The organism is Cupriavidus sp. FW306-1B-F12B, assembly GCF_058781795.1.
Genome location: NZ_JBYSXC010000008.1, coordinates 1 through 57,353 on the forward strand (window position 1 = coordinate 1; position 57,353 = coordinate 57,353).

A 57,353-nucleotide genomic window follows, 5' to 3' on the forward strand; every position below is an offset into this window, starting at 1 on the left:
ACCCGGGCAATATCCACTCGGTGCGCGAACTGGCCGAGATGATGCTGAAGATGGCAGCCGACTACCCGGAATACGCGCAGGAAGCGCGCAAGACGCAGATCATCGAGACCTCCTCGGGCGACTTCTACGGCAAAGGCTACCAGGACGTGCAGCACCGCGTGCCGAAGATCGACAACACCATCGAAGAGCTGGGCTGGAAGCCCGGGATCAGCATGGAAGCGGCGCTGCGCCGCATCTTCGAGGCGTACCGCGGCAAGGTGGTCGAGGCCCGCACGCTGGTCGATTCGGCCAACTGAGCGCGCAACGCAAATGGCACGCATTGCCCTGAAGGTCGACGTCGACACGCTGCGCGGCACGCGCGAAGGCGTGCCGAAGCTGCTGTCGATGCTGGCGGCTGCGCAGGCGCAGGCAACCTTCCTGTTCAGCCTCGGCCCCGACCATACCGGCTGGGCGCTGCGGCGCGTATTCCGGCCCGGCTTCCTGAAGAAGGTGTCGCGCACCTCGGTGGTGTCCAACTATGGCCTGCGCACGCTGATGTATGGCGTGCTGCTGCCGGGGCCGGACATCGGCCGCAAGGGGGCCGCCGAGATGCGCGCGGCGCGCGCTGCCGGCCATGAGTGCGGCATCCACACCTGGGACCACGTCTACTGGCAGGACAACGTGCGCGAGCGCGATGCTGCCTGGACGCGCCGGCAGATGCAGCAGGCGTTCGCGCGCTACACCGAGATCTTCGGCGAAGCGCCGGCCACGCACGGCGCAGCCGGCTGGCAGATGAACGAGGATGCATTCCGCCAGATCGATGACTGGGGCATGGCGTACGCGTCGGATGGACGCGGCACCGCGCCTTATGTTCCGACCATCGACGGCGTGCCCTGCCGGCACGTGCAGATGCCAACCACGCTGCCGACGCTGGATGAACTGATCGGCACCGACGACCTGACCGAAGACAACGTCCACACCGCGCTGCTGAAGCTGACCGAAGGCACGCGCGACCATGTCTTCACGCTGCATACCGAGCTGGAAGGCGGCAAGCTGGCGCCGGTGTTCGAGCGGCTGCTGGCCGGATGGCGTGCGCAGGGGCACGAACTGGTGTCGATGGCGACGTGGTATCGCGGGCTGGATCGGCAGGGATTGCCGGAGTTGCCGGTAACGTGGGGAGAGATCCCGGGGCGCAGTGGGGAGTTGATCGTGCAGCCGCAGGGCTGATGAGTCATTTCGACTGCTGAATATCACAATTGCCGATTGCGCGCTCCCTCTCCCGCAAGCGGGAGAGGGAGCAAACAGAGTAGGTTTTCGTGGCGCAGTAGCCTAACTAGGCCCGCCGCTCCGCCCCCACCCGCAGCCCGTTGAACACCACCAGCAGGCTCGCTCCCATATCGGCGAACACCGCCATCCACATCGTCCCCATCCCCAGCACCGTCAGCACCAGGAACACGGCCTTGATGCCGAGCGCCAGCGCGATGTTCTGCGTGAGGATGCTTGAGGTGCGGCGCGACAGGCGCACAAAGGCCGGGATCTTGCGCAGGTCATCGTCCATCAGCGCCACGTCGGCGGTCTCGATTGCGGTGTCGGTGCCGGCTGCGCCCATGGCGAAGCCGATATCGGCACGCGCCAGCGCCGGTGCGTCGTTGATGCCGTCGCCCACCATGCCGATGCGGCCGCCGCGCGCGTGGGCGGCGCCGGCAAGCGCCGCGATGCCGTCGGCCTTGTCCTGCGGCAACTGGTTGCCGCGCGCCTCATCGATGCCGACCTGCGCCGCAATGGCTTGCGCCGTGTGTGGATTGTCGCCCGACAGCATCAGTGTCCTGACGCCCAGTTCATGCAGCTCGGCAATCGCCTGCCGGCTGGTGTCGCGCACGGTATCCGCCACCGCGAACAGCGCCAGCGCCGTGGCGGCGCCGTGGCCGTCGACGCGCGCCAGCAGCACCACGGTCTTGCCCTCGCGCTCCAGCGCTTCGAGCCGCGCCTCCAGCGCCGGCGAGCAGGCGCCCATCTCATGCACCAGGCGGTGGTTGCCCAGGCAGTACGCCACGCCCTGCACCTTGCCGCGCGTGCCGCGCCCCGCCAGCGCCTCGAAGTCGTCCACCGGCAGCGTGCCGATCCCGTCGGCCGCGGCCGCCGTGGCCACCGCGCGCGAGACCGGGTGGTCCGAGCGCGCCGCCAGGCTGGCGGCAATGGCGTGCGCCTGCGGCGCGTCCTCGGCCAGCAGCGCATGGTTGGTCTGCGCGGGCTTGCCGTGCGTGATCGTGCCGGTCTTGTCCAGCGCCACCCAGGCCAGGTGCCGGCCCTGCTCCAGGTACACCCCGCCCTTGACCAGGATGCCGCGGCGCGCGGCCGCGGCCAGCCCGCTGACGATGGTCACCGGCGTGGAGATCACCAGCGCGCAGGGGCAAGCGATCACCAGCAGCACCAGCGCCTTGTAGATCCAGTCGACCCAGGCGCCGCCCATGGCCAGCGGCGGCACCACCGCGACCGCCAGCGCAATCGCGAACACCGTGGGCGTGTAGATGCGCGCGAACTGGTCGACAAAGCGCTGCGTGGGCGCTCGGCTGCCCTGCGCGGCCTCCACCGCGTGGATGATGCGGGCCAGCGTGGAATCGCTGGCGGGCGCCGTCACGGTGTACTCCAGCTCGCCGGACTGGTTGATCGAGCCGGCGAACAGCGCATCGCCCTCGGCCTTGTCGACCGGCACGCTTTCGCCGGTGATGGGCGCCTGGTCCAGCGCCGATTGGCCGCGCACGACCTTGCCGTCGAGCGCGACGCGCTCGCCCGGCCGCAGCCGCACCAGCGCGCCCACGGCGACGCCGGCGGCAGGCACGGTCTCCCAGCTGCCATCGGCGCGCTGCACCGTGGCCTGTTCCGGCGCCATCGCCATCAAGCCGCGGATCGCATTGCGCGCCCGGTCCAGCGAGGCTGCCTCGATGCGCTCGGCCAGTGCGAACAGCACCATCACCATGGCCGCTTCCGGCCACTGGCGCAACAGCAGTGCGCCGGTGACGGCAATGCTCATCAGCGCATTGATGTTCAGGTTGCCATTGCGCAGCGCGATCCAGCCCTTGCGGTAGGTGGTCAGCCCGCCCAGCGCCACCGCCGCCAGCGCCAGCACGGCGGGCAGCCACGGCAAGCCCAGGCCCAGCCACTCCGCAGCTTCGGCACCCAAGGCGGCCACGCCGGCCAGCGCCAGCGGCCACCAGGGCTTGCTTGCCGTGGTTTGCGGCAAGACTTGCTGCGCGGCCTCAATGCTCAGCGGCACCGGCTGCATGCCCAGGCTCTCGATCGCCCTGGCCACCGGCTCCGCCGACGGCAAGGTGTGATGCACCGTCAGCACCCGCTGGATCAGGTTGAACTCCAGCGCCGCCACGCCGGCCATGCCGCCCAGCTTGTTGCGGATCAGCGTTTCCTCGGTCGGGCAGTCCATCGCGTCGATGCGCCACGCAGCGGTCTGCGCGCCGGCGGGGATGTCGACCGGTGCGGCGGGCGTCAGCGCAACCGTGGACGAGCAGCCGCCGCCGCAGCAGGCGGAAGCCGCCGGTGCCTGCCGGGCCTCGGCATGGCCATGCCCATGATGATCATGATCGTGGTCGTAGTGATGGTCGTGATCATGCCCGCCATGCCGGTGGGCGGCGCCATCATGCGCGTGGGCAGCGTGATCTTGAGGGAGTGCGTCCTCAGGTGACGTGCGAGCCATATCTTGTTGTTCCCGCTGGTTTAACCTGATGACATTGAAGACCCTGTAGCGACTACAGAGTCAAGCGGCATGGCAGCGACTGCGCACCATGCCGCAGCGGCACGTCAGTGCTCGCAGTTGACCATCCAGGACATGCCGAAGCGGTCCACCAGCATGCCGAAGCCTTCGGCCCAGAAGGTCTTCTGGTACGGCACCACCACCTGGCCGCCTTCACTCAGGCCGTCGAAGATGCGCTGGCCCTCGTCCTTGCTGACCGCCCCCACCGACAGGCTGAAGCCGCTGAACGCCGGGCGCTCGCCGCGCCGGCCGTCGGACGCCATCACCTGGTTCTCGCCGAACTGGATATTGGCGTGCATCACCTTGTCCTTCCAGTCATCGGGAACCTCCATGCCGGGGCTCGGCGGGGCATCCTTGTAGCGCATCGCGAACGTGACCTGCGCGCCCAGCACCTTGCCGTAGAAGGCCACGGCCTCGTCGAAACGGCCGCCAAAATCCAGATAGGGTTGCACCTGCATATCGCTCTCCTTGTGAATGGTCGATCGGGCTGCATGGCATTGGCTGTTCGCCCGCGCGCCATTATGCGCGCGTGCCGGCCCGGTGCAAGCGCCCGGCCGGATTCAGGAGACCGCGGCGGGGGCCGGCGCGGGCGGCGCGGCAGTGGCCAATGCCTCGGCGGGAAATTGCAGCGAGAACATCGTTTCGCCTTCAACGCTGCGCACCGTCACGCTGCCGCCATGCAGCCGCATGATGGTGTCGACGATGGCCAGCCCCAGCCCGGTCGACGCCGCCGAGTTGCGGCGCGACGGATCGGCCCGGTAGAAGCGCCCGAAGATATGCGGCAGGGTCTCGGGCGGAATCGCCTGCCCGGCATTGGTCACGCGGATGCAGGTGGTGCCGCTGGCCGGGGCCGGGGCGCGCTCCACGTCGAGCCGCACCGTGCTGCCGGCCGGCGCATGGCGCAGCGCATTGTCGAGCAGGTTAGTGACCGCGCGGCGCAGCAGCGTCTGGTCGGCCTGCACCATTGCCATACCGGTCACCGTCAGCGCGACCTCGCGGTCGGCGGCCACGGCCTCGAAGTACTCGGCCATCTTGTCCAGTTCTTCGCGCGCGTCCAGCGTGCGGATGCCCAGCGCCACCTGCGCATGGTCGGCGCGCGCCAGGAACAGCATGTTCTCGATCATGCGCGCCAGGCGCTCGTACTCTTCCAGGTTGGATTCGAGCAGCGCCTCATACTCGGCCACGCCGCGGCTCTGCGCCAGCGTGACCTGGGTCTGGCCGATCAGGTTGCTGATCGGCGTGCGGAAATCATGCGCCAGGTCCGCCGAGAACTCGGACAGCCGCGAGAAACTGTCCTGCAGCCGCGCCAGCATGTCGTTGAGGGCCGCCGCCAGCTCGCGCAGCTCGGCCGGCGCGCTGCCCACGTCAAGCCGCGTGGCAAGGCGGCTGGTGGTGACCGCGGCGGCATCGGCGGCCATGCGCCGCAGCGGCCGCAGCCCGCGCCGCGCCAGCACGAAGCCCAGCCCCGCCGCCACGGCAGCGCCGCACAGCGTGGCCCACAGCACCTGGTGGCGGTAGTCGCGGATCAGCGCCACGCGGTGGCCGGCATCGCGCAGCACCACGATCTCCACGGCCTTGTCCGAATCCCCCAGCTGGCCCAACGCCGCAATGCCGCGCGAGGGCACGCCGTTCTTGGGGTACCAGGTCTGCAACATGCTCTTCTCTGGCTGCGTGGTGGCGGGCAGCACGCGCAGCGGCGGCACCGATTCATTGCGCGGATTGAGCGTGACCAGCGGCTCGCCCTGGCGTGAGCGCACCACCAGGATCAGCCCCTCGTGGCCCATCGCAATATCGGCAAAGCGGTGGGTGTCGGCGCGGATCTCGGCCTCGCTGCGCACCTCGCGCAGCAGGTGGCGCACCAGCAGCACCTCGCCGACCAGCTCGCTTTCATCGCGCCCCTCCAGCTGCGCCGACAGCGCCCCGGACAGGTAGGCCGCCACACTGGCGAGAATCACGGCCGTGGCCAGCCCGTACGCCAGCGCCAGCCGCGTGGTCAGCGAAGACGGCAGCCGCATCATGCGTCCTGGTCCCGGTCCTCGCTGTCGTCCAGCACGTAGCCCATGCCGCGCCGCGTGTGGATCAGCTTGCGCGGGAAGGGATCGTCCACCTTGGCGCGCAGGCGCCGGATCGAGACATCGACCACATTGGTATTGCTGTCGAAATTGACGTCCCACACCTGCGAGGCGATCAGCGAGCGCGACAGCACCTCGCCGCGCCGGCGCGCCAGCAGGTAGAGCAGTGCGAACTCCTTGGAGGTCAGGTCGATCTTCTGGCCGGCGCGCACCACGCGGCGGCGGATGGCGTCGATCTGCAGGTCGGCCACTTCGATGAATTCGCTCTCGCGCAGCGGGCCGCGCCGCAGGATGGTGCGGATGCGCAGCACCAGCTCGGCAAAGGCAAAGGGCTTGACCATATAGTCGTCGGCGCCGAGCTCCAGCCCCTTGAGGCGGTCGGACAGCTCGTCGCGCGCGGTCAGGAACAGCACCGGGGTATCGCGCTCGCGGCGCAGCTCGCGCAGCACCTGCCAGCCATCCAGGCCGGGCAGCATCACGTCCAGCACGATCAGGTCATAGGGATGCTCGCGCGCATGGGCCAGGCCGTCCGCGCCGTCGCGCGCCAGGTCCACCACGAAGCCGGATTCGGTCAGGCCCTTGTGCAGGTAGTCGCCCGCCTTGGGTTCGTCCTCGACAATCAGGATACGCATGATTCGATCACTTTCCGGGCGGCACCAGCGCCGCCATGGCGTAACGCTAGCCGAGGATGAGCGCCAATGGGCAAAGATTTCACAAATGTCATCGCCATGCCAGGGCAATGCAGGCGAAAACCCCGGTAAAATGCGCGATCCCCCCGGCGTGATGCCGGTTTGCGCCACCCTTGCCCCATTCTGCCCCCCGATGAAACGCCTGCCGAATTACCTGCTGCTGTCCCTCGCCATGCTTGCGCTGCCCGTCTCCGGCGCCGCGGCGGCAACGGCCACGGTATGCAGCGCGGTACAGGCAGCCGGGCTGTCGCTGCCGGAACGGCATGCGGCCGCAAAAATGGAGGCGGAAGCGGCGCTGGACGGCACCGGCCCGGGCACCTGCCGCGGCAGCGCGGTCCAGGTGATGGCCGAGCCTTCCGGCAGCGGCCATCCGCTGCAGCTGCACGATGCCGATGCGCCGCAGGCGACCGACCACGGCGCCACGCCGCTGGAGACGCAGCCATCGGCCGGGTCCGGCGTGCTGCGCGAACTGCCTGCGGAGGTGCTGGTGCATTGGGCGCACGCGGCGCCAATGGCCACGCCGGCGGTGTTCACCGGCACCCAGCCGCTGGAACGCCTGCTGCCCGCACGCTGCTGAGCGCGTCGTAGCGGGCACAGCGCCCGCATCGCTTCCCTTCTGTTTTGCGGAATACCCCTGGCGCCGGCAAGGCGCGGCGGATTGTCGCGCCTGCGCGTCTTATTCGACGCGGAAGAATTCGATCGACTGCCCGGCGTTCACGGCCCGCTGCAGCCAGTCCGGATACTCGCCCTGCCCGTCCCAGCTCTGGCCGAGCGCATTGCGGTATAGCGGGCGTGCAGCGGCAGCCTTGGGGGCGGCCTGCGGGATAAGCTGGGCCACGGCTGGCGCGGCGTCAGGCGCCGGCTCAGGCCCGGCATCGATGGCAACATGATCAAAGCACCCGGCGGCGACAAGATCGTCGAACGTCAGGGCATGACGGTCCATTTGCTCGCGGATCCACGCCACCGCAGCGAGTTTGGCTGAATCAGACTCGGACATGACTCTCGTGAGAGGCCCGCTGCATTTCCGCGGGCAATGAAAAACCGGCGATGGAACCGCAGGCCGGTCGGATAGCCGTGATTCTACAGCCTTTGCCCGGCGCTGCTGCGTTTCCGTCGTGGGCGCGCGGCCAATTGCCGTGCGCTTGCCGCGCTCGTCCGCTGCCGAGTGACAGCAATGTCATGTGCCGGTCATGCTCGTGTGGGCACGCGCTGCCTAGACTTGCTTCACCGCCGCCCATTTCGGGCCGGCACCCTTACGGAGAAGCGACTCATGCAAGCACTCAGGCAAGTCTTTGTGGCCACCGCCCTTATTGCAGCCGTGGTCGGCACTGCGCAGGCTGCACCGCGCAACGTCGATCCGTTCAGCGACGGGGCGCACAGCGCCACCGGCACCCGCAGCCCGTTCAGCGACGGCGCCCGCAGCCTCATCGACCGCAGCGCGTTCACGGACGGTGCGAACGCCGCAACGGGCCCGCGCAGCACCTTTACCGACGGCGCGCACAACCCCAACGGCCCGCGCGACAGCTTCAGCGACGGCGCGTGACGGTAGCCGGTCGGGCAGCGCCTCAGCGCACCAAGCCGTAGATGCGGCGCGCATCGGCGGCGTCGGCAATCGGCCGGCCCAGCGTCAGGCCGCCTTGCACCGCCTGCGCCACCAGCGCATGGTTGCCGGGTGCGCGGCTGCCGTCGCGCAGCAGCAGGTTGTTCTCGAATCCCACCCGCACATGGCCGCCAAAGGCGGCGGCCGCGGTCACGCAGGCATTCTCTTCGCGGCCGAAGGCGCAGATCGCCCACGGCAACGCGTCGCCGGACTCGCCCGCGGCCTGCAGGAACGGCAGCAGGTCGTGCGGCGACGACACCTGCCCGGCGGCATAGCGTCCCAGCACGTACAGCACCGACCATGCGCCCGGCGGCACCATGCCGCGCTCGCGCATCGACTGCCAGCGCCGCACATCGGCCACGTCATACAGGATCACCTGCGTCATCACGCGCTCACGCGCCAGCCAGGCCAAGAACGCCGCCAGTTCGCTGTCCGGGATGTCCGGCACGGCGACTTCGCGCAGGCCCACCGAAACGGCTTCGGGCCGCAGCTCACGCACCATCGCCATCTGCTCCGCGGCCTGGTAGACGCCCGCGGCCTCGCTCGTCACCTGCACCAGCAACGATTCGCCCACGGCCTGCTTCACCGCGGCCAGCGCGTCGCGGTAGGCCTGCACGTCGAGCGAGTGGCGGCCCTCGGCATCGCGCACATGCATGTGCATCATGGCCGCGCCGGCATCCAGGCAGGCGCGCGCTTCAGCGGCCAGTGCCGCGGCGGTCAACGGCACCGCCGGATGGTCGCTGGCGCGCTTGTAGGCGCCGTTGGGCGCCACGGTGACGATCAGCGGCGCATCGGCCAGCGGCACGCGGGCCGCGGCTAGGGCTTGGGAAGGGCTCTGGGTCATGGCTCGATCTCGGGCAGTTCAGGCGCGATCAGCGCCAGGCCGGCGCGCAGCAGGCTGTCATAGCGTGCGCGCTCGGCGGCAATGGTTTCGGGGGTCCACTGGTAGAAGCCTTCGCCGCGCTTCATGCCGTGGCGGCCGTCGGCGGCGCGCTCGGACAGGCAGCGCGCCGGATGGTCGTCGTTGCAGAAGGTCGGGTACATGGTGGCGCCGGCGGCCGCGTGCACGTCGATGCCCGCGTGGTCACGCTGCAGCACCGGCCCGGCCGCGAGGAAGCGAAAGCCAAAGCCGAAGCGCACCGCCGCATCGACATCCTCGGGCGAGGCAATGCCGCGGTCGATCAGGCTGAAGGCCTCGCGCGACAGCGCATGCTGCAGCCGGTTGGCAAGAAAGCCCGGCAGGTCCTTGCGCACCTTGACCGGCACCATCGCGCAGCGGCGCATGAAGGCGATCAGAGCGTCGGCACAGGCCTCGTCGCTGTCATCGCCCATCACCACTTCTACCAGCGGCACCAGGTGCGCCGGCATGAAGAAGTGCAGGCCGAGCATGCGTGCACGCGAGTCGAGTCCGGCGCCGATGGCGCTGATCGGCAAGCTGGAGCTGTTGCTGGCCAGCACCGTATCGGGCCGCGCGCGCCGCACCAGCTCGGCAAAGAGCGCCTGCTTCAGGTCCAGCTGTTCCGGGATGCACTCGATCACCAGGTCCACGGTGGACCAGTCCACCGTATCCAGCGCCGCAGCCACCGCCAGGCGCTCCGCGCCTTGTTCACGGCCGATCGCGGCCAGGTTGCCGCGCACGCGCCCGGGCAGCGCGCCGGCGCGACCCGGATCTGGCTCGACCACGGTGGTGCGGCACAGCGCGCGGGTCAGCACCACGGCAACATCGGCGCCCATGGTGCCGCCTCCCACCACCACCGCATGCGCGGCGCCGGGGCGGCTCAGGATGACCGGGGCGGTCGGGTTCGGCATAGGCTCTCCCAGGGGGGATGCGACGTGACGTGCACTCGCCATCGCGTCAATTCCTGATGGCGGGGCATCGAATCCCGGCAGTGTAGAGAACTTGCTTTGATTGAAGAAGTCGATTCTATGGATAGAATGATCCACAAATCAGATCAATCGTGTGATTCGGCCGGCGGACGCCGCCGGCCCGCTGCCGCAGATGAAAATCAACCTGTCGATGCGCGACATCGAAACCACGCTGGTGCTTGGCCGCACGCTCAACTTCCGCCAGGCCGCCAGCCAGTTGCACGTGTCGCAATCCGCCCTGTCCACGCAGATCCTGCGCATCGAGGAATCCCTCGGCGTGCGCCTGTTCGACCGCACCACCCGCAACGTGCGCCTGACCGCGGCCGGCCAGGTCTTCATGCAGCAGGCCGCGCTGCTGCAGGCGGCGTTCCGCGGCGCCATCGACGCCGTGACCGGCATTGCCAGCGCCGAGCGCGGCCAGGTGGCGGTGGCGGCCCTGCCCTCGCTGGCGGCGCGCATGCTGCCGCGCGTGCTGATGGCCTATCACCAGGCGCGCCCGGAGGTGGCGCTGAAGGTGTTCGATACCCTCTCGGGCCCGGCGTTCGACCTGGTGCGCGCCGGCGACGTGGATTTCGCGCTGACGGCGGCCGACCCGCAACAGGCTGACCTGCAATATGAGCCGCTGCTGTCGGACCGCTTCGTGCTGCTGATCCCGTCGGCGCACCCGCTCGCGCGCAGCCCCGGGCCGCTGCGCTGGGCCGATACCGCCAGCGCGCCGCATGTGTCGATGACGCACCCAAGCAGCGTGCGCCAGTACGCGGAATGGGCCTTCCTGCAGAACCGCATCCGCTTCCAGCCGGTGTTCGAGGCCGAGCGCCTGGCCACCATCGCGGCCATGGTCGAATGCGGCTTCGGCGTGGCCGCGCTGCCAGAGATCGCGGCCGGCACGGTGCGCCAGCCCGGCATTGTCGAGCGCCTGCTGACCGCGCCGGTGACCGAGCGCTCGATCGGGCTGGTGACCTCGCGCAACCGCAGCCTGTCGCCGGCGGCTGCCGAACTGGCGGCGGCGGTGCGCGCGCAGCTGGCGAGTCCGCCCGTCCAGGATACGGTGGACACGACGGCCCGGTGAACTAGTAGAAGGGCGGGCCCGGCACGGCGCCAGGCCCGCAACCCTCAGGAGGGATCCTTGGTACGGGTTCGCGAGACCGCCGCCATGATGCCGATGCCAAGCACGATCAGGCAGGCAATACCGATATAGACGGGCGCGAGGCCAGCCGTTTCCATGCCCCAGGCAACGCCGGCAACCAGGACCAACAGGCCGATAATGTATAGTGCGAATGACATGAGTCGGCTCCTTGCGGTGGTGCAACCTGGCTTCAATGTAGGCAGCGCGCGAGGCGCAAGGGATAGGACAAGGGCGGAAGCTGGCGTAGGCGGGTTCTGACCTTGTGGTGTTGTGCGCGGCGGACAGCTCCGGCGGCAAAGCCTCTCCGGGGCTCACTCCTCCACCTGCGCCGGCATCTCTGCCAGCCGCTGCACCGATGCCCGCAGACCCTCCAGGATCGTGTCCGCCACCTTCTGCGGAAAACCCGCGGGCAGTGCTGCGCCGACTTCGGCGATCACCGCCGGGGTCCGCGCGATGATGCGCCCGATCAGCGCCTCGGCATCGGCACCCAGGAAACAGCGCGGTGCCATCGCATTGAAATGGCGGCGCTGGATATCGCGCAGGCCGTAGTGCCGGCTGCGGCCGGCGACCGCCATGGCCAGCTTGGCCTTGTGCCAGGAGAACTGGTTGGCGCCCTGGCCCACCACCGGCCAGATCGACATCACGTCGTACAGCGGCGTCATGCGGTAGCGCCCGCCGGCCAGCAGGCGGATGCTGAAGTTCTTGGCGTGCCCGTCCGGTGCCGCCAGCAGCCAGAACAGCAACTGCGCCGCCAGCAGCGTCTGCAGATCATCGGCCTGGGCCACTGAGTTGCGCAGCACCGTTGCAATCTCGATCATGCCGGGCCCGCCATCGGCCTCGTATTTCTGCAGCGGGCTGAGGCCGAACACCTGGCAGAAATCTTCCTGCAGCAGTCGCAGCAGCCAATTGCCCGACGGATGGGGCTGGCGGTCGAAACGCGTGACGCTCAGCACCTTGCGGCGGCCGAACGTCAGCATCTCGCAATCGGCCACGGGCAAGCCATAGGCGGCAAGGATCTTCAGGCACAGCCATTCGTTTTCCACCGACGTGCTCAGGTCGGCCCTGCGGTTGCCCACCAGGCCCAGTGGCAGCTTGAAAATATGTGTGGTCGGGGTGGCGCCATGCGGCCGCAGCCATTGGCCGTCATGGCGCAGCAGCGCAGTCTTCTCCTGCGCGCCGGCGATGGAGATGCGGAAGTCGTCGTCGTGCTCATGCCGCCCAAGCGCGGGGGTGGCGACAATATCCTCCAGCCAGCGCTCGATCTGCTCGTCCGATAGCGGTTCGCCTTCGATCCGGTCGATTCCCGCAGGCGCTTCGTCTTCGCCCAGGATCTGCACCGCCCCCACGCAATCGCGGCCGATGGCGGCGAGCAGCTCGAAGGCTTCTACCGAGCCGGTCTGGAAGCGCAGCGCCAACCGGCGCCGGATGGCCTCGCTGTCCGGCAACAGGTTGTCGAAGTAGTTGCGCACGGCATCGCCACGCAGCACGCGCCGGTTGCCCAGGCCATACCCGAGCGACAGAGACAGGGGCCGCCCGGCGTCAGAGCGGATCCAGTCCTCGCCGTATTCCAGTTCCGTCCCGGTACCGGTCGGCTGGCGCCAGGTGCCCACGCGCTGCCCGTTGGCCCAGACCGACAGCGCCGGCGTACGTGACCTGCGTGCGGCCATGATTACCACGCCACCTCGGACACCTCGGCGGCTCCCGTGGCCCGGTCCTGAACCACCAACTCCAGCCCGAGCGCGCCAACCAGCGCCAGCAACTGGTCGACGCTGATGGTGTCGGGATTCAGTTCCATGTGCGACATCCGGCTCTGGCTGATATTCAGCCGCGCGGCGGCCTCGGTCTGGTTCAGGCCGGCCGCCTTGCGCCCTGCCTGCAGGATCTGGCCAAGCTGCCAGGGAGTGGAGACGATTTGCTTCATCGCGCCGATGGAATACCAATATGATAGGTATTTCTATTTTAGCGACAACATGGGTATTTTTCAAATACCCATTTCATAGGTATTTTTATTTTAACCATGTCATGACTATATGTGCCCGAAGCGGCATTCTGTAACGCAGTATCGTGCCGGGCTCTGTATCTGTCCCCAGTCCCGGCGCCCCCGTATACTCTGGGGCCGGAGGCGGCCCAGCCGTCCCGCCGGCGCAGGACCCTGGCGTGGCACACGCAAACGGGCCCGCGCCTCACCGATCACAAACACATACAAGCAACGGAGCAGCAGCATGCGTGTCGCATTTCTCGGACTGGGCGTCATGGGTTTCCACATGGCCGGCCACCTCGCCACCAAAGGCCACGAGGTCACCGTGTACAACCGCACCGCCGCCAAGGCGCAGGCCTGGGTCGGGAAGTTCGGCGGCAAAGCGGCGCCCACGCCGGCACAGGCCGTGCGCGATGCGCAGGTGGTCTGCTCCTGCGTGGGCAATGACGACGACCTGCGCGCGGTGCTGACCGGGCAAGACGGCGCCTTCTTCAGCGCGCCCAGCGGCTGCATCTTCGTGGACCACACCACCGCCAGCGCCAACGTGGCGCGCGAACTCCACGTTGCCGCGCGCGAGCACGGCCTGCACTTTGTCGACGGCCCGGTCTCCGGCGGCGAAGTCGGCGCGGAGAAAGGCATCCTGACCATCATGTGTGGCGGCGATGCCGACGCCTATGCGCGCGCCGAACCGGTCATTGCCGCCTACGCACGCGCCGTCACGCGCATCGGCGAATCCGGCGCCGGGCAACTGGCCAAGATGGTCAACCAGATCAGCATCGCCGGGCTGATCCAGGGCCTGTCCGAGGCCATCGCCTTTGGCGAGCGCGCCGGGCTGGACATGCGCCTGGTGCTGGACGTCATCAGCAAGGGCGCGGCCGGCTCATGGCAGCTCGAGAACCGCGGCCCCACCATGATCGACAACAAGTTCGACTTCGGCTTCGCGGTGGACTGGATGCGCAAGGACCTGGGCCTGTGCCTGGATGAGGCGCGCCACAACGGTGCCGGCCTGCCGGTGACGGCGCTGGTCGACCAGTTCTATGCCGACCTCCAGCAGATGGGCTGCGGCCGCGCCGACACTTCTTCGCTGATCAAGCGCCTGCGCCAGCACGCCGGCGACGCCTGACGCCACCGCTGCGCCACCTGCGTCGTCCGATTCCTACAGCGCAATCGGCGTGTCTCGGAGAGGCCCCTGCCCGGCATGGGCCTAAGCTGGACACATGGGGCCGGTTGCCTGCAACTGGCCCGCCAACGATGCAGGAGACCATCATGTGGAAACTCGCAGGTGCACTTCTGGTAAGCGCAAGCATGGCGCTGGCCGGCTGTACGGCGGCGGGCGCGGTGGCCGGCGGCGTGGCCGGACACGAGCTGACTGACGGCAGTGCCGCCGGGACCATCGGCGGTGCCGTGGTGGGCGGCGTGATTGGTCACGAACTGGGCAAGTAAGCAAACCCTGGCCCCTGGGCCCAACAAGCAGAAAGGCCGCTTCGCGCGGCCTTTCTGCTTGCTTTGCGGGGTTCAGGCTTTCGGCCGGCACGACGCGTCGCCGGTCGCCCGCCGCAGCCGCTGCCACACCAGGACAGGCAGCCGCAGCACGAAGCCGGCCAGCAGCCGCAAGTGCATGCCGGTCAGCAGCAGGTTGTCGCGCAGATAGCGGAAGTGCGACACCCCACCCTCGCGCTGGCCGAAGTAGCGCACCGGGGCATCGGCATTGATGGGGCGCACGCCGCGCCAGCACAGGCGCACCGCCACTTCCGGGTCGAAGTCGAAGCGCCGCATCCAGCGGCTCTCGCGCATGACGGCGCGCAGCGGCGCGATCGGGTAGACGCGAAAGCCGTACAGGGAATCCCCGATGCCCGCCCACAGCGTCTCGACATCCGCCCAGAAGTTGGACATGCGCCGCCAGTAGACCCGCTCGCGCGGCGCGCTGGCGTCGAAGACGGGCCGGCCCAGCACCATGGCGCCCGGGTTGCGCTGCGATATCGCCATGAACTGCGCAATCAGGTGCGCGGGATGCTGCCCGTCCGAATCCATCACCAGCACATGCGTGAAGCCAGCCGCGGCGGCAGCGTCGATGCCATGCAGCACCGCGGTGCCCTTGCCCTGGTTGTGCGGCAGCACCAGTACGCGCAGCCCGGGATCGGTGGCCGCCTGCGCCAGCAGCCACTGGTCGCTGCCATCGGTGCTGCCGTCCACGACCACCCAGACCGGTGTCCAGGCGGCGCGCGCCGCGCGCAGCACCTCATGCAGGCGCACGCCGGGGTTATAGCTGGGGATCAGCACCAGGTGCGTGGCGGACGGCTCGGCGCCACCCATGGGGCAGGCGCTGCCGCCGGCTACCAGTGCGGGCCCGGGCATGGCTTGCTGCGGCATGTCGTGCTCCGGTCCTGGCTTTGGGAAAGGGCGAAAGGGTGGGTGCGGCGTGCCGGACTAACGCGTGCGGTGTTCCGCCAGGTAGTTGGCCAGGCTGCCCAGCGAGGCAAAGATGGTCTTGTTGTCGGGGTTGTCCGAACGCAGTTCGACCCCGTACTTGCGCGACACCAGCAGTGCGATCTCGAGGATATCGATGGAATCCAGCCCGAAGCCTTCGCCATAGAGCGGCGTGGCGGCGTTGATGTCCTCCAGCCGAAGCTCGGCAATTTCGAGTTCGTCGATGATCAGGCGGGCAAGTTCGGTTTCGAGTTCGGTCATGTCGCTAGGTGGCTGGAATGCCGCTGCGGCATGGGTCCGGGCAAGGTTGTCCAGGCCGCATGGCAGGGCAACCGATGCTATCAAAAGGGGTAAATCCCAGCCAGTTGAGAGAAGTTTAGTAACAACAAAGGCGGCGCTTTTGGGAATCATCACCACGTCGGGCCGGTCTTTTGGGGTATAAAGCGTTCGCTTCGCGCACCATGCGGCGTCATTTCCGGCAACGCTGTGCGCCAAGCGGCTTACGCTACACACAATATACCCTCGCAGATGCCATCGAGCCAGCAATTCGACCGCCCCTCCACGCCTGCCGCGCCGGCCACGCCTGTGCGGCAGGATGCCATGCCGGCAGGCCGGCGCCATGGCTGGATTGCCGCGGTGGCCGCCTTTGTCGCCTACGAATCCGCCCTGCACCATGCGGCACACCAGCCGGGTGCCGAAGTCGCCGCGCTGTGGCTCGGGGCGGCGCCGTTCGTGCTGATCGGCTTCCTTGCCTGCCTCCGCACCTGGGGGCGCCTGCCCGCAATGGCGGCCTTGCTGGCCGCCTGCGCCGCCATATGGATCTGGCGCATTCCGCTGGCCGCGCATTTCGGCTGGACCTATTTCCTGCAGCACGCCGGCATCAATGCCGCGCTGGGCGTGATGTTCGCGCTGAGCCTGCGTCCCGGCCGCACGCCACTGTGCACGCAGATCGCGACGGCAATCCATGGCCAGCTGCCCCCCGCGCACCTGCGCTACACGCTGCGCGTGACCCAGGCCTGGACGCTGTTCTTTGCCGCGATGGCAGGTGTATCGACGCTGCTGTTCGTGCTCGCGCCGGTGGCGACCTGGTCCAGCTTCGCCAACCTGGCCACGCCGCTGCTGATCGCGCTGATGTTCGTGGGCGAAGCCGTGTGCCGCCGCGTTGCCTTCCCGGGCATGGCCCACGGCGGCCTGCTGGACGCGGTGCATGGCTATCGCGCAGTCATGGCTGCCCGTGCGGACCGGCCCGGTTTGCCGCGCTGACGCGCCGCAAACCGGCCCCTACACTGGCAACAGGCACAGGCTCAGCCCCATGACCATGCTCCCCATCGTCGCGCATGCCTCGCCCGAAGACATCATCGCCTGGGCGCACGGACGGCCCGTCAGCGTGCGCCAGTTCCTGGCAGATGCGTCCGGCCTGGCCGATGCGCTGCCGGCAGGCAGGCACGTATTCAACGCCTGCACCGACCGCTACCACTTCACCGTCGGCCTGTGCGCCGCGCTGCTGGCGGGCAAGGCCACCCTGCTGCCGCCATCGCATACGCCGGAGATGGTGCGCCAGCTGGCCGACTTTGCCCCGGACGCTTTCTGCCTGCACGACCAGCCTGACGCGGCATTCGCCATGCCCGCCTTCCACTATCACGACGGCCTGCGCGGCGCGGCCACGGACGGGCCGGTCAAGATCCCGCGGATTGCCGCGACCCAGGTCATGGCGTACGTGTTCACGTCAGGCTCGACCGGCACGCCGGTGCCGCACCGCAAGACCTGGGGCGCGATGGCCCGGTGCGCGCAGGCCGCGGCACAGCGGCTAGGCCTGCTGGACGGGCGTGCCTGGACCGTGGTGGGCACGGTGCCGCCGCAGCATATGTTCGGGCTGGAGGCCACGGTCATGCTGGTGCTGCAGGGCCGCGCGGCCCTGGTGGCGGCCCCGGCCTTCTATCCTGCCGACGTGCGCGATGCCCTCGCCTCGGTGCCGGCCCCGCGTGCGCTGGTCAGCTCGCCCGTGCACCTGCGCACGCTGGTGCAGTCGGGCATGGCGATGCCGCCGGCAGACCTGGTGCTGTGCGCGACCGCCCCGCTTGGCCGCCAGCTGGCGGGCGAGACCGAAGCCCTGTTCGGCGCTCCGCTGTGCGAGATCTACGGCAGCACCGAGACCGGCCAGATCGCCACGCGCCGCACCGCGCAGGCCGATGCCTGGACACTGGTGCCGGGCGTGCGGCTGCAGGCACGCCAGGGCGCCGGCGGCGCCGACACCGAGACCTGGGCCGAAGGCGGCCATATCGAGCAGCCGGTGCCGCTGGGCGACGCCATCGCGCCGCTGGATGCCGGCCACTTCCTGCTCCATGGCCGCAAGGCCGACATGCTGAATATCGCCGGCAAGCGCACCTCGCTGGCTTACCTGAACCACCAGCTCACGGCCATCGACGGCGTGCGCGACGGTGCGTTCTTCATGCCCGATGATGCGCACGAAGGCGACACGCATGGCCACGTGGTGCGGCTGGTGGCGGTGGCAGTGGCGCCAGGCGTTGCACCGGCGCAGCTGCAGCAGGCGCTGCGCGCGCGCATCGACCCGGCCTTCCTGCCACGCCCGCTGCTCTTTGCCGACAGCCTGCCGCGCAATGCCGCCGGCAAGCTGCCGCGCGAAGCCCTGGCGGCGCTGGTCGCAAGGCTTGCCGGGGCGCACCACGGCGATAGCGTGGCAAGGCCCGGCTTTGTCATCGACGCCGATCACCCGGCCATCGCCGGCCACTTTCCCGGCCATCCGATCGTGCCGGGGGTGGTGCTGCTGGACCACGCGGTGCTGGCACTCGGCGCTGCAATGGGCCGCCGCCTTGCCGTCACCGAGGCCGGCACCATCAAATTCCTGAGCCCCGTGATCCCGGGCGAGCGCGTTGAGATCCTCCACCAGGCCGACGCAGCGGCCGATGGCGGCGAGAGTATCCGCTTCACGCTGCGCAGCGCCGGTCGCGATGTCGCCAGCGGCACGCTGCAGGTGCGCGGCGCCGCGCCGCAAGCGGGGGCATCGGCATGCTGAGCTGGCTGTGGAAGCGGCAGTCGCCGCTGGAATCCGAATGGTCGCGCCGCCAGGAGCGCGGCAGCATCACGCTGCTGCGCGTCATGACGTGGATCTCGCTGGCACTGGGCCGCCCCGTCGGGCGCGTGGTGCTGCGGGGGATTGCGGCGTACTTCATGCTGTTCGCGCCGGCGGCACGCCATGCCTCGCGCGCCTACATGGACCGCGCCCTCGGGCGCGAGGCCAACTGGGTCGATGGCTACCGGCATGTGTTCACCTTCGCCTCGACCATCCATGACCGCATCTACCTGCTCAACGGCCGCTTCGACCTGTTCGATATCCGCCTGCACGGAGAAGAGCAGCTGGAAGCCGCGATGGCGCGCGGCCGCGGCGCAATCCTGCTGGGTGCGCACCTGGGCAGCTTCGAGGTGGTGCGCGCGCTCGGGCGGCGGCACCCGGACATGGAAGTCGCGATCACCATGTACGAGGAAAACGCGCACAAGCTCAACGATGTACTGCAGTCGATCAACCCGGCGATGCGCCAGGACGTGATCGCGCTGGGCCGCTTCGACACCATGCTGCGGGTGCGCGACTACCTTGACCGCGGCTACATGATCGGCATGCTGGCCGACCGCACGCTGTCGCAGCGCGCCACCGACCCGGTGCAGCAGTGCAGCTTCCTCGGCACGCCGACCGGCCTTCCGACCGGCCCGCTGCGCATGGCGGCGATGCTGCGCCGGCCGGTGTTCTTCATCACCGGCCTGTACCGCGGCGGCAACCGCTACGATGTGCACTTCGTGCCGCTGGCCGACTTCACCGGAACCGCACGCGGCCAGCGCGAGGCAGCCGTGCAGACCGCGCTGACGGAATACGTGCGTTTGCTAGAGCAGTTCTGCCGCAGCGCCCCGTACAACTGGTTCAACTTCTACGATTTCTGGCACGCCGGCCCGCCGCTGTCTGAACAGCCGCCGCCGGGCAACGAGCCATGACCCGCGAGCCCTGAGCAGCCCCTGATGCCCCTTTCCAGACGCCCTTTCCGCTTCCTGCTGTCGATGCTGCTGGCCAGCGCCATGCTTGCGCTGGCCACGCCGTCCGGCGCCGCCACATTTGGCGTCGACCAGCTGATGTCCACCCTGGCGCAACGCAAGTCAGGGCGCGTGCTGTTCACCGAGACCAAGTACATGGCGATAGTCGACAAGCCGGTGCAGTCGACCGGCGAACTGCTGTTCACGGCGCCCGACCACCTGGAGAAGCGCACACTGTCGCCCAAGGCCGAGAACCTGGTGCTCGACGGCGACATGCTGACGGTCGAGCGCAACGGCAAGCGCTACACCATGCCGCTGCAGAACTACCCCGAGCTAGCCGCCTTTATCGAGAGCATCCGCGGCACGCTGGCAGGCAACCGCCAGACACTTGAGCGCTACTACAAGCTCGGCCTGGAAGGCCGCGCCAGCCGCTGGACGCTGACGCTGACCCCGGCGGACTCGCGCATGGCCGCGGTGGTCAGCCAGGTGCGCATCGACGGGAGCCAGGATGCGCTCGACCGCGTCGAAATCCGGCAGGCCGACGGCGACCGCTCGGTGATGAAGATCCGACCTGCCGGCCGCCCATGAGCGCAGCGCCGCCCGCAACGATGCGCCCGGCGATGCGCCGGCTCGCGCTGGCGCTGTGGATCTTCGCCATACTTGCCTGCGCGGCTGTGATCAGCCGCACCACCTTCACGGCCGACCTCTCGGCCTTCCTGCCGCGGCTGCCCAGCGCCGAGCAGCAATTGCTGGTGAACCAGCTGCGCGACGGGCTGGTATCGCGCCTGGTCCTGGTCGGGATCGAAGGCGGCGATGCCGATGGCCGGGCCGCGGTATCGCGTGCCATGGCGGCGCAGCTGCGCGGCGACCCGCGCTTCACGGCGATCCAGAACGGCGAGCCGGTCAACCAGGATGCAGACCGCCAATACGTGTTTGCGCACCGCTACCTGCTCAGCCCCGCGGTCACGCCGGAGCGCTTCAGTGAACGCGGCCTGGCGCAGGCGCTGAATGAATCGTTCGAGCTGCTGGCCTCGTCCGCCGGGCTCTTCACCAAGTCGCTGCTGCCGCGCGATCCCACCGGCGAAGTGGCCGCGATGCTGGCACAGCTGGATGCCGGGCAGCGCGTGCCCATGCACGCCGGCGCCTGGGCGTCGCGCGACGGCAAGCGCGCGGTGCTGCTGGCGCAGACCGCCGCCGCGGGGTCTGACACGGATGCGCAGGCACAAGCCATCGGGGCCGTGCGCGAGGCGTTTGCCAAGGCTGCGACGGCTGGCAAGTACCAGCTGGCGATGACCGGGCCGGGCGTGTTTTCCGTCAATGCACGCGACACCATCCGCCATGATGTGGAGCGCCTGTCGACCATCGGCGTGGCCATCATCGTCACGCTGCTGCTGCTGGTCTACCGCTCGGTGCCGCTGCTGGTGCTGGGGCTGGTGCCGGTACTGAGCGGCGCGCTGGCGGGCATTGCCGCGGTCAGCCTGGGCTTCGGCGGCTCGGTGCACGGACTGACGCTGGGCTTCGGCACCACGCTGATCGGCGAGGCGGTCGACTATTCGATCTACCTGTTCGTACAGTCCGCGCAGTACACGCGCGACGGCCGGCGCGACGAGCGCGCCTGGCTGGGCGGCTTCTGGCCGACGGTGCGCCTGGGCGTGCTGATCTCGGTCTGCGGCTTTGCCTCGCTGCTGCTGTCGGGCTTTCCGGGGCTGGCGCAGCTGGGGCTGTATTCGATTGCCGGGCTGGCGACCGCGGCACTGGTGACGCGCTTCGTGCTGCCGCAGCTGGTGCCGGCCACGCTGCACCTGCGCGACGTGGCGCCGCTGGGCCGCCGGCTGCAGTGGCTGGCGGCGCGCGCGCACCGGCTGCGCTGGCTGGTGCTCGCGCTGGTGGTGGCAGCCGGCACGGTGCTGGCCATGCACCGCGGCACGCTGTGGGGCCGCGAGCTGCAGGCGCTGAGCCCGGTGTCGGCCAGCGACCAGGCCCTCGATACCAGGTTGCGCGAGGATCTTGGCGCGCCCGACGTGCGCTACCTGGTGGTGCTGTCCGGGCCGGACCAGGAATCCGTGCTGCAGGGCGCGGAGCGCGTGGCCCGTGAACTGGACCCGCTGGTGGCGCAGAATTTCATCGGCGGCTACGAGAGCCCGGCGCGCTACCTGCCCAGCGCGGCAACCCAGCGCGAGCGCCAGGCCAGCCTGCCGCCGCCCGACGAGCTGGCGCAGCGACTGGGCGCCGCCATCGCCACGCAGCCGGTGCGCGCGTCACTGTTCGCGCCTTTCCTGGCGCAGGCCGAGGCGGCGCGCACCGGTGCGCTGCTGCGGCGCGAGGACTTGCGCGGCACCTCCATGGCGCTGGCTGTCGATGCGTTGCTGGCGCAGCGCGACGGGCGCTGGAGCGCCACGCTGCCGCTGCGCGCACCGGCCCAACAAAGTACCGGCGCGGCCGACGGCATCGACACCAGCGCAGTGCGGGCCGCGGTCGCGCGGGCCGGCGTCGCTGACACGCTGTTCGTCGACCTCAAGGGCGAATCCGACCGCCTCTACACCGGCTACCTGCGCGAGGCCTTGCTGCTGTCGCTGGCCGGCCTGCTGGCGATCATCGTGCTGCTGGCCGTGGCGCTGCGCTCGGCACGGCGCGTCGTGGCCACGGTGCTGCCGCTGGCCGCGGCGGCGCTGGTGGTGCTGGGCGGGCTGGCAGCGCTCGGCCAGCCGCTGACGCTGCTGCACCTGGTGGGCCTGCTGCTGCTGATGGCCGTGGGTTCCAATTACGCGCTATTCTTCAACGGCCCCGCGGCGGGCAGCCAGGTGGCGGGCGCTTCACCGCATACACTGGTATCGCTGCTGCTGGCCAACCTGACCACGGTGGCCGCCTTCGGCCTGCTGGCGCTGTCGAGCCTGCCGCTGCTCAAGGCCTTCGGCCTGACGGTAGGTCCGGGGGCCGTGCTGGCCCTGTGGTTTTCGGCGATACTGGCGCGCCGTTCGGCGCCAGACACAGCCAAGAGTGCAACATGAATTCGTATCCCGCACCGCGCGTAGCCTTGCGCGGCACCTCTTACAGCCGCCCCTGGCGCCCCACCCCGCTGCTTTACGGCGCCGCCGCCGTGCACCTGGGTGCCGCCGGCGCAATGCTGGCGCACCCTGAGGCCATGGGCATGGCGCTGGCCGGCGTTGGCGCCGCCCATGCGGCAATGTGCGCCGCCGGCCTGTGGCCGCGCAGCCACTGGCTTGGCCCCAACCTGCTGCGCCTGCCGCCCTCTGCCGATGATTGCGTGGCTCTGACGTTCGACGACGGCCCCAACCCGGCGTTGACGCCGCGCGTGCTCGACATGCTGGACCAGCACGGCGCGCGCGCGACCTTCTTCTGCGTCGGCGCGCGCGCCGCGGCGCATCCGGAACTGGTGCGCGAGATCGTCCGCCGCGGCCACGCCGTGGAAAACCACAGCATGTACCACCGGCTGCACTTCTCGGTGTTCGGTCCCGGGCGCATGCTGCGCGACATCGGTGCCGCGCAACAGGTGCTGACCGACCTCACCGGCCAGGCGCCGCGCTTCTTCCGCGCGCCAGCGGGGCTACGCAATCCCTTCCTTGAGCCGGTGCTGTGCCGGCTCGGGCTTCGGCTTGCGGCCTGGACCCGGCGCGGCTTCGATACCCGCTGCGGCGACCAGGCGGGGCGCGTGGCGCAGCGCCTCACCGGCAAGCTCGCCGGGCGCGACATCCTGCTGCTGCACGACGGCAATCCCGGCACCGATGCCGCCGGCAATGCACATTGCACCACCGTGCTGCCGGGCCTGCTCGCTGCCATCGAACGCGCCGGCCTGCGCTGCGTCACGCTGCGCGCGGCCGTGCCGACAGCCTGAGTGAGCGGCGGCTTGTTACAATTGGCACAGCCTTCCGAGATTCCTTCCATTCGTTCCCCCGAAGCCGTGTCCCCGCTCCTGTTCTCGCATTTCACGGCCACCAGCTGCCTGGGCGCCGGTGTAGACGCCACCCTGTCGGCACTGCGTGCGCAGCGCGGCGGCCTGGCGCCCTGCCGCTTCGGCGGTGTCGAGCTCGATACCTTCGTCGGCGAAGTCCCCGGCCTGGACACCGTGGCACTGCCGCCCGCACTGGCCGAATTCGACTGCCGCAACAACCGGCTGGCGCAACTGGCGCTGGAGCAGGACGGCTTTGCCGCGCGCGTGCGCGAAGCGGCGGCGCGCTACGGCGCCCACCGGGTCGGCGTCTTCCTGGGCACCAGCACCGCGGGCGTGCTGCAGACGGAACTGGCCTATCGCCAGCGCGATCCTGCCAGCGGCGCGCTGCCGCCGGGCTTCCATTACGCCACCACCCACAACCCCTACTCGCTGCCCGCCTTCCTGCGCCAATACCTGGGGCTGGCCGGTCCGGCGGCTGCGGTGTCCTCGGCCTGTTCATCCGGCGCCAAGGTGTTCAGTTCGGCACGGCGCATGCTGGAGGCAGGGCTGATCGATGTGGCCGTGGTCGGCGGCGTCGATTCGCTGTGCCACACCACGCTGTACGGCTTCAATTCGCTGGAGCTGTTGTCCGACCAGCCGTGCCGGCCCTATGACGTGGCGCGCAATGGCATCTCGATCGGCGAGGGGGCGGCATTCGGCCTGCTCGAGCGCGTGGCCGGCACCGCGCAAGGCGATGCCATCCTGCTGGCCGGGATCGGCGAATCGAGCGATGCGCACCATATGTCGACCCCGCACCCCGATGGGCTGGGCGCGCGCCTGGCGCTAGAGCAGGCACTGGCCAGCGCTGGAGTCGCGCCGGCACAGGTCGGCTACGTCAACCTGCATGGCACCGCCACGCGCAGCAACGACGCGGCCGAGGCGATGGCCATGGCCGCGGTGCTGCCCGGCACGCCGTGCAGTTCCACCAAGGGCGCCACCGGGCATGCGCTGGGCGCCGCCGGCGCGCTCGAAGCCGTCATTTGCGCGCTGGCGCTGCGCCACGGCCTGGTGCCCGGCGGCATCAACACCACGCAGGTGGATCCGGCGCTGGACGTGAACTACCAGCTCGCCAACCGCGAGGCACCGCTGCGCTATGCGATGACCAATGCCTTCGGCTTCGGCGGATCCAACTGCAGCCTGCTGTTCGCCCGCGCGGACGCAGCTTCCCACTGAGCATCGCCATGCCGCAGCACGTGTATATCGAAAGCATCGGCCTGCTCGGCCCCGGCCTGACCGGCTGGCAGCAGGCCAGCGAAGTCCTTGCCGGCCGCGTGCCGTATGCGCACGCGCCCACCGAACTGCCGCCACCCGCGGGCCTGCCGCCGGCCGAGCGCCGCCGCACCGGCCCGACCGTACGGCTGGCGCTTGGTGTCGGCCAGCAGGCCGTCGCCGCAAGCGACTGCGAAGCCGCGCAGCTGCCGACGATCTTTGCCTCGTCCAGCAGCGACGGCTTCAACTTCCATGCGATCTGCGAAGCGCTGGCCGAGCCCGAGCCGCTGATGTCGCCCACGCGCTTCCACAACTCCGTGCACAACGCTACCGCCGGCTACTGGTCGATCGCCGCAGGCGCGATGCGCACCTCCAATGTGCTGTGCGCCATGGATGGCAGTGGCAGCGCAGGCTTGCTCGAATGCGTGCTGCAGGCCGCCGCCGATGCCGAGCCCTGCCTGCTGATCGCTTATGACACCGGCTATCCCGAGCCGCTGCACAGCCACCGCCCGATCCCCGATCCCTTCGGCGTGGCCCTGCTGGTCACGCCGCGGCAGACCGCGCGTTCGCTCGCGCGCATCGGCGTGGCGCTGAAGCAGGCCCCCGCCACGGTGATGCCGGACGCCGCGCTGGAAGCTCTGCGCACGTCGGCGCCGGCCGCACGCATGCTGCCGCTGCTGGCGGCCATCGCCCGCGGCGAGGCCACCACCGTGGTGCTCGACTACCTGGATACGCTGCAGCTTGCAGCCGAGGTGGAAAGCCTCGGCGGCCAGGCGGATGGCTGAGCTGCTGAAAGACCGCGACTGGATCGCGGCACGCATTCCGCACCAGGGCACGATGTGCCTGCTCGACGGCGTGCTGGCCTGGGATGCGGCATCGGTTCGCTGCACGTCCGCCACGCATACGCGCGCGGACAACCCGCTGCGCGCGCAGGGCCGGCTGGCCGCGGTCAGCGGGATTGAATACGCGGCACAGGCAATGGCCGTGCACGGCGCATTGCTGGCGGAAGCGGAATCAGGAATGGGCGCACAGCGCCCGCGCTCGGGCTACCTGGCCAGCGTGCGCAAGCTGGTGCTGCATGTGGAGCGGCTCGACGATATCGACGCGCCGCTGCAGGTCGAAGCGCAACGCATCAGCGGTGAAGGCAACAGCGTGCTGTATGCCTTCACTGTCAGCGCCGCGGGCCAGGCACTGCTGTCAGGCCGCGCGGCGGTCATCCTGGATGCCGCCGCAGTTGGCCAAAGCGCCAACCACAGCGCCGGCTGAAGCGCTTCAGCGCGCCGGCAGGATCTTGCCCGACACCGCGCCGAAGCCGACGCGATAGCCTTCGCCCTGGCAGTAGCCGGTCATGATCACGTCGTCGCCATCCTCCAGGAAGGCTCGGCGGCTGCCGTCGGCCAGCGTCACCGGCTCGGCGCCGTTGCGGGTCATTTCCAGCAGGCTGCCGTAGGAGTCCGGCGTCGTGCCGCTGATCGTGCCCGAGCCCATCAGGTCGCCCACGCGCACATTGCAGCCCGACACCGTGTGGTGGGCCAGCTGCTGCGCCATGGTCCAGTACATCGCCTTGAAGTTGGTGCGGCAGATGGTGCTGGGTGCCGCTGCGCCCTGCGGCTGCAGCGCGACTTCGAGGGCGATGTCGTAGGCATTCTTGTCCTGCTGCTGCAGGTACGGCAGCGGCTGCGGCGACTGCTCGGGGTTGTCGCGGCGGAACGGCTCGAGCGCTTCCATGGTCACCACCCACGGCGAGATCGAGGTGCCGAAGCCCTTGCTGTTGAACGGCCCCAGCGGCACGTATTCCCACTGCTGGATATCGCGCGCGCTCCAGTCATTGAGCAGCACCATGCCGAACATATGCGCCGGCGCATCGGCGGTGCTGACGGGCTCGCCCAGCGCCGATTCCTTGCCGACGATAAAGCCCATCTCCAGTTCAAAGTCCAGCTTGCGGCAGGCGCTGAAGATCGGGCGTGCCTCGTTCGGCAGCTTGATCTGGCCGTTGGGACGATGCAGCGGCGTGCCGCTCACCACCACCGAGCTGGCACGGCCGTTGTAGCCGATGGGGATTTCCAGCCAGTTCGGCAGCAGCGCGTTGTCCGGGTCGCGGAACATGCGGCCGACGTTGGTGGCGTGCTCCTTGGACGAATAGAAGTCCGTGTAGCCCGGGATCTCCACCGGCAGGTGCAGCGTTGCGGCCGACATCGGCACCAGCGCCTGGTCGCGCAGGGCGGCGTTGTCGCGCAGCGCGGCGTCATCGCCGGACAGCAGCGCGCCCAGGCGCTTGCGGGTTTCGCTCCACACCGGCTTGCCCAGGGCGATAAAGCGGTTCAGGCTGGCTGCGGCGAACGTACCCTTGGCGGCGGCGGGCAGCAGGCCGGCTTCATCGAGCGCTGCGAGGTCGAGCACCTGGTCGCCGATGGCGACGCCGATGCGCGGGAACTGGCCCTTGGTCGAGAACACGCCGTACGGCAGGTTCTGCAGCGGGAAATGGGTCTGGCCGTCGTTGGCGGAGGCGATCCAGCTGGTTTGGGGGGCGGTCATGGGGTTACTCCGAACATTTTAGGTGGCACTTGTCGCGTGCCGTGACTCGTCATGCTTGACGAGCGCCTGCCCTCTCCCCCGGCCCCTCTCCCGCAAGCGGGAGAGCGGAGAAAACCGGGCGGGCGATCAAGCGCCCGGGATTAGCGAACCTTTGGGTTGAAATGCTTCTTCAGGCCCTGCCAGCAGGTGTAGTAGTCCTGCTGCAGCGAGGCCGACTGCGCGGCATACGGCGTCGGGCGGATCACGCCCGGGGTCTCGAACATGAAGGCCATGGTGTCCTCGATGCGGTGCGGCTTCGAGGTATCGGCGGCGCTGGCCTTCTCGAAGGTTTCCGCATCCGGGCCGTGGCCGCTCATGCAGTTGTGCAGGCTGGCGCCGCCAGGGGCAAAGCCTTCGGCCTTGGCGTCGTAGACGCCGGTGATCAGGCCCATGAACTCGCTGGCGATATTGCGGTGAAACCAGGGCGGGCGGAACGAGTCCTGCATCGCCAGCCAGCGCGGCCCGAAGATGACGAAGTCGATGGTGTCCACGCCCGGCGTGGCCGACGGCGACTGCAGCACCAGGAAGATCGACGGATCCGGGTGGTCGAAGCTGATCGAACCGATGGTATTGAAGCGGCGCAGGTCGTACTTGTACGGGGTGTAGTTGCCATGCCAGGCCACCACGTCCAGCGGCGAGTGGCCGATCCCGGCGCGCCACAGGTTGCCCTGGAACTTGGCCACCAGCTCGAAATCACCCTCGCGGTCTTCATAGCTGGCAACCGGCGACAGGAAGTCGCGCGGGTTGGCCAGGCCGTTGGAGCCGATCACGCCCAGGTCGGGCAGCTGGAACAAGGCGCCGTAGTTTTCGCAGATATAGCCGCGCGCCTCGCCGTCGGGCAGCTCCACGCGGAAGCGCACGCCGCGCGGGATCACCACGATCTCCTGCGGCTCCACTTCCAGCCGGCCCAGCTCGGTCACCATCAGCAGGCGGCCCTGCTGCGGCACGATCAGCATCTCGCCGTCGGCGTTGTAGAAGAAGCGGTCCTGCATCGACTGGTTGGCCAGGTACAGGTGGATGCCGCAGCCGGTCATGGCCTCGGGGCCGCCATTGCCGGCCATGGTGACGATGCCGTCGACAAAGTCGGTCGGCACCGACGGCATTGCCGGCGGGCTCCAGCGCATCTGGTTGGGCGACGGCGGCACCTGGTCGAAACGGCTCAGGAAACGCGACTGCTCGATCTGCGTGAACGGCGTATGCATCGAGGCCGGGCGGATGCGGTACAGCCACGAGCGCCGGTTGTGCGCGCGCGGCGCGGTGAAGGCCGTGCCGGACAGCTGCTCGGCATACAGGCCGTAGGGCGCGCGCTGGGGCGAGTTCTGGCCCACGGGCAGCGCACCGGGCAGCGCCTCGGTGGCGAATTCATTGGCGAAGCCGGACATATAGCCGTGCTCGGCGAGCTGGGTGTGCGTGAGTGTCATGGTGTCGTCAGCGTTCCTGGGTCTCGGTCCATTTGGCGCTGCGCTGGCGCCTGGCGGCCTCTTGCTGGGAGTGCCTGCCGGTCCGTATTCCGCCTCTGCGTGGTGCACGGGGCAAGAATTACGTAATGCGTAATGAATTTACCATATCGTAATAGCCAAGCTCGGACGTGTCAAACGGCACCGCTGGCGCATGCGCCGGACGCCGCTTGCATTGCAGTTGTAGGTGGGAAACGGGAAAAGCGGGAAAAAACCAGGAAGCGCCGGGATGCGCGCGTCGACGCCTGCACGGCGGCAGTTGCTCACGCAGCGGGGGAAAACCAGGAAATGCGGGAAAGCGCCGAAGCAGGCAGCCAGGCCTGCGGCGTCATCCACGCCAGGCGTCGCGAACGGCGCTCAGGACGGTAGCAACCGGCGCGGTGCGGAAAGCCCCGCGCCGGTTGTCATGGGGTGGCCTGGAGGCCAGCTGCCGGTGCCGGCGCGTTGCGAACGCGGCCGGCCAGGCGGCGGCCGGTCAGACCGGCTTGTGGCCCTCTCCGGTCCCGGAGCCGAAACCGCCTCCGGAAGCCGGCGCCGCGGCCGGCGCGGCCGTGCTTCCGGCGGCCGGCTGGCCTGCCATCGAAGCTGCCGTCACGCCGCCATTGCGGCTGGCAATAAATGCGTTGACGTCTGCAGCAAGATGCTGCGGGGCCAGCACGACTTCCAGGCCCAGCGCCTCGCAGGCAGCCAGGAACGTCGACATGCGGGGATCGGCCTGACCCGACTCCGCCCGCAGGTAGGCTTCCCGGGAAATCCCCGCTTTACGGGCGACGTCCTCCTGCTTGAGCTTGCGCGCGCGACGCAACGCCCGCAGTTGCCGGAACGGTTCGCTAGCGCCTCTTGGCACGGCTGTACTGTTCATGTCGGTCTCCAGTCACCAGTGAAAAAAAGTGCGCGGACGTGCATTCGAGTATAGAGCACGCAAAGCGTTCCGTATGTAACCGCAGAAACACTTTGTGCAGATTTCTTAGAAGTCCGCAATCCCGTCCTGACATCGGCCGATTGCCGAACATCAAAGAGCCGGATCGTGCACAACAACGCTGCACCGCCCAGTCTCTAACGGGCCTTGGCGGTTTGCGTTGACGTCACATGCATATCCATATGACGTTATGGCCTCCCGGACACAAGTGCGCAAGTCGGGGCAAATACCATGCATCTGGTTTCGTTGACAAACCGACCGGTCGTGCTATTCTCCACGCCATGCAGAAAGGACAACTCACCCGCAACGCCATCGTCGAACAGGCACTGGACACCGCTGCCAAGGTCGGCTTCGAACAATTGTCGCTGGCCACGCTGGCCGCGGACACCAATATGTCGAAGAGCGGCCTGTATGCACACTTCAAGTCCAAGGAGGTGTTGCAGCAGGCAGTGCTGGACCTGGCCGTTGAGCGCTTCGGCGAGATCGTGATCCGGCCGGCGATGCGCCAGCCGCGCGGCATGCCACGGCTGCAGGGGCTGTTCGAAGGCTACCTGGAATGGCTGGGCGGCACGGTGACGCAGGGACGTTGCCTGTTCACGGCGCTGGGCCAGGAATACCGCGACCGGCCGGGCTCGATCCGCGACCTGGTAGTGCAGTCGCTGAAGGACTGGCACAGCACGGTTGCGCGCGTGGTGGGCGACGCCATCGATGAGGGCCATTTCGGGCCGGATACTGACCCGCGGCAATTTGCTTTCGAACTCTCGGGTATCGGCATGGCCTTCCAGCAGTCGTTCAAGCTGCTTGGCCGCGACGATGCCGAGACCATGGCGCGGCGCGCATTTGCGGCTCTGGTGGCCCGTGCCGCCGAAGGCGCCCGCGGCCACTGAACCACACATTGGCGCCGGCGCTATCCCGCCGGCAGGCAGCAACCGCTCCGGCGGGCTTTTTTTGTACCGAAAAAAGCACGACTGGTCGGTCGTAACAACAGCACGGAAGCCGCCGGCGGGGCCGGTGCCGATGATGCCGTGCAATCCAGAATCCATTGGAGGTGCAGGTCGTGACGCAAGCAGTCTCTTCTCCTTCCCCGGTTTCCTCATCCCCCGCCGCCGCGCCCCTGCCCGCGCGCGCCGGCAATGCGCCGCTGCGCACCGGCAAGTCCGGCGCGGTGGAGCGGGCCTTGCAGGGCTGGCAGCGGTTGCGCTGGCAGGCGGGCAGCATGGTCAGGCCCGGCGCGACAGCGCGGGCGCTGGAGCACATCTGGTTCAAGCCGCCGCGCGCCGCCGCCACATCGGCAGCACGGCGCCAGCTGGACAGTGCGCGCGCCGACTGGGCGCTGGTGACGGGCCAGGGCCCGAGCCGGCGCGTGCGCGTCTATCGCTGGGGCAGGTCCGGCCCGGTGGTGCTGCTCGCGCACGGCTGGGGCGGACATGCCGGCCAGTGGCATGCGGTTGTCGAGGGCCTGCTGGCCGCCGGCATGCGCGTGGTGGCCTTCGATGCGCTCTCGCACGGCGCCTCCGACGCCGGCGCGCGCGGCGCGGCGCAGACCTCGGTGCTGGAAATGTCGCGCTCGCTGCTCGCCGCGGCCTGGCACGCGGGGCCGGTGCACGCCGTGGTGGCGCATTCGCTCGGCGGCGCGGCCACCGCGCTGGCACTGCGCGAGGGCCTGCCCGCCCGCGCCGCCGTGCTGGTCGGATCGCCGGCCGACATGCACGCCGCGTGTGCGTCGCTGGCCTGGCAAATGGGCTTCACGCCCGGCGTGCTGGCACGCATGCAGCGCCAGAGCGAGCGCTGGCTGGGACTGCCATGGTCGGCTTTCAACGTGCCCGACGTCGGCCGCACCCGGCCGGTCCCGCCAACGCTGGTGATCCATGACCGCGACGACAAGGAAGTGCGCTGGGAAGATGGCGCCGCCATCGCCGGCGCCTGGCCCGGCGCGCAACTGGTCACGACCAGCGGCCTGGGGCATCGCCGCATCCTGCAGGATCCCGGCGTGATCCGGCACATCGCCGATTTCATCCGGCCCGGCTCAGCCCCCGCGCGCGCGGCAATCCCGCCAGCGTTGCACGGGCTGGCCGTCGACTGAACCTGGAGACCATCATGTTCCTGGTGAGCAATGACATGACCGCCACCCTGCCCGCACGCAGTTCGCTGCGGCTGGTGGCGGGCCCCGGCGAACACGTCGCCGTGCGCTGCACGGAAGGCGAACTCTGGCTGATCCGCGACGGCGACCCGAAGGATACGGCGCTGACGGCGAGCGAGAGCTTTACGTTGTCCGACAGCGGCCATATCGAGCTGTATGCCGTCACCACGGCATCGCTGCACGTAACGCGCTGCCGGCAAGGCGCCGGGCCTGCGGCGAGCGCCTGGCGGCAATGGCTGCGGCGCTTGCTGGCGCCGCCTGGGCGCGGCTATACCGGCGCAGGCCGATGATGCGGGCGGGGCTGAACGCCGCCTCGCCCTGCCAGCCCTGACGCGGATGCGCGGTCGTGGTTGGGTGCAACTTTTGGCGGTTAATTGCGTTTTTATATGAAAAGCAGCCCCTTGCGGGGCACGTGCCTCAGATACGCAAGACAGCCAGCAGCCCGCGTGCGATCGCCTGCAGCCAGCCACGCCGCCAGGTCAGCGTGAACGACACCGCCAACGCTCCCGCCATCATTGCCAGCGCCCACAGCAGCACGCCAAAGCCGGTGCGGTTGCCCGCCAGCGCGGCCACGGCGCCAAGCGCCACCAGCGCCCAGGCCGCGCAGCGCAGCCGCCGCCGGCCACTGGCGGGCAGGTCCGCGCCCTGCCCCGACAACTCGGTCCAGTGCCGCTCCGTGGCGCAGGCAAACAGCACGAAAGCGCTGTACGCGCACAGCGCCAGGCCCAGCAGCAGCAAGTGTTCAAGCGTGATTGGCACGGTCCATCTCCTCTAGCGCCTGGCTGCTGGCAGCAGCGGTCCGGGCCTGGCGTGCCGCGTCGACGCGCCGCAGCCGTCGCGCCGACGCCAGCGCCAGCCCACCGGTCAGCAGCAGCACGATGTCGACGCCGGCCACGGCAAGGTGGCCGCGCGCCAGCGCCAGCGGCAACCAGTCGCCGGTGCTCAGGCCGTTGAGCACCGGCGCCGCCAGCGCCAGCGCGGCGATCGCCAGGCATTGCTGGCGCCATGGCACCAGCGTGCGGCTGCCCGGACGCATCGCCACGCGCGCATGGATCGCGGTGGCCAGCCACACCAGGAAGAACAGCCCGGCCTCGATAAACTCGCGCGACGGCAGCGTCATCGGCAGCAGCCGGTTGGCCACCATCATCGCCAGCGTGGCGATGACCAGGCCCGTGGTGGTACCCGCGGTGACCGCGGCCGCCAGCCGCACGCCCTTTTCGCCGTGGCGCGCATGGCGCTTGTCGAGCCAGTACAACTGCCCGGTAGCGATCAGCACGCACCCCGCCAGCCCGGCCAGGAAATACAGCCAGCGCAGCGGCCAGTGATCGAACGCGATGAAGTGCATGCCGGTCAGGAAGCGCTGCGTGGTCGCAGCGGGCTGCAACGGCACGTGATGCAGCAACGCACCGGTGGCGCCGTCGAAGTAGGCGGCGTCGTCGGCCAGGCTGACGCGGTCGCCCACCGAGCGGCTGACCTTGACCACGGCGTTGGCATCGCCGGGGTTCCATACCCGGATCGCGGCCGGCGCCGCCCCGCCCCAGCGTGCGCGCGCGGTCTCGACCATCGGCCCCAGCGCGGCCATCGGTGCCGCCACCCCGGCGGGCGGGCGCGAGTAGCCGGACAAGGCCTGGTCGTAGAAGGTGTTCGGCTGCTGGTACAACGCGCTGATGCCGGCCGGCATCAGGATCATGTAGACAATGCAGATCCCGGAGAACGTGATCACCGCATGGAACGGCAGCGCCAGCACGCCGGTCAGGTTGTGCAGGTCCAGCAGGCTGCGCTGCAGCTGCTTGCGCGGCCGGAACGTGAAGAAGTCGCGGAAGATGCGGACGTGGATGATCACCCCCGACACGATCGCCGCCAGCATCGCCATCGCCGCCAGGCCCACCAGCCAGTAGCCGATGTTCCAGGCACGCAGGTGCAGGTTGTAGTGCAGCGGATAGAAGAACGACGACGCGCCCAAAGTGCCCACGTCAGGCAGCAGCTCGCCGCTGCGCGGATCGGCCAGGCGGATCTGCCCGCCCGCGGCGGCATGGCGCACGCGCGCGATCATCACCGGGGTGCGCTGCTCGGGCAGCATGACCGCCCATTCGCGCAGCGGCTTGCCGCGCGCCAGCGCCGCAACGGCGCGCGGCACCACGGTGTCGATGTCGATCGTGGGCGGCGCTGCGTCCAGGCGCGTGGCCGGCATCATCCAGCGGTCGACCTCGCGGTCGAACACCGCCACCGAGCCCATGAAGAACGCCACCATCAGCACACCGCCGAGCAGTACGCCAATCCAGGTGTGCGCCCAGGTCATGGCCTGGCGCAGGCCGCCGGCATGTGCATCGGCCTTCTGTGTGCGGGCCTTGCTATTTCGTGCGGGTCGCGTCATGCCAGCTTCTCCCCCAGCCACCACGCCACGCCGGCACCGATGGCCGCGCCGGCCACCAGCACCAGCCACACGCGCAGCAGGTGCCGCGTGACCAGCGCCCACAGCGACATCATCGGAAACAGGAGGAAGGCCAGCATCGAAAACCAGAGCACGGCCTCGCTGCGGGCCAGGCCCAGGCGCCAGCCGAGCGCGGCGCCGCCGGCGGTGATGCCCCAGACAAAGGCATAGCTGCCCGCCAGCGCGGCCAGCGCGCGGGCAGTCATGGCCAGCGCGGGCGGGAAGGCGCGGCGCGATGGCAGGGATGAGGGACTGTCGTTCATTGGAATTCTTGGCAACGCGCGGCCGGCGTGGTGGTGCAATGGCATCGCACCACCACGAAGGCCGCTGCGCTCACATCTTCATGCGCACGGTGAACATGGCCGCGCGCGGCTGGCCCCAGATGTTGCCTTCGCGCGGGTTGTTGATCCGTGAGTAGTAGCTGCGGTCGAACAGGTTGGTCAGGTTCAGGTCCGCCGACACGTGCTTGTTGAAGTCGTAGCCGATCGCCGCATCGAACGTCGCATAGCCGCCGCGGCGCAGCGTGACCGCACCAATCGGCGCGGGGAACAGCGCGGTGTTCTGCACATGGCTGACCGCGGTCATGCCGCCACCGATGCGCCAGCGGTTGAAATCGCCGGGCAGGCGGTACATCGTCCACAGCTTGAACAGGTGCTTGGGCGCAATCGCCGAGAACGGCGTGTTGACCTGGCCGGTGCGGTTCCGCAGGTCCTGCGTGACGTTGAACGTATAGCCGGCGTAGATGGTCCAGCTCGGCGTGATGCGGCCGCTGGCTTCCAGCTCGAAGCCCTGGCTCTTGGTCTCGCCCTGCGACACGAAGAACGGATTGCTCGGGTTGGTCGTGTTGATATTGTCAAGCGTGGCGCGGCCGGTCTCGCGTACCTCGAACAGTGCCAGCGAGGTGTTCAGCGCGCCCTCGAAAAATTCTCCCTTGACGCCGACCTCGTACTGCTTGCCCTTGATCGGATCGACCAGGTTGCCGCTGGCGGTCAGGTACTCATCCTGCGGCTGGAAGATCTCGGCATAGCTCGCGTAGGCCGACCAGTGCTCGGTGAAGTCGTAGATCAGCCCGGCGAACGGCGTGAACTTGGCGTTGATGTCGTCGCCCCTAGTCACGCTGGTGGTCGACGTGTACTGGCGCGCGCTGATGTCCCACCAGCTCAGCCGTCCGCCCAGCACCAGCGTCACCGGATCCGCCAGCGAGAAGCGCGCGTCGCCGTAGACGCCGTACTGCCTGGTCGTGGTGGTGATGCCTGTGCCATTGGGGGTGAAGGTTGGCTTGGCGAAGTCGCTGCGCGGGTTGAAGATGTTCACGACCTGCGAGAACGGCGAAATGGTATACCGGGGGTCGCGCCGTTCCGAATCGGAAAAATTGAAGCCGACCAGCGCCTTGTGCCGGCGCCCGAACAGCGAGAACGGCCCGTTGGCATAGAGGTCGAAGCTGGTCTGCTCCTGCGTGTAGGTCTGCTTGGCCGCGAACAGCGTGGTCGTGTTCACGCCCGGGATCACCGGCGTATAGGCATAGGCCTGCTCGCGGTTCAGGCGGTTGTTCAGGTAGCGCAGCGCACCCTTGACCTGCCAGCCGCTGTCGAACTTGTGCTCCAGCTCGGCGAAGGCCGAGGTGGTATAGAAGTGGTCGCGGTTCCAGTCCGCACCCAGGTAAGTCGAGCGCGGCACGTCGAGCAGGCTGGCCTGGCGCGTGACCGGGTTGTAGTAAGCGGGCAGCGTCCACGGCTGGCGGCCTTCCGAATCCTGGTAGCTCGCGCCGACCGTCACCAGCGTGCTGGGCGTGATGTCGTACTCGATCACGCCATAGAGCGCACTGGTGCGCATATTGGTCTTGTCGATGAACGAGTCCTTGTCCTGGAACGCGCCGGTGATGCGCGCGCGCAGCGTGCCGTCGGCATTGAGCGCGCCACCGGCATCCACCTCGGCGCGGTAGTTGTTCCACGATCCCACCGACAGCGCGCCGCCGACCTGGGTTTCTCGCGTCGGGCGCTTGCGCACCAGGTTGATCGCGCCGCCGGTCTTGCCCGCCCCGGCGAGCAGGCCCGACGGCCCCTTCAGCACTTCCACCCGCTCGATCATCGACAGGTCCGGCTGCACGGTGTTGCGCCAGTCATACTTGGTCGGCACGCCGTCCAGCATGAAGGTGTCGATCTCCAGCCCGCGCGAATAATAGATCGAACGCTCCTGGTCACGCTTCTCGACGAACACGCCGGTGGCCTGCATCATCGCGTCTTCCAGCGTGGTCAGGTTCTGCTCGCGGATGCGCTCGGCGTTGACCACGGTGACCGATTGCGGCACCTCGCGCGCGGTCAGCGGCACCTTGCTGCCAGCGGTAGTGGGCGGGTTGATGGGGTTTTCGCGGGCGCCGTTGACTGTCACCGCCGGCAGCGAAGCCTCCGGTTGCCGGGCGGTTCTGCCCGCGGGGGCCGGCTGCTCTGCCTGCGTTGCCGCCGATGCCGAACCTGTCGCGTTTTCCTGTCCGAAAGCCGACGCGCTGACCATCAGGCCAACAGCGGCCGGGATCCAGCGCATGGCGGTGCGGCACTGCACGGAGCCATGCCGTGTTGCCCGCGCGCGTTCGGTCGCGCGTCTGTTGCTGTGTTTCATTGCCTTCTTACTCCCCTGCTCGGTTGTGAAAATCCAGGCCGTGGGACCCGGCTGGCCGCCTGGTCGCGGCCGCCGGTCCTCATGTTGCTTTGTATGGGCGATACCTCAGTGCGTGCCGGCGTGCGCGACGCGCGCGGGGCGGCTGCGAGGCGGCTCGGCCTCCATGGCGCACGCCACACCCGCGCGGTTGCCCAGCACGGCGGCCGCAATCTCTTGCGCGCGCACCGCCAGCACCGACAGCAACGTGTCCGACAAGCCGTGCGTCGCTTCGCAGCAGCCCTGCAGGAATACGCCCGCCTGGCAGCCCGGCGCCATCTGCAGCCGGTAGTCGCGGTCGGCCTGGAAGCCCTTGGCGTCGTCCAGGTAGGACGCCAGCGGCGCCAGCAGCGACTGGTGCAGCTCGCGCCGGTAGCCCGTGGCGAGGATGACCGCGTCATAGCGCTGCAACTGATGCGCGCCATCGTCACGCCGCGCAATGTCCAGCCGCACGCCGTCGGCATCGGCCTCGGCATGGCGGGCCTCGCTTCCGGCCAGGAGCCGGTGGCGCACCTTGCCGGTGACCTTCTGCTGGTACAGCACCTCGTAAATGGCTTCGATCAGGTCGGTATCGACCACTGCGTAGTTGGTGTTGCCGAACTCGCGCAGCAGCTGCTCGCGCTCGGTCGTTGCCCGCGAGAACAGGTAGTCGATATAGCGCGGATTGAAGATCTCGTTGACAAAGGGGCTGTCGTCGGCCGGCTTGAGCGCCGGCGCACGGCTGACCAGGTCGACCGCAATGCCGCCTTCGCGGCCATGCAGGTCCAGGAAAATCTCGGCGGCGCTCTGGCCCGAACCGATCACTGCCACGCGCCGCACGGGCGCGGTGCGTTCCAGGCGCTCCAGCGACTCGAGGTACGAGGACGAATGGAACACCCGCGGCTGGCCGCGCAGCGGCACGAAGGCGTCCGGAATGCTGGGCGCGCCGCCGACGCTGACCACCACGTTGCGCGCGCGGCGCTCGGTCAGCGCCCCTTGCGCCGTGCGCGAGGTCACGCGCAGGCAGGCCAGCTCGCCATTGCCCCCGGCGGGCTCGGGCGCGACCGAGACCACTTCCTCGCCGTAGTGGCAGGCGTCGGCAAAATCGCCCGCCACCCAGGACAGGTAGTCGTTGAACTCGTAGCGGCTGGGATAGAAGGTGCGGGTGTTGATGAAGTCCAGCAGCCGCTCGCGCTCGTGCAGGTAGTTGATGAAGGTATAGCGGCTGGCCGGATTGCGCATCGTGACCAGGTCCTTCAGGAACGAGATCTGCATGCGGCAGTTGTCGAGCAGCATATTGCCGTGCCAGACGAAGCCCGGCTTCTTCTCGATAAAGCCGAAGCGGAACGGCGCCTGCTGCGGCAGCATCTCGCGCAGGGCCACTGCCAGCGCGAGGTTGGAAGGGCCGAAGCCGATGCCCAGCAGGTCGAGCACGGGCCCTGCACCGGCATCGGTGCCGTGGGCGGCGAAGTTGGAAGCGGAATAGAGCATGGTCTCTCCTTGCGCGGCTGGCTCAGGCCGCCAGCGCGGTCGGTTCTGCACTGGACAGCTGCGCCTGCCCGTCTTCCTGCGGCACCCACAGGCGCTCGCCGAAGAAGCGTTCGCGCAGCAGCATGACCAGCATGGCGCGCTTGTGCGGGAAGTCGAAGGCCTTGACCTTGGCAAACCCGGAACGGTCCAGGTTGCGGATCTGCTGCACGTGGTCGATGCGCGGCTCGCCCACGATGCGCTGCGTGCGCGGGTCATCCAGGAACATGTAGTGCATCAGCGACGGCAGCCAGGCGCTGATATAAGCCTTGCCACGGATCTCGCCGTCGCCGATCAGCACATGCCAGCCGCGGTCAAAGTCGCCGGCGTCGTAGTACGGGCCGATGCGGTTCTCCTTGGCCCAGTACACCTCGAAGTACGCGAACGGCTTGCCGTCCAGGCAGCCGATCAGCGGGATGGTGTGCGGGTCGGCCAGCTGCGCCGACAGGTAATCGCGATGCTTTGCCAGATCGCCTTCTTCCTCCCAGAACGCCGCCACGCGCGGATCGTTCATCCAGCCGTGGAAGCACGCCAGGTCGGCATCGAGATCGGCCACCCGCATCGAGAACACCTGGCCGAGCCACGGGATATGGCGTGCATAGACCTGGCCCGACGGCTTGGGCGCGCGCAGCGGATGGCGCCGGCCCTGGGTCATCGCGTATTGCAGCGGATAGTCGCGGCCCGAGGTGCCGGTGTGCCACAGCGCCGGCAGTTGCCAGAGCTGCTCGACGCGCGTCACCAGCTCGCCGCCGGCCGCGCGCGTGGCGCTGCCCTCGCGCAGCATTGCGTTGGCGATGGCTTCGGGCAGGTCCAGCGCGATGGCCTGCGTCGCGGGGGCGCGCGCCAGCACCGCCTCGCAGGCGGCAAAAGTGGCGGCGCGCGCCAGCGGGTGGGCCGGGTCGGCGTCGGCAAGCGCCAGCCGCGGCTGGGTGCCGGGCGTGAACTGCCAGGCCTGCAGCGGCGTGCCATCCAGGCTTAGCTGCAGCGCGGAGCCTTGCCAGCGGCTCTGCAGCATGGGGATCGTCGCGGACAACCAGGGCTGGCTCGCGATCGCGTGGGTCATCAAAGGCGCGGCATTGCTTTGCATGTGAACTGACTCCCTGTCTTTGGTGGCGCGCGTCATGCGGCGGCCTGATGGTCGGTCTGGCCGGCCGCGGCGGGGGCGGCCGCGCTGTCAGTGGCGCTGTCGGCGCGGATCACGCCGCTGTCGGCGCGGATCACGCGGTCGGCCACGTGGAAATAGCGGTCGTCATGGCTGACCGCGACAATGGTCTTGCCGCTGCGCTTGAGCTCCGGCAGCAGCGATTCATAGAAGTAGGCGCGGAACACGGGATCCTGGTCGGCCGCCCATTCATCGAGCAGCAGCACCGGGCGCGCCTCGACATAAGCCGCCAGCAGCGCCAGCCGCTTGCGTTGCCCCTGCGACAGCTGCGTGGTCGACAGCAGCTCGTCGCGGATGGCGACCTTGTGGTCCATGTGCAGCCGTTTCAGGAAGGCATTGGCCACCGCGGCGTCGAAGCGCCCGTCCGGGCCGACCAGCCGCGCGAACAGATGGGCGTTGGAGAACACCGTGGCGAAATGGCTGCGATACCAGGGCAGCTCGGCGGTACTCACCGGCTTGTCGCCGAGCGCTATGCTGCCGGCGCTCGGCTGGTACAGGCCCGCCAGCAGCTTCATCAGCGTCGACTTGCCGCTGCCGTTGCCGCCGACGATAAAGACGGTCTCGCCGGCGGACAGCGTCAGCGACACGGGGCCGAGGCGGAAGCCGCGCTCGTCGCCCTGGCCTGGATAGTCGTAGCGCACGTCCTGCAGCGTGATCAGCGGCGTGCCCGGCGCGGGCGGTGCAGCGGCGGTATTGGCCGAATGCAGCGCGAAATCCCCCGTGTAAGGCGCCAGGCGCAGCGTCTCGATCTTGCGCAGCGCGACGTTGCCGGTCATCAGGATCGGCAGCGTGCCGACCAGGTCGTTCAGCGGCATGCGCAGGAACATCAGCACCAGCACGAAGGCGGTGATGCGCTCGCGCCCAATACCCAGCGCATCGCCGGCGATAAAGATCGCGCACGCCAGCCCCAGGATCAGCGTCGCGGTGAACGACAGGCTCAGCACCCAGTAGCGGTCGGCGCGCACCTCATGTGCGCGCGCAAATTCCGCGGCGGGCTCGAAGTCGCGCTGGTAGAAGCTCTGCTTGCGCCAGGCATTGAGCGCCAGTTCATAGCGGCCATCAATCGCGCCCTGGTAGCCGGCGTAGAGCCGGTCGTCGGTGTCGCGCACCGCCTTCATCAGGGTGCGCATGCGCAGCACCCAGCGCTGCGCCAGCAGCACGCCTGCGCCCAGCACCGCGGCACCGAGCACGAACAGCTGCCACGACAGCCAGCCCAGGTACAGCAGCCCGCCCAGCACCAGCACGCCGTTGTAGAACACGAACGGCACGCGGTTGAAGGCCATGCCGATCGAGGCGATGTCCTTGGTCAGCGTGGCATAGACGGTCGGGCCGCCGATCGCTTCCAGGCGCTCCACGTCGGTATCGAGCACGCGCTTGAGCATGCGCAGGCGCATGTCGTACACCACGCGGTGGCCGAGCGCGGTCAGCAGCGCCTGCGAGCCGAAGCCGCAGCCGAACAGCACTGCCAGCAGGCCCAGCAGCACGCCGATGCGCCCCGCTTCGAGCGCCGCCGGCGCGGCGATCATGCGGTTGATCTCGGCAATCAGCGCGATGCCGGCGAGCGCGCTGCAGGTGCCCGCGGCCAGCGCCAGCAGCAGCAGGCCGCCGAAGCGGCGGCGCAATGAGAGGAACAGATTCACAGGGCCTCCAGCAGGTCGTTCATGAAGGCCAGGTCGGCGTCGGCATCGCGCCGGCCGGCCTGGTCGATCGCCGCGGCCATGTCGCGCAGCACGGGCGCAGCGAACAGCGCCGGCAGCGCCAGTTCGCAGGCCATCTGCTCGCGGATGCGGGTCTGCAGCCGCACCAGCAGCAGCGAATGGCCGCCCAGCAGGAAGAAGTCGTCGTCGGCCCCGGCCTGGGCCACGTCCAGCACCGCGCACCACAGCGCCGCCAGTTCGTGCTCGGTTGGCGTCGATAGCGCCGCCGGAGCGCGCGGCGCGGCCGGCTCGGGCAGCGCCTGGCGGTCGACCTTGCCGTTGGCGTTGAGCGGCAGCGCGTCGAGCCGCGTCAGGCTGGACGGCACCATGTAGCCGGGCAACTGCTCGCGCAAGCGCGCGAGGATGGCGTCGTCCGAGTCATCGCCAGCCGTGGCGGCCACGTAATACGCGCACAGCCGCGCCATCCCGTCGGGACCCTGCCGGGCCACACAGACTGCCTGGCTCACCTGCGGGCACGCGCTCAGCGCCGCCTCGACCTCGCCCGGTTCGACGCGGAAGCCGCGCACCTTGACCTGGTGGTCGCGCCGGCCGAGGAACTCGACGATGCCGTCAGCACGCTTGCGCGCCAGGTCGCCGGTCCGGTACAGCCGGTCGCCCGCCATGGCGCCCGGCGTGCCGGGCGCAAACGGGTTGGGCACGAAGGCCGCGCCGGTGCGGGCCGGATCCCCGGCATAGCCGCGCGCCAGCCCGGCGCCGCCGATGTAGAGCTCGCCGGCCACGCCCGGGGGCACCGGCTCGAGCCGCGCGTCCAGCACGTAGAGCTGGTTGTTGGCGATCGGCAGGCCGACCGGCGCGACCGCCCACGCGAGAGCGCCCTCGCCCGCCAGCGCATGCGCCGCGGACCAGACCGTGGTCTCGGTGGGACCATAGACGTTGCAGACCTGCGCGCCCCTGGCCAGCAGGGCCGCGGCCAGCTCGCGCCCCAGCGCCTCGCCGCCGCACAGCACGCGCAGCCCCTGCCATGCCGGCGAGGCTTGCGTCACCAGCATCTGCCAGGTCGCGGGCGTGGCCTGCATCACGGTGATGCCGTGTGCGGACATCAGCGCCGCCAGCCGCGCCGGGTCGCGCGCATCGTCGCGCGTGGCGATCACCACGCGGGCGCCGCTGGCCAGCGGCAGGAACAGCTCCAGCCCCGCGATATCGAAGCCGAGCGTGGTCACCGCCAGCAGCCGGTCGCTTCCATCCATCGGCACCACCGGCGTGATCGCCCGCAGGAAGTTGGCAAACGCGCCGCGCGAAATCTGCACGCCCTTGGGCGTGCCGGTCGAGCCGGAGGTGTAGAGGGTGTAGGCCAGTTGTGCCGGATGGCATTGCGCAGCCGGCTGCGTATCGGGAGCGGTGTTCCAGGGCGGCGTGTCACCGTCGACCAGCACCACCGCGCCGCTGTCGCCGAGCTCGGCGCGTGTAGCGGCGCTCGCCAGGATCAGGCGCGCACGGGCATGGCCGAGGATGTGGGCATTGCGCGCGGGCGGATGGTGGGCGTCGACCGGCAGGTAGGCGGCGCCCGCCTTCACGATGCCGAGCAGCACCGCCACCAGCGCGGGCGTGCGCGGCAGGCACACGCCGACCAGCGCCTCGGCGCCGACATCCTGCGCGGCCAGCCAGTTCGCGATGCGGTTGGCGGTCGCTTCCAGCCCGGCATAGGTCAGGCTCGATTCGCCGTCCGTCACCGCGATGGCATCGGGCGTGGCCGCGGCGGCGCGCGCGATCCGTGCGACTACGTCGTCGGCCGGGTCGAGTGCGAGGCCGGTGTCGTTGCCGTCGGCCAGCGTCCGGGCCTGCTCGCTTTCATCCATCAGGGACAGTGCTTCGAGCGGTGTCTCGGGCGCGGCCAGCATCGCGCCGAGCAGGTGTTCATAGTGCCGCGCCATCCGCTGTGCCGTGGCCGCGGTGAATAGCGTGGCGTCGTATTCCAGCGTGGCGGACACGCGCGTGGCGCTGGCGTGCAGGTCGAGCGTGACGTCGAACTTGGCGCTGTCGTCGGGCACCGGCAGTGCGCTCGCCTGCAGGCCGGGCAGCGTGAAGGCGGCGGGCTCGCCCATCTGCAGGTTGAACATCGCCTGGAACACCGGCGTGCGGCTGGGGTCGCGCGACGGCGCCAGCCTGTCGACCAGCAGTTCGAACGGCAGGTCGGCGTGGTCCAGCGCGGCGCGGGCATCGTCGCGGACCTGCTGGCACAGCGCGTGGCCGCTCAGGCCGGGCGTCAGCCGAGCGCGATAGACCTGGGTATTGATGAAGCAGCCGACCAGTTCGTCCAGCTCTTCATGCGTGCGGGCTGCGTTGGGCACGCCCACGGCAAAGTCGGACTGGCCGCTGTAGCGCGCCAGCAGCGCCTGCCATGCGGCCAGCAGCACGGCGAACGGCGTGAGCCGGCCACCCCGACCCGTGCCACCAGCGCAGTAGCTGCGCAGCGCTGCCACCACGTCGTCCGACAGCGTCCAGCGGACGCGCCCGCCCTTGCCTGCCGGCCGCGCCGGGCGCGGGGCATCGAGCGGCAGTTCCAGCGCGGGAATGCCAGTGCCCAGGCGGTCCGCGCAGCGTGCCAGCGCGGCATCGAGCGCAGGGCCATCGAGACGCTCGCGCTGCCAGGCCGCGTAGTCGGCATACTGCACCGGCAGCGGCGTCCAGCCCGGCTCGCTGCCATTGGCGGCCGCGCCATAGGCCCGCGCGAGGTCGCGCGCCAGGATCGGGTTGGACCAGCCGTCCGAGACGATGTGGTGCATGGCCAGCACCAGCACGTGGGCGCCATCCTCCAGCCGGGCGACGGTGACGTGGAAAGGCGCGGCGGCGTGCAGGTCGAATACACGCGCCGACTCGCGGCGCAGCAGCCCATCGAGCTCGCCTGCGGGCAAGTCGATCCATTGCACGGCCGGCGGCGCGTCGTCGACGATCTGCCGGGGCTCGCCGTCACCGGTCGAGAAACGGGTACGCAGTACCGCATGGCGCGCGGTCACCTGCGCCAGCGCGTGCTCCAGCGCCGGGGCCGACAGCGGGCCCTGCAGGCGCCAGGCGCGCACCAGGTTGTACGCGATGCTGTCCGGCGCGTAGCGCTGCAGGAACCACAGGCGCTGCTGCGCGAACGACAGCGGCGCGGGGCCTTGCGAGGCGCGCACGCGGATCGTCAGGTCGGGCATAGGCTGCGTCATTGGGTCTCCTCGGGAGCCGCGAGGCAGTCATTGCTGGCCTGGCTGCCACCGCGCGCACGGCCTTGCCGCGCGAACGGCAAGGCCAGGATCGCCCCGCAGCCGCGGCCATGCCGCGACTGACTGGCAAGGGGGCGCCCGGGTGCGACATTGTCTTTACAAAGCGAATTGCGAATATACCTGATAATCATTCTCATTTTCAACCAAGAAAAGGCGTTGACTGCATATCCGCAACGCCGTACGGGGCTGCCTCTTGTTTCCGTTACCGATCCTGCTTGCACTGTTTCCCGAGCCGCTGCGTCACTACGCCGAGGCCATACGCATCGGCCCCACGACGTCCGATGACGTCATGCCCGCCGCGCTCATGTCCGCGCCGGCGGGCCGCGCCCCACTGCGGCAGGCGCTTCACGCCATGGCCGTCCACTACGGTGGCGACGATGCGCGCGTGGCCGGCTCGGTCTGGGCGCGGCATTGCTTCTCCGCGCTGCTGCCCGGCACGGTGGCCGCCGCTGCGCTGGCGCACCACGTACTGCCCTTGCGCGACGCGGCCGTCCGGCCCGATCGGCATGGCCGCGCCGTGACGCTGCTGCTGCCACATTTCGGCCAGACGTTGCCCGGCGCGCCGCCGCAGCAGCGCTACGGCGCCCTGCTGGACGATCTGCTGGCGCCGCTGGTCGATGCGCTGGCAGCGGCCAGCGGCGCGTCGCCGCGCCTGCTGTGGGCCAATGCCGGCGCTGTCGTCGCCGAGGTATTGCGCCACGCGCCCGCCCTGCTGCAGCCGGGCATGCCGGCCACGGACGCCACGCTGGCGGCCGACGCCGCCTGGCTGATGGACACCCGCACCCGCCCAGACGGCCGCGACAACCCGCTGCATGCGCCGATGCGCGCGCACCGCGTGACGCAGGACGGCACCACCACCACGCTGTGGCTGCGCCGGCTGTGTTGCCTGCGCTACCGCTTGCCGGCCTTCACGCTGTGCGGCGACTGCCCGCGCCGCCTGCTGCGGTAAAGCCGTCGGCACCTAGGCCGCCAGCTCGCTGGCGCTGCCGTGCTCGACGCGCACCGGCACTTCGCCCAGCGTGGCGCCGGCCAGCGCCGGCAGCGCCAGCAGGATCGCCACGCACTGCCGGGTCAGTTCCTCCGCCGCGCTGTCGTCGAGCGCCGCCGTGTCGTACTCCACGCGCAGCGTCAGCGTTTCACGCGGGATCACGATGGCCGTTACCGGATAGCTCATCTGTCCGCGGTTATCGACATCGCTGAAGCGCAGCGCGCCGCGCTGGGTTTCCCGCAGCGTGCTGTCGACCGGGTAGTTCTCGTAGATCAGCATGGTGTCGAACGGCGCGTGCGCGGCATCGTCGCTGCCGGCCGCCCAGCTCTGCAGCCACGCCGGCGGCGCATGCTCGGTCTCGCGCAGCGCCAGGTTGTCGGCCTGCAGCGCCGGCAGCCAGTCGGCCACGCGCAGCGAGTCGGGCAGCGCCTGCACCAGCGGCAAGGTACTCGCGAGCAAGCCCATGATGTCTTCGATGCCGGGCAGCTCCGCCGAACGGCCCGAGCCCACCACGGCCATCCCCACCGTGCGCGCACCGGTGGCCTGGCGCAGCGCCAGCATCCATGCTGCCTGCACCAGCGTGTTGACGGTGACGTGCTGGCGGCTGGCGAAAGCGGCCAGCGTGCGCAGCGCATCGGCCTGCACCACGTGTTCCACCGCGCGGATCTGCTGACCGCGCTGTGCCGGCGCAACCTCGCGCGTGATGCGCACCGGTTGGCGTGCCAGCGGCGCCAGACGCTCGCGCCAGCGTTGTTCAGGATCGGCGCCCGACTGCGCCTGCTGCCACGCCACGTAGCGGCGCAGCGACACCGCGGGCTGGGCCGGCTGCTCGCCGTCGTAGCCGCGCAGCACCTCGCCCAGCAGGCGCGACATGCTCCAGCCGTCCAGCAGCAGGTGATGCCAGGTCCAGAGGAAGCGCCAGCTGTGGTCGCCGATGCGCACCAGCGTCAGCCGCATCAGCGGCGCCTGGCCCAGGTCGAAGCCCTCGCGGAACTCGGCCTCGCACAGCGCCTGCCATTGGGCATCGTCGGCGGCCGCGGCAGGGCGATGGCTGCGTTCGCGCCAGTCGTGGTGCCTGACCGGCAGCGTGGCCTGCGTGGGCACCACCAGCAGCGGCTCGGCCTCCATGCCCGCGCCCGCTTGCAGCCACGCCACCCGGGCCCGCAGCACCGGATGCCGCCGCACCGCGTCCTGCCATGCCGCGACCATGCGCTCCACGTCGAGCCCGTCCATGGTGGCCTGCACCTGCACGGTGTAGGCCGGCGAGCCGGGATGCCGCGCGCCGTGCCGGATCATGCCGCGCTGCATCGGCGTGGGCCGCCAGATGTCCTCGATCTCGTCGGCACGCAGCGCGAGCGCATCCAGTTGCTGCTGCAACAGCCCGCTGGCCGGCACATCGGAGGGCGTCAGCCGGGCCACGGACTGCGCCACGCAATGCCCGACCACCTCGCGCAGCGACTGCGCGATGCGCGCCATCAGCGCTTCGATGGTGGCCTCGCGGAACTGTGCGCCGCTGTAGGTGCAGCGGAACTGCAGGCGGCCGCCCTGGACCCGGCCATCGAACGCCAGCGGCGCCGGCAAGGGGATGTCGTCGGAGACGCCGCAGCCGGTATCCTCCGCGGCGGCCTGCCAGCCGCGTTCCCCAAGGCTGCTGTCGAACTGGCCGAGGTAGTTGAACAGCACCTGCGGCGCGCACGGCGGCAGCGCCGCTGGCGCGAGAGCGCTGAGCACGCCGTACCCAAGCCCTTGGCGCGGCACCGCGCGCAGCGCTTCCTTGACCCCGGCGATGGTGTCGCCGACGTCCGCAACGCTCGCCAGCCGGACCGGCCAGACGCTGGTGAACCAGCCCACCGTGCGGCTGAGATCGAGCGCGCTGCCGGCCGCCTCGGCTTCGCGGCCGTGGCCTTCCACGTGGATGCGGATGTCGTCGCGGCCAGCAAAGGCGCACAGCGCGCGCGCGAATCCCGCCAGCAGCAGGTCGTTGACGCCGGTGCGGTAGGCGGCATGCGCCCGCCGCAGCAAGGCGTCGGTCGTGGCCACGTCCAAAGCAAAGCTTGCCGTGCGCGGGCGCGCCGGTTCACCGCCCGGACCATCGCATGGCAATGACATCTGGTCGCGCGTGACGGTGCGCCAGTATTCGGCCTCGGGCGCGAACACGTCGCGCGCCGGCCCTGCGAGCGTGCGGCTCCATGCGGCATAGCTGGCGCCCACGGGCGCCAGCGCTGCCACCTGTCCCGCCAGCCGTGCGGCGTAGGCGGCTTGCAGGTCTTCCAGCACGATGCGCCAGGACACGCCGTCGACCACCAGATGGTGGCAGACCAAGAACAGCCGCTCGCTGCCATTGGCGACGCGCAGGTGCAGCGCACGCAGCAGCGGCCCGCGGGCGATGTCCAGCCGGTCCTGCTCTGCATCGCAGACAGCGGTGATTGCCGCGGCGTCCGGCACGTCGATGGCCGTCAGTGCGACCGCGTCCCGGGCTTCAGCGGCGGCCTGCTGGCGCCAGCCTTCGTCGGTGCGTGTGAAGTGGTAGCGCAGTGCGGCATGGTGGCCGATGACGTCCTGCAGCGCGGCCTGCAATGCCGGTGCGTCGATGGCCGACTGCGGGCGCAGCAGCACCGACTGGTTGAAGCGGTTGCGGCTGGCCTCGGCCAGCGGCTGCCCGAGAAAGGCCGCCTGCACCGGCGTCAGCGGCGCCGCGCCAGCGTCATCGTTGGCCGCATCCTGCGCCGTGCCACCCACGCGCTCCGCCACCCGCGCCAGCGCGGCCACCGTCTGGTGCTCGAATACCTGGCGCGGCGTCAGCCGCCAGCCCTGCAAACGGGCGCGCGCGACGATCTGCAGGCTCAGGATGGAATCGCCGCCGAGCGAGAAGAAGTTGTCATGCAGGCCCACCTGCGCGATGCCGAGCACGTCTGCCCAGACGGCCGCCAGCATCCGCTCCGCCGCTGACACCGGCGCGGTGTAGGCGGTCTCGGCCTGCCACTGCGGTTCCGGCAGCGCGCGCCGGTCCAGTTTGCCGTTGGGCGTGACCGGGAGGCTGTCGAGCTGCAGGATCGCGGCCGGCACCATGTAATCGGGCAAGGCCGCCGCGAGCGCCGCGCGCAGGGCCTCGCACGATACCGCGCGCTGCTGCGCCACGACGTAGCCGACCAGCCGCGTGCCGGCGGACGTCTGGTGCGGCAGCACCACCACTTGCCGAACGCCGGGCTGCGCCAACAGGTGCGCCTCGATCTCGCCCAGTTCGATGCGGAAGCCGCGGATCTTCACCTGGTGGTCCTGCCGGCCGAGGTATTCGATGCAGCCTTCGGGCTGCCAGCGCACCAGGTCGCCGGTGCGGTAGAGCCGTCCACCGGGCGCGCCAAACGGATCGGGAATGAAGCGGTCGGCCGTCATGCCCGCCCGGCCCAGGTAGCCGCGTGCCAGCCCTTCGCCGCCGAGATAGAGTTCGCCCGGCACACCTACCGGCACCGGTTCGAGCCGGCTGTCCAGCACGTACGCGCTGCGCGCGCCGACCGGCCGGCCGATCGGCGCATAGGCGCCGGTGACCTGAGCTTCCGCGTCGGCGGCCCTTGCCTTCCACACCAGCGGTGTCATCACCGTTTCGGTCGGGCCATAGCCGTTGATGATGTGCTGCGGCCGCAGCGCCTGCGTCAGGCGGGCCACGCCCGCGCGGGGCATGGCTTCGCCACCGAAGGAATAAAGCCACAGCGGCGGCGGATCGCCCTGCGATTCGGCCCAGGCGGCGAGCTGGTGCAGGTAGCGCGGCGGAAAGCCCGCGTGCGTGACCGCATGGCGTCGCAGCGCCGCGTAGGTCTGCTCCACGCTCCACAGCGTGTCGTCGCGCAGCACGATGCTGGCGCCGCTGGCCAGCGGCACCATCCAGCGCTCGTGCGCGCCGTCGAAGCTGAACGACAGGAAATGCAGCTCGCGGCTGGCGGCCGTGATGTCGTAGCACTCGGCGGTGGTGACCACGTGCATTGCCAGCGGGCCGTGCGCCACCGCGACGCCCTTGGGCTTGCCGGTCGAGCCGGAGGTGTAGATGACGTAGGCAAGCTGCGCCGGGTGTACGGCAATTTCGGGATCGTGTTCGAGGAAGGATGCGTCGGCGTCGTCATCGACCAGCAGCACTGTCATGCCTTCGGCTACCGGGAAGGCATCGCGCAGCGCGCGCTCGGTGAGCAACAACTGCGGCGCGGCGTCCTCCTGCATGTCCAGCAGGCGCCGCGCCGGATAGGTGGGATCGAAGGGCACGAAGCAGCCGCCAGCCTTCAGCACCGCCAGCAGCGCCACGATCATGCGCGGCGAACGGCCCAGCGCCACGCCGACGCGGCTCTCGGCGCCAATGCCCTGCGCGATCAGCCGGTGCGCGAGCCGGTTGGCCTGGCGATCCAACTCGCCGTAGCTGAGCGTGGCATCGCCGAACAGCACGGCCGGGGCCTCGGGCGCGCGGCGGGCGTGGGCCGCCACCTGTGCGTGCACCGGCACGAACAGTGGTGCTACGCAGCCAGGTTCGCTCCAGCGCGCCAGCGCGTCGCGCTCGGCGTCGCCCAGTAACACAGCCGCGGCGGGTGTCGTGGCGGGATCGGCGGCGAACGCCTGCAGCAGGCGCGCATAGTGCCCCGCCATGCGCGCCACGGTGGCGGCATCGAACAGATCGGCGGCATAGGCGATCCGGCCGCAAAGGCTGCCATCGGGCAGCTCGGTGGTGGCCAGGCTGAGTTCGAAACGCGCGGTCGTCACCGGCAATTCCAGCGGCGTGACGCGCAGCCCCTTCAGTTGCGGCACCGCCGCCGCGCCAGCGGTGCGATGGTCGAAGGTGACGTTGAACAGCGCCGGCTGCGCCAGGCTGCGGCCGGGCTGAAGCGCCTCCACCAGCAGGTCGAACGGCAGCGCCTGGTGCTCCTGGTCCGCCGCCGCCTGCCGTGCCAGCCGGGACAGCAGCTCGGCAAACGGCTCGTCTGGCGCCACCTCGGCGCGCATCACCTGCATGTTGACGAAGCAGCCGACCAGCGCCTCGGTTTCGCTGCGTTGCCGGTTGGCCACCGGCACGCCGATGCAGACGTCGGCCTGTCCGGTGTAGCGGTTCAGCAAGACCGCATAGGCGGCCAGCAGCGCCATGTTGAGCGTGGCCTGATGCGCGCCGGCGAGCGTGCGCAGCGCCGCGGCCACGTCGGCCGGAATGACGAAGGTGTGCTCGGCGCCCGCGCCGGTACGCGCCGCGCGGCGTGGCCGGTCCGCCGGCAGATCGAGTGCGGCGCCGGGCGCATCGCCCAGGCGTTCGCGCCAGTAGCCGAGCTGGCGCTCGGCTTCGCCGGCGTCCATCCAGTTGCGCTGCCACGCGGCAAAGTCGGCGTACTGCACCGGCAGCTGCGGCAGTTCGGCCGGCGTGCCGGCGGCTTCGGCCGCGTAGCAGGCGGCCAGCTCGGCGACCAGGCGCACGATCGAGGCGCCATCGGCGACGATGTGGTGCAGCACTACTACCAGCACATGGGACTGGACGCTCTCGCGGATCAGCGCGACGCGCCACAGCGGTCCTGCGGCGAGATCGAACGGCGCGTGGACAATGCCGTCGATGGCGGCGTCCAGGCCGGCGGGATCGGCCTCCATCTCGACGAAGGCCGGCGGCAGGCTCCCGTGCACCTGCTGGCTCGCCACGCCGGCCGCGTCGGTCGGATAGGTGGTGCGCAGCACCTCATGGCGCGCACCGATGCGATCGAACGCACGGCGCAGTGCTGCGACGTCGAGCGCCCCTTCGAGCCGGTATGCGCCCGGCATGTGATAGGCGGTGCCGGCCGGATCGAGCTGCTGCAGGAACCACAGGCGTTGCTGCGCGTACGACAGCGGCAGCGCTTCGCTGCGCGGCGCCGGCACGATCGGCAGCGTGGAGAAGGCCACGCCTTTGTCGTGCAGCGCGGCCAGGAACGCCGCGCGCTGCGCTGGCGCCAGCCGGGCAAAGCGCGCGGCGACCTGCGCGTGCGCGGTATTCAATGCATCTGACATGGGAGCGGTATCACGGTCAATGGATATCGGGGAGCGCTCAGGCGGCCACGGCAGCCTGGGGCGCCGCACTCAGCGCGGTGAGCGCGCGCGCGTCGAGTTCGCCCGCCGTCTCGCCGTGTTCACGCACGGCCGCGGCCAGCGCGTGGGCGGTCGGGTGGTCGAACACCACGCCCGGTGCGATCTCCACCTGCAGGCGCCGGCGCAGCCGCGCCACCAGCTTGATCACCAGCAGCGAATGGCCGCCGAGCGCGAAGAAGTCGGCGTGCGGGTCGACCCGCTCCTGCTCCAGCAGTTCGGCCATCAGCGCGCAGACCAGGGTCTCCACGGCATCCGCGGATGCCGTGGCAGCTTGCGGCGCCGCTGCGGCAATGTCGTCCGGCGATGCGGCCAGCGTGCGCAGCGCCGTGCGGTCGGTCTTGCCGTTCGGCAGCCGCGGCAGCGCAGGCAGCGCGATCAAGCGCGACGGGACCATGGCGTCGGGCAGCATGGCGGCAAGCGCGCGCCGCAGCGCATCCGTGTCGGCGGAGCCGGCCGATGCCGGCACGATGAACGCGCACAGCACGGCTGCGCCGCCGGGGCCGGGCGCGGCACAGACCGCAGCCTGCGCCACCGCCGCTTGGGCCAGCAGCGCTGCCTCGACTTCCGCCGGCTCGACGCGGATGCCGCGGATCTTGACCTGCTGGTCGGCGCGGCCCAGCAGTTGCAGGCCGGCGGGGGTGGCGCGCGCCAGGTCTCCGGTGCAGTAGAGGCGCTGCCCTGCCGCGAACGGGTCGCCGACAAACGCGGCGGCGTCCAGGTCCGGGCGGCCGAGGTAGCCATGCGCCAGTTGCGGACCGCCGACGTAGAGCTGCCCGGCCACGCCGGCCGGGACCGGGCGCAAGGCATCGTCCAGCAGCCGCACGCGCGTCGCGCCCAGGGCCCGGCTGAGCGGCGCCGTGCCGGCGGGCCATCCCGGATCCTCCGCGCCGACGGCGTGGACCATGACGCCGATGGTGGTTTCGGTCGGGCCATAGTGGTTGAAGATCCGGCAGTCCGGTGCGTGGCGGCGCAGCCCCTGCACCAGGCTGGCGGGCAAGGGCTCGCCGCCCAGGATCACGGTGGCGGGCACGGCCGGTGCATCCGTTTCCAGCAGCGCCGCCAGGTGCGACGGCACGATCTTGATGGCGTCGACCTCGCGTCCACGCAGGTAACGGGAGAAGGCGGCGGGATGCGCCATGTCGTCATCGCTGGCCACCGCCAGGCACGCCCCCTGCCACAGTGCTGCGAACAGCGTGGTGTTGCCGAGGTCGGCCGCGACCGACGACGTCAGGCCGAGCCGCCGGCACGACGCCAGCGACAGCGCCTCGCACACCGCCGCGGTGTAATGGCTGATCTGCCGGTGGCCGACCACCACGCCCTTGGGCTCGCCGGTGGAGCCGGAGGTGAAGAGCACGTAGGCGGCGTCTTCCTGTGCGCTGGCAAATTCGCCATCAACCTGTGCGGCCTCGGCCAGCAGCGCATCGGCACAGATCACCGTGGCGTCATCGTGGGCAGCCTGCTGCGCGATGGTCAGCACCGGCGCCGACTGCGCCAGCACGCTGCGGCGGCGTGCCTGCGGCCACGCCGGGTCGAGCGGCACATAGGCGCCGCCCGCGGCCCATACCGTCAGCAGGCTCGCCACCAGCGCGCCGCTGCGCGGCAGCGCCAGCGCCACGCGCGTGCCGGGGCCGACACCAAGCGCGCGCAGCCGTTGCGCAGCGCCTTGCACGGTGCGCTGCAGGCCGGCGTAGTCGAGCACCAGGTCCGCGGCCTCGAGCGCGGGCGCATCCGGCGTCTGCCGGGCATGCTGCGCGATGCGTGCGAGCAGGGTCTGCCCCGCATCCACGGGCGTTTCGCCCGTCCAGCACTGCGGCACGCGCAAGGTATCGTCCGCAGGCCACGACAGCGATTCCAGCGGCGTGTCGAGCGCCACAGGCAATGTGCCGATCAGTGCCGCCAGATGCGCCAGCACCCACTGCGCGACGCGCGGATGCACGACGCCTGCGCGCGCATGCAGCGCGAGCGCCGCCATGCCCTGCCCGTCATCGAGCGCCTCGCACACCAGGTCGAAGCCGGGCCATGCCGGGCTGGCCATCGCCACGCCGGCGGGCGGCAGCGGCGCTACCGCAAACCCGATACGGGGCGCGGCATCGCCGGGCTGCCAGGCTTCCTGCCACGCGGCGTGGCTGTCGAGCGCGGGCAGCCAGGCGCGCCAGTGCTCGGCCACGCTGCGCTGCGCGTCCCAAGCCACGCTGACCGGCAGCGCCTTGACGAACACGCCGGCGGCGTCGGCCATCACGTCGTAGTCGCGGCGGCAATCATGCAGCCAGGCACCGCTGAACACCGGCTGCGCGCACAGGCGCGCCAGCACGGTCCACCAGGCCGCCTGCACCACGCGCTCGGGCGTGGTGCCGAACTGTCGTGCCGATGCGGCCAGCGCCTGCCGGTGCGCGCCATGCAGCGTGTGGCGCCAGGTGTCGCTACCTTGCGCCGCCGCGGTTTCGCCCAGCGCATCGGGGATGCGCAACGGAGCCGCCAGGCCGGCGGCCTGCGCCTGCCAGTAAGCGCGGCCGGCGCTGCCGGTGCCGTCTTCGCCCAGGCGCGCGCCTCGCTGCCAGTCGGCGTATTGCGCGTATTGCAGCGGCAATTCCTCATCGCCATCGATCCGTGCCCGCGCATCCAATGCATCGCGCATGTTTTCGGCAAGCTTCAGCACGGTGCCGCGGTCTGCCGCCAGCGGACTAACCAGCAGCCACAGGGTGGCGCCGCCCGCGGGCAGAGGGCTGATGCAGGCGCGCAGTACGTCGCCGGTGGCCGGGTCGAGCGCAGGCAGCGACGGCGCATCGCCGGGCGCGGCGATGGCCGTGGCGGCACCGTTGGTGCCCGCCTGTGGCACGCAGGCCACCAGCTCGTTGCCATCGTCGATATATGCGGTACGCAGCGATTCGTGCCGCACACGCAGCGGCGCCAGCGCGGCATCCACTGCGGCAGGGTCGGGCTGCCCGTGCAGAGCGATCCGCGCCACATGCGCGCGCGGCGCCGGCGTGTCGCGCCATTGCTGCCATGCGGCCTGTTGTTCGGTTGTCGGGGTCCAGGCGGACTGCAGTTCAGGCATCGGCGTTCTCCTGCGGCACCGCGGCGGCATTGCCGTCGAGCCGGGTGCGGTCAAACATATCGCCCATCGCGACGACGATCTTGCGCGGGCCTTCATAGGGGTCGCGGGCGTGCGCGGCCAGCATGTTGTCGAGCATCACCACGTCGCCGCGTTGCCAGTCGAAGCGCACGGCGCAGGCCTCGTACAGTTCGCCTATCAGCTTCATCGCCTCGTCGGGGATCGGTGTGCCGTCGCCGAACATCACATGGCGCGGCATGCGTTCCAGCCCCACCATCTCGAGCAGGTCTTCACGCACGTCTTCCTCCAGGCACGACACGTGGTGCAGCTGCACCTGGTTGAAGAAGCTGCGCTCGCCGGTGACCGGGTGGCTGACGATGGCCGGGCACACGGTGCGGGTCTGCAGGATGTCGCCGTCCAGCCAGCGGCAGTCGATGCCGGCGGCGCGGCAGCGCGCTTCCACTTCAGCGCGGTCCTCGGTCTTGTAGAAGTCGCGCCAGTCCACGTCCAGCCGCGGCGTGAAGGTGCGCACGTACATAAGTTGCCGGCTGGCGAACTCGGCGGCCAGCGCGGGCGGCAGGCGGCGCAACAGTTCGCGGCAGTCGACGATGGGGGTGGCGCCACCGATGGCGGAGGGCAGTTCGCAATAGAACCACTGCTTGCGCGGCCAGCGCTCCAGGTGCGCGCTTTCGTTGTGGTACAGGATCATCTGGCGCTCGGGGTACGGCGTGGAGCGGTAGGTGTTGCGGCCGCCCTCCTTCTTGGGCAGGTCGCCATAGCTGCCGTACAGGCCCGGATGCATCGCTTCGGCAAAGGCCTCGAAGGCCTGCGGCGTGGGCAGGTCGAAGCCGCGGAAGACGATGCCCGCGTGTTTATGCAGGGTGTCGATGATCAGCCCGCGCGCCCGGGCGGCCCAGGCGACGGGATCGAGGCCGGGCGCCGCCGGCTCGATCACGATGGGAAAGACGTCACCGGCCCGCAGCGGGTGCAGCCGCACCTGGCTGGCCGGGTCGGCGGCGGACGGAACCGGAGTGGCGGGAGCGAGGGTGGCCGGGCGCGGCCGCGCCAGCGATTTGAGCTGGTCGAGCTTGGCCGCCATGCATTGGCTGGTTTCCATGTTTCGGGACTCCTCGGGTTTCGGTTGGGTCGGGCGCGCGGCGCCCGGGACAAGTTCGGTGACGTGGCCGACGGGCTGGTCCGGCGCGCGCAGCAGCGCGTCCAGCGTGGCCAGCCAGTCGCTGGCAAAGCGCGCCACCGTGGTCCGCTCGAACAACGCTGTGGCGAACACCCAGTCGCCGCGCAGCGCCGCGGCTTCCTGCCCGCCCTCGGGCTCGAGGAACAGCGCCATGTCGAACTTGGAATTGCGCTCCACCGGCGGCAGCATCTCGGCCTGCACGCCGGGCATGGCGAACTGCCCGGCCGGCGTGTTCTGCAGCACGAACAGCGCCTGCACCAGCGGGTTGCGGCTGCGGTCGCGCGGCATGCCCGCGGCCTCCACGATGCGGTCGAACGGCAGGCCGTCATGCTCGAACGCGGCCAGCACGCCGCGCCGGCAGGCGGCGAGGGTGTCGCGGAAGCTGGCGCCGGCGACGCGCCGGGAGCGCAGCGGCAGCACGTTGACGAAGAAGCCGATCAGCGGCTCCAGCGCCGCGTCGTGGCGGCCGGCGACGTCGGTGCCGAGCACCAGGTCGTCCATGCCGGTGGCGCGGTGCAGCCAGCACTGGAAGCTGGCCAGCAGCACGACAAACGGCGTGACCTGCTCGGCGCGGGCCAGCGCATGCACCTGCGCCATGCGCGCGGCGTCGACGTGCAGCGCCACGGCATCGCCTTCCATGCGCGCCACCGGCGGGCGCGCGCGGTCGGCCGGCAAGGCCAGTGCCGCCGGCGCGCCGGCGAGCGCGCCGCGCCAGTAGGCGGCCAACTGGTCGAGCGCGGCGCCGCGCAGCCAGTCGCGTTGCCAGGCGGCATAGTCGGCGTATTGCAAGGCCAGCGGCGGCAGCGGTGCGACCTGGTCCGGCGCCAGTGCGCGGCGGTAGCCGTGGGTGATCTCGTCGACCAGCAGCCCGACCGACCAGCCGTCGGACACCAGGTGGTGCATCGCGACCAGCAGCACGTGTTCCTGCGGGGCGCAGCGCAGCAGCGTGGCGCGCCACAGCGGCGCCTCGCCGAGCGCAAAGGGTCGTGACGCGTGCTCACGCATGGCTTCGCGCAGCGCCGCGTCGCGGGCCTCGGGCGCCAGCGCCTGGAGGTCGGCCATTGGCAGGCCGATGCCGGCGGCGACATCGATGCGGGCGAACGGCTCGCCGTCGTCGTCGGGATAGGCGGTGCGCAGGACCTCGTGGCGAGCGGCCACGGCGGCCAGGGCCTGGCGCAGCGCGGCGACATCCAGCGGCCCGCGCAGGCGCAGCGCGCCGGCCATGTTGTAGGCGGCACCGGCATTGCCCTGCAGGCGCTCGACCAGCCACAGCCGTTGCTGCGCCAGTGATACCGGCATGCGCGCAACGCGAGGCACGGGCACCAGCGCGGGGATCGCCGCCGCGGGCGCCGCCGTGGCCAGGCGCGCGGCAAAGTCGCGCAGCACCGGGGCTTCGAACACATCGCGCAGCGCGGCCTGTGCGTGGCCGGCGGCGCGCAAGCGCGCCACCACGCGGGTGGCGATCAGCGAATGGCCGCCGAGACGGAAGAAATGGCTGTCGCGGCCAACCCGCACACCGGGCAGCAGTGCCTCCCAGATTTCCGCCACGGCTTGCTCGACCGGGTTGGCCGGGGGATCG

At 70.0% G+C, this 57,353-nt stretch carries 45 protein-coding genes and 1 pseudogene (1 of these 46 running past the window's edge); 20 read left to right on the forward strand and 26 right to left on the reverse strand.

All coding sequences use genetic code 11. From position 1 onward, the window contains the following. Positions 1-296 (forward strand): annotated as a pseudogene (locus tag AC3WLE_RS15050) (bifunctional UDP-4-keto-pentose/UDP-xylose synthase); the annotation flags it as partial. Positions 297-309: 13 nt separating this feature from the next. Continuing rightward, a complete protein-coding gene (locus tag AC3WLE_RS15055; protein WP_492319606.1) occupies positions 310-1,206 on the forward strand; it encodes a polysaccharide deacetylase family protein in 897 nt (298 codons plus the stop codon). A 106-nt stretch (positions 1,207-1,312) separates the two neighbouring features. On the opposite strand, the gene AC3WLE_RS15060 is transcribed toward AC3WLE_RS15055, so the two are convergent. The 4 genes from AC3WLE_RS15060 to AC3WLE_RS15075 all read right to left on the reverse strand — a co-directional run bounded on the left by AC3WLE_RS15060 (position 1,313) and on the right by AC3WLE_RS15075 (position 6,449). Continuing rightward, positions 1,313-3,688, reverse strand: coding sequence for a heavy metal translocating P-type ATPase (locus AC3WLE_RS15060; protein ID WP_492356020.1), 2,376 nt, complete (start codon positions 3,686-3,688; stop codon positions 1,313-1,315). A 104-nt stretch (positions 3,689-3,792) separates the two neighbouring features. Beyond that, on the reverse strand, positions 3,793-4,203 hold the full coding sequence (locus tag AC3WLE_RS15065; RefSeq protein WP_013953282.1) for a VOC family protein: 411 nt from the start codon (positions 4,201-4,203) through the stop codon (positions 3,793-3,795). 102 nt (positions 4,204-4,305) lie between these two features. Next, complete coding sequence (locus AC3WLE_RS15070) at positions 4,306-5,763, reverse strand: heavy metal sensor histidine kinase (protein ID WP_492356019.1); 1,458 nt, start codon at positions 5,761-5,763, stop codon at positions 4,306-4,308. Further along, a complete protein-coding gene (locus AC3WLE_RS15075; RefSeq protein WP_035826418.1) occupies positions 5,760-6,449 on the reverse strand; it encodes a heavy metal response regulator transcription factor in 690 nt (229 codons plus the stop codon). The genes AC3WLE_RS15070 and AC3WLE_RS15075 overlap by 4 nt, the downstream gene beginning before the upstream one ends. Positions 6,450-6,639: 190 nt before the next feature. Here AC3WLE_RS15075 and AC3WLE_RS15080 point away from each other — a divergent pair, with 190 nt between their 5' ends. After that, positions 6,640-7,083, forward strand: coding sequence for a hypothetical protein (locus AC3WLE_RS15080; RefSeq protein WP_492356018.1), 444 nt, complete (start codon positions 6,640-6,642; stop codon positions 7,081-7,083). Positions 7,084-7,182: 99 nt separating this feature from the next. Here the strand turns inward: AC3WLE_RS15080 and AC3WLE_RS15085 are convergent, their stop codons facing one another. After that, entirely contained in the window at positions 7,183-7,503 is a 321-nt protein-coding gene (locus AC3WLE_RS15085; RefSeq protein ID WP_010810152.1) for an H-NS family nucleoid-associated regulatory protein, read from the reverse strand. 273 nt (positions 7,504-7,776) lie between these two features. Here AC3WLE_RS15085 and AC3WLE_RS15090 point away from each other — a divergent pair, with 273 nt between their 5' ends. Continuing rightward, the gene (locus AC3WLE_RS15090) at positions 7,777-8,049 is read left to right on the forward strand and encodes a hydroxyquinol 1,2-dioxygenase (protein ID WP_492319601.1); all 273 of its coding nucleotides are present in this window, start codon (positions 7,777-7,779) and stop codon (positions 8,047-8,049) included. Between the two features lie 22 nt (positions 8,050-8,071). Here the strand turns inward: AC3WLE_RS15090 and AC3WLE_RS15095 are convergent, their stop codons facing one another. Both AC3WLE_RS15095 and AC3WLE_RS15100 read right to left on the reverse strand, forming a co-directional pair. Then, the gene (locus tag AC3WLE_RS15095) at positions 8,072-8,950 is read right to left on the reverse strand and encodes a beta-keto acid cleavage family enzyme (protein WP_492356017.1); all 879 of its coding nucleotides are present in this window, start codon (positions 8,948-8,950) and stop codon (positions 8,072-8,074) included. Then, the gene (locus AC3WLE_RS15100; protein ID WP_492356016.1) at positions 8,947-9,915 is read right to left on the reverse strand and encodes a 3-hydroxyacyl-CoA dehydrogenase family protein; all 969 of its coding nucleotides are present in this window, start codon (positions 9,913-9,915) and stop codon (positions 8,947-8,949) included. The genes AC3WLE_RS15095 and AC3WLE_RS15100 overlap by 4 nt, the downstream gene beginning before the upstream one ends. A gap of 190 nt (positions 9,916-10,105) precedes the next feature. On the opposite strand from AC3WLE_RS15100, the gene AC3WLE_RS15105 reads away from it, so the two are divergent. Then, on the forward strand, positions 10,106-11,041 hold the full coding sequence (locus tag AC3WLE_RS15105; protein ID WP_011617376.1) for a LysR family transcriptional regulator: 936 nt from the start codon (positions 10,106-10,108) through the stop codon (positions 11,039-11,041). A gap of 44 nt (positions 11,042-11,085) precedes the next feature. Here the strand turns inward: AC3WLE_RS15105 and AC3WLE_RS15110 are convergent, their stop codons facing one another. The 3 genes from AC3WLE_RS15110 to AC3WLE_RS15120 all read right to left on the reverse strand — a co-directional run bounded on the left by AC3WLE_RS15110 (position 11,086) and on the right by AC3WLE_RS15120 (position 13,019). Continuing rightward, complete coding sequence (locus AC3WLE_RS15110; RefSeq protein WP_010810157.1) at positions 11,086-11,256, reverse strand: hypothetical protein; 171 nt, start codon at positions 11,254-11,256, stop codon at positions 11,086-11,088. 153 nt (positions 11,257-11,409) lie between these two features. Next, the gene (locus tag AC3WLE_RS15115) at positions 11,410-12,765 is read right to left on the reverse strand and encodes a type II toxin-antitoxin system HipA family toxin (protein ID WP_492356015.1); all 1,356 of its coding nucleotides are present in this window, start codon (positions 12,763-12,765) and stop codon (positions 11,410-11,412) included. 2 nt (positions 12,766-12,767) lie between these two features. After that, the gene (locus AC3WLE_RS15120; protein ID WP_492319596.1) at positions 12,768-13,019 is read right to left on the reverse strand and encodes a helix-turn-helix domain-containing protein; all 252 of its coding nucleotides are present in this window, start codon (positions 13,017-13,019) and stop codon (positions 12,768-12,770) included. Between the two features lie 301 nt (positions 13,020-13,320). Here AC3WLE_RS15120 and AC3WLE_RS15125 point away from each other — a divergent pair, with 301 nt between their 5' ends. Together AC3WLE_RS15125 and AC3WLE_RS15130 are read left to right on the forward strand one after the other, a co-directional pair. Next, positions 13,321-14,199, forward strand: coding sequence for an NAD(P)-dependent oxidoreductase (locus tag AC3WLE_RS15125; protein ID WP_492319595.1), 879 nt, complete (start codon positions 13,321-13,323; stop codon positions 14,197-14,199). A gap of 143 nt (positions 14,200-14,342) precedes the next feature. Then, on the forward strand, positions 14,343-14,519 hold the full coding sequence (locus AC3WLE_RS15130) for a glycine zipper 2TM domain-containing protein (protein ID WP_010810161.1): 177 nt from the start codon (positions 14,343-14,345) through the stop codon (positions 14,517-14,519). A gap of 72 nt (positions 14,520-14,591) precedes the next feature. Here AC3WLE_RS15130 and AC3WLE_RS15135 read toward each other — a convergent pair whose 3' ends face one another. After that, a complete protein-coding gene (locus tag AC3WLE_RS15135; protein WP_492319594.1) occupies positions 14,592-15,446 on the reverse strand; it encodes a glycosyltransferase family 2 protein in 855 nt (284 codons plus the stop codon). 57 nt (positions 15,447-15,503) lie between these two features. Then, positions 15,504-15,764: a phosphopantetheine-binding protein gene (locus AC3WLE_RS15140; RefSeq protein WP_010810163.1), complete on the reverse strand. Its 261-nt coding sequence runs from the start codon at positions 15,762-15,764 to the stop codon at positions 15,504-15,506. Positions 15,765-16,031: 267 nt separating this feature from the next. On the opposite strand from AC3WLE_RS15140, the gene AC3WLE_RS15145 reads away from it, so the two are divergent. The 9 genes from AC3WLE_RS15145 (at position 16,032) to AC3WLE_RS15185 (ending at position 25,965) form a co-directional block, all read left to right on the forward strand. Continuing rightward, positions 16,032-16,766: a COG4648 family protein gene (locus tag AC3WLE_RS15145; RefSeq protein WP_492319593.1), complete on the forward strand. Its 735-nt coding sequence runs from the start codon at positions 16,032-16,034 to the stop codon at positions 16,764-16,766. A 49-nt stretch (positions 16,767-16,815) separates the two neighbouring features. Beyond that, complete coding sequence (locus tag AC3WLE_RS15150) at positions 16,816-18,537, forward strand: AMP-binding protein (protein ID WP_492352188.1); 1,722 nt, start codon at positions 16,816-16,818, stop codon at positions 18,535-18,537. After that, positions 18,531-19,505, forward strand: coding sequence for a lysophospholipid acyltransferase family protein (locus AC3WLE_RS15155; protein WP_492352187.1), 975 nt, complete (start codon positions 18,531-18,533; stop codon positions 19,503-19,505). The genes AC3WLE_RS15150 and AC3WLE_RS15155 overlap by 7 nt, the downstream gene beginning before the upstream one ends. A 24-nt stretch (positions 19,506-19,529) precedes the next feature. Beyond that, a complete protein-coding gene (locus AC3WLE_RS15160; RefSeq protein ID WP_492319590.1) occupies positions 19,530-20,129 on the forward strand; it encodes a LolA-related protein in 600 nt (199 codons plus the stop codon). A gap of 20 nt (positions 20,130-20,149) precedes the next feature. Beyond that, entirely contained in the window at positions 20,150-22,549 is a 2,400-nt protein-coding gene (locus tag AC3WLE_RS15165) for an MMPL family transporter (protein ID WP_492356022.1), read from the forward strand. After that, entirely contained in the window at positions 22,546-23,394 is an 849-nt protein-coding gene (locus tag AC3WLE_RS15170) for a polysaccharide deacetylase family protein (RefSeq protein WP_492356014.1), read from the forward strand. The genes AC3WLE_RS15165 and AC3WLE_RS15170 overlap by 4 nt, the downstream gene beginning before the upstream one ends. A gap of 66 nt (positions 23,395-23,460) precedes the next feature. Next, positions 23,461-24,663 carry a beta-ketoacyl-[acyl-carrier-protein] synthase family protein gene (locus AC3WLE_RS15175; protein ID WP_492319588.1) on the forward strand — a complete coding sequence of 401 codons (1,203 nt, stop codon included), beginning with the start codon at positions 23,461-23,463 and terminating at the stop codon, positions 24,661-24,663. An 8-nt stretch (positions 24,664-24,671) separates the two neighbouring features. Next, positions 24,672-25,484 carry a beta-ketoacyl synthase chain length factor gene (locus AC3WLE_RS15180; protein ID WP_492319587.1) on the forward strand — a complete coding sequence of 271 codons (813 nt, stop codon included), beginning with the start codon at positions 24,672-24,674 and terminating at the stop codon, positions 25,482-25,484. Next, positions 25,477-25,965 (forward strand): hotdog family protein, encoded by a 489-nt coding sequence (locus AC3WLE_RS15185; protein WP_492319586.1) that lies wholly within the window; start codon positions 25,477-25,479, stop codon positions 25,963-25,965. Before AC3WLE_RS15180 ends, AC3WLE_RS15185 begins: the two co-directional genes overlap by 8 nt. A 6-nt stretch (positions 25,966-25,971) precedes the next feature. On the opposite strand, the gene fahA is transcribed toward AC3WLE_RS15185, so the two are convergent. The 3 genes from fahA to AC3WLE_RS15200 form a co-directional block, all read right to left on the reverse strand. Continuing rightward, on the reverse strand, positions 25,972-27,234 hold the full coding sequence (gene fahA / locus AC3WLE_RS15190) for a fumarylacetoacetase (protein WP_492356013.1): 1,263 nt from the start codon (positions 27,232-27,234) through the stop codon (positions 25,972-25,974). Between the two features lie 140 nt (positions 27,235-27,374). Next, the gene (gene hmgA / locus AC3WLE_RS15195) at positions 27,375-28,694 is read right to left on the reverse strand and encodes a homogentisate 1,2-dioxygenase (protein ID WP_492319584.1); all 1,320 of its coding nucleotides are present in this window, start codon (positions 28,692-28,694) and stop codon (positions 27,375-27,377) included. A 511-nt stretch (positions 28,695-29,205) separates the two neighbouring features. Continuing rightward, entirely contained in the window at positions 29,206-29,592 is a 387-nt protein-coding gene (locus tag AC3WLE_RS15200) for a helix-turn-helix domain-containing protein (RefSeq protein ID WP_011617393.1), read from the reverse strand. A gap of 338 nt (positions 29,593-29,930) precedes the next feature. Here AC3WLE_RS15200 and AC3WLE_RS15205 point away from each other — a divergent pair, with 338 nt between their 5' ends. The 3 genes from AC3WLE_RS15205 (at position 29,931) to AC3WLE_RS15215 (ending at position 32,079) form a co-directional block, all read left to right on the forward strand. Continuing rightward, the gene (locus tag AC3WLE_RS15205; RefSeq protein WP_041688140.1) at positions 29,931-30,536 is read left to right on the forward strand and encodes a TetR/AcrR family transcriptional regulator; all 606 of its coding nucleotides are present in this window, start codon (positions 29,931-29,933) and stop codon (positions 30,534-30,536) included. A gap of 170 nt (positions 30,537-30,706) precedes the next feature. Beyond that, positions 30,707-31,732 (forward strand): alpha/beta fold hydrolase, encoded by a 1,026-nt coding sequence (locus tag AC3WLE_RS15210; protein ID WP_492319583.1) that lies wholly within the window; start codon positions 30,707-30,709, stop codon positions 31,730-31,732. A 14-nt stretch (positions 31,733-31,746) separates the two neighbouring features. After that, entirely contained in the window at positions 31,747-32,079 is a 333-nt protein-coding gene (locus tag AC3WLE_RS15215) for a DUF2917 domain-containing protein (RefSeq protein ID WP_035826369.1), read from the forward strand. Between the two features lie 127 nt (positions 32,080-32,206). Here AC3WLE_RS15215 and AC3WLE_RS15220 read toward each other — a convergent pair whose 3' ends face one another. The 8 genes from AC3WLE_RS15220 to AC3WLE_RS15255 form a co-directional block, all read right to left on the reverse strand. Then, positions 32,207-32,548: a DUF3325 domain-containing protein gene (locus tag AC3WLE_RS15220; protein ID WP_492356012.1), complete on the reverse strand. Its 342-nt coding sequence runs from the start codon at positions 32,546-32,548 to the stop codon at positions 32,207-32,209. Then, positions 32,532-34,163 (reverse strand): PepSY-associated TM helix domain-containing protein, encoded by a 1,632-nt coding sequence (locus AC3WLE_RS15225; RefSeq protein WP_492356011.1) that lies wholly within the window; start codon positions 34,161-34,163, stop codon positions 32,532-32,534. Before AC3WLE_RS15225 ends, AC3WLE_RS15220 begins: the two co-directional genes overlap by 17 nt. Then, complete coding sequence (locus tag AC3WLE_RS15230) at positions 34,160-34,483, reverse strand: iron uptake protein (RefSeq protein ID WP_492319580.1); 324 nt, start codon at positions 34,481-34,483, stop codon at positions 34,160-34,162. Before AC3WLE_RS15230 ends, AC3WLE_RS15225 begins: the two co-directional genes overlap by 4 nt. Positions 34,484-34,553: 70 nt before the next feature. Beyond that, the gene (locus AC3WLE_RS15235) at positions 34,554-36,608 is read right to left on the reverse strand and encodes a TonB-dependent siderophore receptor (RefSeq protein ID WP_492319579.1); all 2,055 of its coding nucleotides are present in this window, start codon (positions 36,606-36,608) and stop codon (positions 34,554-34,556) included. A gap of 333 nt (positions 36,609-36,941) precedes the next feature. After that, positions 36,942-38,342, reverse strand: coding sequence for a lysine N(6)-hydroxylase/L-ornithine N(5)-oxygenase family protein (locus tag AC3WLE_RS15240; RefSeq protein WP_492319578.1), 1,401 nt, complete (start codon positions 38,340-38,342; stop codon positions 36,942-36,944). A gap of 22 nt (positions 38,343-38,364) precedes the next feature. Next, a complete protein-coding gene (locus tag AC3WLE_RS15245; RefSeq protein ID WP_492319577.1) occupies positions 38,365-39,465 on the reverse strand; it encodes a GNAT family N-acetyltransferase in 1,101 nt (366 codons plus the stop codon). Between the two features lie 32 nt (positions 39,466-39,497). Continuing rightward, positions 39,498-41,180 (reverse strand): cyclic peptide export ABC transporter, encoded by a 1,683-nt coding sequence (locus AC3WLE_RS15250; protein WP_492319576.1) that lies wholly within the window; start codon positions 41,178-41,180, stop codon positions 39,498-39,500. Continuing rightward, positions 41,177-44,404 carry an amino acid adenylation domain-containing protein gene (locus AC3WLE_RS15255; protein ID WP_492356010.1) on the reverse strand — a complete coding sequence of 1,076 codons (3,228 nt, stop codon included), beginning with the start codon at positions 44,402-44,404 and terminating at the stop codon, positions 41,177-41,179. Before AC3WLE_RS15255 ends, AC3WLE_RS15250 begins: the two co-directional genes overlap by 4 nt. Positions 44,405-44,813: 409 nt before the next feature. On the opposite strand from AC3WLE_RS15255, the gene fhuF reads away from it, so the two are divergent. Then, positions 44,814-45,410 (forward strand): siderophore-iron reductase FhuF, encoded by a 597-nt coding sequence (gene fhuF, locus AC3WLE_RS15260; RefSeq protein WP_492352179.1) that lies wholly within the window; start codon positions 44,814-44,816, stop codon positions 45,408-45,410. Positions 45,411-45,422: 12 nt separating this feature from the next. On the opposite strand, the gene AC3WLE_RS15265 is transcribed toward fhuF, so the two are convergent. The 3 genes in view from AC3WLE_RS15265 to AC3WLE_RS15275 are tightly spaced (at most 37 nt apart) and all read right to left on the reverse strand, a layout consistent with a single transcriptional unit that may run on beyond the window. Continuing rightward, complete coding sequence (locus AC3WLE_RS15265) at positions 45,423-51,449, reverse strand: amino acid adenylation domain-containing protein (RefSeq protein ID WP_492356009.1); 6,027 nt, start codon at positions 51,447-51,449, stop codon at positions 45,423-45,425. A gap of 37 nt (positions 51,450-51,486) precedes the next feature. Further along, positions 51,487-54,582: an amino acid adenylation domain-containing protein gene (locus tag AC3WLE_RS15270; protein WP_492356008.1), complete on the reverse strand. Its 3,096-nt coding sequence runs from the start codon at positions 54,580-54,582 to the stop codon at positions 51,487-51,489. Continuing rightward, a protein-coding gene (locus AC3WLE_RS15275; protein WP_492356007.1) for an amino acid adenylation domain-containing protein crosses the window boundary here: on the reverse strand, positions 54,575-57,353 show its 3' end. The gene runs 6,509 nt beyond the window's last position; the window shows 2,779 of its 9,288 coding nt (coding positions 6,510-9,288); the start codon falls outside the window, past its right edge; the stop codon is at positions 54,575-54,577. The genes AC3WLE_RS15270 and AC3WLE_RS15275 overlap by 8 nt, the downstream gene beginning before the upstream one ends.

Coding starts and splice junctions, on each gene's coding strand:
- AC3WLE_RS15055 (WP_492319606.1), top strand. CDS start 310: ATGGCACGCATTGCCCTGAAGGTCGACGTCGACACGCTGCGCGGCACG.
- AC3WLE_RS15060 (WP_492356020.1), bottom strand. CDS start 3,688: ATGGCTCGCACGTCACCTGAGGACGCACTCCCTCAAGATCACGCTGCC.
- AC3WLE_RS15065 (WP_013953282.1), bottom strand. CDS start 4,203: ATGCAGGTGCAACCCTATCTGGATTTTGGCGGCCGTTTCGACGAGGCC.
- AC3WLE_RS15070 (WP_492356019.1), bottom strand. CDS start 5,763: ATGATGCGGCTGCCGTCTTCGCTGACCACGCGGCTGGCGCTGGCGTAC.
- AC3WLE_RS15075 (WP_035826418.1), bottom strand. CDS start 6,449: ATGCGTATCCTGATTGTCGAGGACGAACCCAAGGCGGGCGACTACCTG.
- AC3WLE_RS15080 (WP_492356018.1), top strand. CDS start 6,640: ATGAAACGCCTGCCGAATTACCTGCTGCTGTCCCTCGCCATGCTTGCG.
- AC3WLE_RS15085 (WP_010810152.1), bottom strand. CDS start 7,503: ATGTCCGAGTCTGATTCAGCCAAACTCGCTGCGGTGGCGTGGATCCGC.
- AC3WLE_RS15090 (WP_492319601.1), top strand. CDS start 7,777: ATGCAAGCACTCAGGCAAGTCTTTGTGGCCACCGCCCTTATTGCAGCC.
- AC3WLE_RS15095 (WP_492356017.1), bottom strand. CDS start 8,950: ATGACCCAGAGCCCTTCCCAAGCCCTAGCCGCGGCCCGCGTGCCGCTG.
- AC3WLE_RS15100 (WP_492356016.1), bottom strand. CDS start 9,915: ATGCCGAACCCGACCGCCCCGGTCATCCTGAGCCGCCCCGGCGCCGCG.
- AC3WLE_RS15105 (WP_011617376.1), top strand. CDS start 10,106: ATGAAAATCAACCTGTCGATGCGCGACATCGAAACCACGCTGGTGCTT.
- AC3WLE_RS15110 (WP_010810157.1), bottom strand. CDS start 11,256: ATGTCATTCGCACTATACATTATCGGCCTGTTGGTCCTGGTTGCCGGC.
- AC3WLE_RS15115 (WP_492356015.1), bottom strand. CDS start 12,765: ATGGCCGCACGCAGGTCACGTACGCCGGCGCTGTCGGTCTGGGCCAAC.
- AC3WLE_RS15120 (WP_492319596.1), bottom strand. CDS start 13,019: ATGAAGCAAATCGTCTCCACTCCCTGGCAGCTTGGCCAGATCCTGCAG.
- AC3WLE_RS15125 (WP_492319595.1), top strand. CDS start 13,321: ATGCGTGTCGCATTTCTCGGACTGGGCGTCATGGGTTTCCACATGGCC.
- AC3WLE_RS15130 (WP_010810161.1), top strand. CDS start 14,343: ATGTGGAAACTCGCAGGTGCACTTCTGGTAAGCGCAAGCATGGCGCTG.
- AC3WLE_RS15135 (WP_492319594.1), bottom strand. CDS start 15,446: ATGCCGCAGCAAGCCATGCCCGGGCCCGCACTGGTAGCCGGCGGCAGC.
- AC3WLE_RS15140 (WP_010810163.1), bottom strand. CDS start 15,764: ATGACCGAACTCGAAACCGAACTTGCCCGCCTGATCATCGACGAACTC.
- AC3WLE_RS15145 (WP_492319593.1), top strand. CDS start 16,032: ATGCCATCGAGCCAGCAATTCGACCGCCCCTCCACGCCTGCCGCGCCG.
- AC3WLE_RS15150 (WP_492352188.1), top strand. CDS start 16,816: ATGACCATGCTCCCCATCGTCGCGCATGCCTCGCCCGAAGACATCATC.
- AC3WLE_RS15155 (WP_492352187.1), top strand. CDS start 18,531: ATGCTGAGCTGGCTGTGGAAGCGGCAGTCGCCGCTGGAATCCGAATGG.
- AC3WLE_RS15160 (WP_492319590.1), top strand. CDS start 19,530: ATGCCCCTTTCCAGACGCCCTTTCCGCTTCCTGCTGTCGATGCTGCTG.
- AC3WLE_RS15165 (WP_492356022.1), top strand. CDS start 20,150: ATGCGCCCGGCGATGCGCCGGCTCGCGCTGGCGCTGTGGATCTTCGCC.
- AC3WLE_RS15170 (WP_492356014.1), top strand. CDS start 22,546: ATGAATTCGTATCCCGCACCGCGCGTAGCCTTGCGCGGCACCTCTTAC.
- AC3WLE_RS15180 (WP_492319587.1), top strand. CDS start 24,672: ATGCCGCAGCACGTGTATATCGAAAGCATCGGCCTGCTCGGCCCCGGC.
- AC3WLE_RS15185 (WP_492319586.1), top strand. CDS start 25,477: ATGGCTGAGCTGCTGAAAGACCGCGACTGGATCGCGGCACGCATTCCG.
- fahA (WP_492356013.1), bottom strand. CDS start 27,234: ATGACCGCCCCCCAAACCAGCTGGATCGCCTCCGCCAACGACGGCCAG.
- hmgA (WP_492319584.1), bottom strand. CDS start 28,694: ATGACACTCACGCACACCCAGCTCGCCGAGCACGGCTATATGTCCGGC.
- AC3WLE_RS15200 (WP_011617393.1), bottom strand. CDS start 29,592: ATGAACAGTACAGCCGTGCCAAGAGGCGCTAGCGAACCGTTCCGGCAA.
- AC3WLE_RS15205 (WP_041688140.1), top strand. CDS start 29,931: ATGCAGAAAGGACAACTCACCCGCAACGCCATCGTCGAACAGGCACTG.
- AC3WLE_RS15215 (WP_035826369.1), top strand. CDS start 31,747: ATGTTCCTGGTGAGCAATGACATGACCGCCACCCTGCCCGCACGCAGT.
- AC3WLE_RS15225 (WP_492356011.1), bottom strand. CDS start 34,163: ATGACGCGACCCGCACGAAATAGCAAGGCCCGCACACAGAAGGCCGAT.
- AC3WLE_RS15230 (WP_492319580.1), bottom strand. CDS start 34,483: ATGAACGACAGTCCCTCATCCCTGCCATCGCGCCGCGCCTTCCCGCCC.
- AC3WLE_RS15240 (WP_492319578.1), bottom strand. CDS start 38,342: ATGCTCTATTCCGCTTCCAACTTCGCCGCCCACGGCACCGATGCCGGT.
- AC3WLE_RS15245 (WP_492319577.1), bottom strand. CDS start 39,465: ATGCAAAGCAATGCCGCGCCTTTGATGACCCACGCGATCGCGAGCCAG.
- AC3WLE_RS15255 (WP_492356010.1), bottom strand. CDS start 44,404: ATGACGCAGCCTATGCCCGACCTGACGATCCGCGTGCGCGCCTCGCAA.
- fhuF (WP_492352179.1), top strand. CDS start 44,814: ATGGCCGTCCACTACGGTGGCGACGATGCGCGCGTGGCCGGCTCGGTC.
- AC3WLE_RS15265 (WP_492356009.1), bottom strand. CDS start 51,449: ATGTCAGATGCATTGAATACCGCGCACGCGCAGGTCGCCGCGCGCTTT.
- AC3WLE_RS15270 (WP_492356008.1), bottom strand. CDS start 54,582: ATGCCTGAACTGCAGTCCGCCTGGACCCCGACAACCGAACAACAGGCC.